The organism is Shewanella marisflavi (assembly GCF_002215585.1).
GTDB lineage: Bacteria > Pseudomonadota > Gammaproteobacteria > Enterobacterales > Shewanellaceae > Shewanella > Shewanella marisflavi.
Window position 1 is genome coordinate 1728972 of record NZ_CP022272.1, and the last position, 57162, is coordinate 1786133.

General features: G+C 49.6%; 55 protein-coding genes, 2 tRNA genes and 3 rRNA genes (2 of these 60 running past the window's edge). 41 read left to right on the forward strand and 19 right to left on the reverse strand.

Features of this window, described 5'->3' with window-relative positions; translation table 11 throughout:
• Nucleotides 1–1121, reverse strand: the 5' portion of a protein-coding gene (locus tag CFF01_RS07515) for an aminopeptidase P N-terminal domain-containing protein (protein WP_088904396.1). 199 nt of this gene lie to the left of the window's left edge; the window shows 1121 of its 1320 coding nt (coding positions 1–1121); the start codon lies at nt 1119–1121; its stop codon lies off the left edge, out of view.
• A gap of 172 nt (nt 1122–1293) precedes the next feature.
• Here CFF01_RS07515 and gmhB point away from each other — a divergent pair, with 172 nt between their 5' ends.
• The 6 genes from gmhB to rrf all read left to right on the forward strand — a co-directional run bounded on the left by gmhB (nt 1294) and on the right by rrf (nt 8138).
• Nucleotides 1294–1848 (forward strand): D-glycero-beta-D-manno-heptose 1,7-bisphosphate 7-phosphatase, encoded by a 555-nt coding sequence (gene gmhB, locus CFF01_RS07520; protein ID WP_088904397.1) that lies wholly within the window; start codon nt 1294–1296, stop codon nt 1846–1848.
• A gap of 417 nt (nt 1849–2265) precedes the next feature.
• Nucleotides 2266–3810: ribosomal RNA gene (locus CFF01_RS07525) — 16S ribosomal RNA — on the forward strand.
• A gap of 251 nt (nt 3811–4061) precedes the next feature.
• Nucleotides 4062–4138: transfer RNA gene (locus CFF01_RS07530), tRNA-Ile, on the forward strand.
• 155 nt (nt 4139–4293) lie between these two features.
• A tRNA-Ala gene (locus tag CFF01_RS07535) sits at nt 4294–4369 on the forward strand.
• A gap of 447 nt (nt 4370–4816) precedes the next feature.
• Nucleotides 4817–7709 (forward strand): 23S ribosomal RNA (locus CFF01_RS07540).
• Between the two features lie 313 nt (nt 7710–8022).
• Nucleotides 8023–8138: ribosomal RNA gene (rrf, locus tag CFF01_RS07545) — 5S ribosomal RNA — on the forward strand.
• The 16S, 23S and 5S rRNA genes sit together here with 2 tRNA genes alongside, the layout of an rRNA operon.
• 584 nt (nt 8139–8722) lie before the next feature.
• Here rrf and CFF01_RS07550 read toward each other — a convergent pair.
• A complete protein-coding gene (locus tag CFF01_RS07550; protein ID WP_157704961.1) occupies nt 8723–9412 on the reverse strand; it encodes a YccT family protein in 690 nt (229 codons plus the stop codon).
• 198 nt (nt 9413–9610) lie between these two features.
• On the opposite strand from CFF01_RS07550, the gene CFF01_RS07555 reads away from it, so the two are divergent.
• Nucleotides 9611–9982, forward strand: a complete 372-nt coding sequence (locus tag CFF01_RS07555) for a hypothetical protein (RefSeq protein WP_088904399.1) — start codon at nt 9611–9613, stop codon at nt 9980–9982.
• Nucleotides 9983–10143: 161 nt separating this feature from the next.
• Complete coding sequence (gene corA, locus CFF01_RS07560; protein WP_033539140.1) at nt 10144–11091, forward strand: magnesium/cobalt transporter CorA; 948 nt, start codon at nt 10144–10146, stop codon at nt 11089–11091.
• A gap of 32 nt (nt 11092–11123) precedes the next feature.
• Here the strand turns inward: corA and CFF01_RS07565 are convergent, their stop codons facing one another.
• Complete coding sequence (locus CFF01_RS07565; RefSeq protein ID WP_088904400.1) at nt 11124–11432, reverse strand: DUF3135 domain-containing protein; 309 nt, start codon at nt 11430–11432, stop codon at nt 11124–11126.
• Between the two features lie 105 nt (nt 11433–11537).
• Nucleotides 11538–12803, reverse strand: a complete 1266-nt coding sequence (locus tag CFF01_RS07570; RefSeq protein ID WP_088904401.1) for an HD-GYP domain-containing protein — start codon at nt 12801–12803, stop codon at nt 11538–11540.
• 120 nt (nt 12804–12923) lie between these two features.
• Here CFF01_RS07570 and CFF01_RS07575 point away from each other — a divergent pair, with 120 nt between their 5' ends.
• Nucleotides 12924–13619, forward strand: a complete 696-nt coding sequence (locus CFF01_RS07575) for a 2OG-Fe(II) oxygenase (RefSeq protein WP_088904402.1) — start codon at nt 12924–12926, stop codon at nt 13617–13619.
• On the opposite strand, the gene CFF01_RS07580 is transcribed toward CFF01_RS07575, so the two are convergent.
• Entirely contained in the window at nt 13616–14965 is a 1350-nt protein-coding gene (locus CFF01_RS07580; protein ID WP_088904403.1) for an ATP-binding protein, read from the reverse strand. The genes CFF01_RS07575 and CFF01_RS07580 overlap by 4 nt on opposite strands.
• Nucleotides 14956–15630 carry a response regulator gene (locus CFF01_RS07585; RefSeq protein WP_033539145.1) on the reverse strand — a complete coding sequence of 225 codons (675 nt, stop codon included), beginning with the start codon at nt 15628–15630 and terminating at the stop codon, nt 14956–14958. Before CFF01_RS07585 ends, CFF01_RS07580 begins: the two co-directional genes overlap by 10 nt.
• A 241-nt stretch (nt 15631–15871) precedes the next feature.
• On the opposite strand from CFF01_RS07585, the gene CFF01_RS07590 reads away from it, so the two are divergent.
• Genes CFF01_RS07590 through CFF01_RS07600 form a run of 3 tightly spaced genes read left to right on the forward strand, consistent with a single transcriptional unit; the run spans nt 15872 to nt 18912 of the window.
• A complete protein-coding gene (locus CFF01_RS07590) occupies nt 15872–16726 on the forward strand; it encodes a putative selenate ABC transporter substrate-binding protein (RefSeq protein WP_088904404.1) in 855 nt (284 codons plus the stop codon).
• Nucleotides 16727–16730: 4 nt separating this feature from the next.
• Nucleotides 16731–17405 carry an ATP-binding cassette domain-containing protein gene (locus CFF01_RS07595; RefSeq protein ID WP_088904405.1) on the forward strand — a complete coding sequence of 225 codons (675 nt, stop codon included), beginning with the start codon at nt 16731–16733 and terminating at the stop codon, nt 17403–17405.
• Nucleotides 17398–18912: a PhnE/PtxC family ABC transporter permease gene (locus tag CFF01_RS07600; protein ID WP_088904406.1), complete on the forward strand. Its 1515-nt coding sequence runs from the start codon at nt 17398–17400 to the stop codon at nt 18910–18912. The genes CFF01_RS07595 and CFF01_RS07600 overlap by 8 nt, the downstream gene beginning before the upstream one ends.
• Here the strand turns inward: CFF01_RS07600 and CFF01_RS07605 are convergent.
• Together CFF01_RS07605 and CFF01_RS07610 are read right to left on the reverse strand one after the other, a co-directional pair.
• Complete coding sequence (locus CFF01_RS07605; RefSeq protein WP_088904407.1) at nt 18909–19250, reverse strand: hypothetical protein; 342 nt, start codon at nt 19248–19250, stop codon at nt 18909–18911. The genes CFF01_RS07600 and CFF01_RS07605 overlap by 4 nt on opposite strands.
• A 95-nt stretch (nt 19251–19345) precedes the next feature.
• A complete protein-coding gene (locus CFF01_RS07610) occupies nt 19346–20125 on the reverse strand; it encodes a hypothetical protein (RefSeq protein WP_088904408.1) in 780 nt (259 codons plus the stop codon).
• A gap of 355 nt (nt 20126–20480) precedes the next feature.
• Here CFF01_RS07610 and CFF01_RS07615 point away from each other — a divergent pair, with 355 nt between their 5' ends.
• Nucleotides 20481–22088 (forward strand): sensor histidine kinase, encoded by a 1608-nt coding sequence (locus tag CFF01_RS07615; protein ID WP_088904409.1) that lies wholly within the window; start codon nt 20481–20483, stop codon nt 22086–22088.
• Nucleotides 22088–23440, forward strand: a complete 1353-nt coding sequence (locus CFF01_RS07620) for a sigma-54-dependent transcriptional regulator (RefSeq protein WP_088904410.1) — start codon at nt 22088–22090, stop codon at nt 23438–23440. The genes CFF01_RS07615 and CFF01_RS07620 overlap by 1 nt, the downstream gene beginning before the upstream one ends.
• Before the next feature lie 8 nt (nt 23441–23448).
• Here CFF01_RS07620 and CFF01_RS07625 read toward each other — a convergent pair whose 3' ends face one another.
• Together CFF01_RS07625 and CFF01_RS07630 are read right to left on the reverse strand one after the other, a co-directional pair.
• On the reverse strand, nt 23449–23889 hold the full coding sequence (locus tag CFF01_RS07625) for a protein disulfide oxidoreductase (protein ID WP_088904411.1): 441 nt from the start codon (nt 23887–23889) through the stop codon (nt 23449–23451).
• 125 nt (nt 23890–24014) lie between these two features.
• Complete coding sequence (locus tag CFF01_RS07630) at nt 24015–24608, reverse strand: acyl carrier protein phosphodiesterase (protein WP_088904412.1); 594 nt, start codon at nt 24606–24608, stop codon at nt 24015–24017.
• Between the two features lie 165 nt (nt 24609–24773).
• Here CFF01_RS07630 and CFF01_RS19130 point away from each other — a divergent pair, with 165 nt between their 5' ends.
• The 9 genes from CFF01_RS19130 to CFF01_RS07670 all read left to right on the forward strand — a co-directional run bounded on the left by CFF01_RS19130 (nt 24774) and on the right by CFF01_RS07670 (nt 32626).
• Nucleotides 24774–24935, forward strand: coding sequence for a hypothetical protein (locus CFF01_RS19130; protein ID WP_157704963.1), 162 nt, complete (start codon nt 24774–24776; stop codon nt 24933–24935).
• Between the two features lie 71 nt (nt 24936–25006).
• A complete protein-coding gene (gene queA / locus CFF01_RS07635; RefSeq protein ID WP_033539154.1) occupies nt 25007–26044 on the forward strand; it encodes a tRNA preQ1(34) S-adenosylmethionine ribosyltransferase-isomerase QueA in 1038 nt (345 codons plus the stop codon).
• A gap of 168 nt (nt 26045–26212) precedes the next feature.
• Nucleotides 26213–27337 (forward strand): tRNA guanosine(34) transglycosylase Tgt, encoded by a 1125-nt coding sequence (gene tgt, locus CFF01_RS07640; protein WP_033539155.1) that lies wholly within the window; start codon nt 26213–26215, stop codon nt 27335–27337.
• A gap of 26 nt (nt 27338–27363) precedes the next feature.
• Nucleotides 27364–27696, forward strand: a complete 333-nt coding sequence (yajC, locus tag CFF01_RS07645) for a preprotein translocase subunit YajC (RefSeq protein WP_033539156.1) — start codon at nt 27364–27366, stop codon at nt 27694–27696.
• Nucleotides 27697–27736: 40 nt separating this feature from the next.
• A complete protein-coding gene (gene secD / locus CFF01_RS07650) occupies nt 27737–29587 on the forward strand; it encodes a protein translocase subunit SecD (RefSeq protein ID WP_033539157.1) in 1851 nt (616 codons plus the stop codon).
• Nucleotides 29588–29600: 13 nt separating this feature from the next.
• Nucleotides 29601–30548, forward strand: coding sequence for a protein translocase subunit SecF (gene secF, locus CFF01_RS07655; protein WP_033539158.1), 948 nt, complete (start codon nt 29601–29603; stop codon nt 30546–30548).
• A 172-nt stretch (nt 30549–30720) separates the two neighbouring features.
• Nucleotides 30721–31038 (forward strand): putative signal transducing protein, encoded by a 318-nt coding sequence (locus tag CFF01_RS07660; protein ID WP_033539159.1) that lies wholly within the window; start codon nt 30721–30723, stop codon nt 31036–31038.
• A 70-nt stretch (nt 31039–31108) separates the two neighbouring features.
• Nucleotides 31109–32020 (forward strand): precorrin-2 dehydrogenase/sirohydrochlorin ferrochelatase family protein, encoded by a 912-nt coding sequence (locus CFF01_RS07665; RefSeq protein WP_088904413.1) that lies wholly within the window; start codon nt 31109–31111, stop codon nt 32018–32020.
• 66 nt (nt 32021–32086) lie between these two features.
• Complete coding sequence (locus tag CFF01_RS07670; RefSeq protein WP_033539161.1) at nt 32087–32626, forward strand: YaeQ family protein; 540 nt, start codon at nt 32087–32089, stop codon at nt 32624–32626.
• Nucleotides 32627–32700: 74 nt separating this feature from the next.
• Here CFF01_RS07670 and CFF01_RS07675 read toward each other — a convergent pair whose 3' ends face one another.
• The 3 genes from CFF01_RS07675 to CFF01_RS07685 all read right to left on the reverse strand — a co-directional run bounded on the left by CFF01_RS07675 (nt 32701) and on the right by CFF01_RS07685 (nt 36661).
• The gene (locus tag CFF01_RS07675; protein WP_033539162.1) at nt 32701–34137 is read right to left on the reverse strand and encodes a carbon starvation CstA family protein; all 1437 of its coding nucleotides are present in this window, start codon (nt 34135–34137) and stop codon (nt 32701–32703) included.
• 119 nt (nt 34138–34256) lie between these two features.
• Nucleotides 34257–34967 (reverse strand): two-component system response regulator BtsR, encoded by a 711-nt coding sequence (gene btsR / locus CFF01_RS07680; protein WP_088904414.1) that lies wholly within the window; start codon nt 34965–34967, stop codon nt 34257–34259.
• On the reverse strand, nt 34964–36661 hold the full coding sequence (locus tag CFF01_RS07685; protein ID WP_033539164.1) for a sensor histidine kinase: 1698 nt from the start codon (nt 36659–36661) through the stop codon (nt 34964–34966). Before CFF01_RS07685 ends, btsR begins: the two co-directional genes overlap by 4 nt.
• A gap of 160 nt (nt 36662–36821) precedes the next feature.
• On the opposite strand from CFF01_RS07685, the gene CFF01_RS07690 reads away from it, so the two are divergent.
• A complete protein-coding gene (locus tag CFF01_RS07690) occupies nt 36822–37064 on the forward strand; it encodes a YecH family metal-binding protein (protein WP_033539267.1) in 243 nt (80 codons plus the stop codon).
• On the opposite strand, the gene CFF01_RS07695 is transcribed toward CFF01_RS07690, so the two are convergent.
• The 6 genes from CFF01_RS07695 to suhB all read right to left on the reverse strand — a co-directional run bounded on the left by CFF01_RS07695 (nt 37061) and on the right by suhB (nt 41377).
• Nucleotides 37061–37405: a hypothetical protein gene (locus tag CFF01_RS07695; protein ID WP_033539165.1), complete on the reverse strand. Its 345-nt coding sequence runs from the start codon at nt 37403–37405 to the stop codon at nt 37061–37063. The two genes, CFF01_RS07690 and CFF01_RS07695, sit on opposite strands and share 4 nt — an antisense overlap.
• A complete protein-coding gene (locus CFF01_RS07700; protein ID WP_033539166.1) occupies nt 37392–38060 on the reverse strand; it encodes an AAA family ATPase in 669 nt (222 codons plus the stop codon). The genes CFF01_RS07695 and CFF01_RS07700 overlap by 14 nt, the downstream gene beginning before the upstream one ends.
• A 113-nt stretch (nt 38061–38173) precedes the next feature.
• Nucleotides 38174–38473, reverse strand: a complete 300-nt coding sequence (locus CFF01_RS07705) for a PilZ domain-containing protein (RefSeq protein ID WP_033539167.1) — start codon at nt 38471–38473, stop codon at nt 38174–38176.
• A 240-nt stretch (nt 38474–38713) separates the two neighbouring features.
• Nucleotides 38714–39118 carry a phosphate-starvation-inducible protein PsiE gene (locus tag CFF01_RS07710; RefSeq protein WP_033539168.1) on the reverse strand — a complete coding sequence of 135 codons (405 nt, stop codon included), beginning with the start codon at nt 39116–39118 and terminating at the stop codon, nt 38714–38716.
• A gap of 111 nt (nt 39119–39229) precedes the next feature.
• Nucleotides 39230–40402, reverse strand: a complete 1173-nt coding sequence (locus tag CFF01_RS07715) for an NnrS family protein (protein WP_088904415.1) — start codon at nt 40400–40402, stop codon at nt 39230–39232.
• A 171-nt stretch (nt 40403–40573) separates the two neighbouring features.
• A complete protein-coding gene (gene suhB, locus CFF01_RS07720; RefSeq protein WP_033539268.1) occupies nt 40574–41377 on the reverse strand; it encodes an inositol-1-monophosphatase in 804 nt (267 codons plus the stop codon).
• A 156-nt stretch (nt 41378–41533) separates the two neighbouring features.
• Here suhB and trmJ point away from each other — a divergent pair, with 156 nt between their 5' ends.
• From trmJ to dedD, 17 genes are all read left to right on the forward strand, one after another.
• Nucleotides 41534–42295, forward strand: a complete 762-nt coding sequence (gene trmJ, locus CFF01_RS07725) for a tRNA (cytosine(32)/uridine(32)-2'-O)-methyltransferase TrmJ (RefSeq protein WP_033539170.1) — start codon at nt 41534–41536, stop codon at nt 42293–42295.
• A 4-nt stretch (nt 42296–42299) separates the two neighbouring features.
• The gene (cysE, locus tag CFF01_RS07730; protein ID WP_033539171.1) at nt 42300–43121 is read left to right on the forward strand and encodes a serine O-acetyltransferase; all 822 of its coding nucleotides are present in this window, start codon (nt 42300–42302) and stop codon (nt 43119–43121) included.
• Nucleotides 43122–43316: 195 nt separating this feature from the next.
• Nucleotides 43317–43778, forward strand: a complete 462-nt coding sequence (gene iscR, locus CFF01_RS07735; RefSeq protein ID WP_033539172.1) for a Fe-S cluster assembly transcriptional regulator IscR — start codon at nt 43317–43319, stop codon at nt 43776–43778.
• Nucleotides 43779–43855: 77 nt separating this feature from the next.
• Nucleotides 43856–45070, forward strand: a complete 1215-nt coding sequence (locus tag CFF01_RS07740; protein ID WP_033539173.1) for an IscS subfamily cysteine desulfurase — start codon at nt 43856–43858, stop codon at nt 45068–45070.
• A gap of 36 nt (nt 45071–45106) precedes the next feature.
• Entirely contained in the window at nt 45107–45490 is a 384-nt protein-coding gene (gene iscU / locus CFF01_RS07745) for a Fe-S cluster assembly scaffold IscU (RefSeq protein WP_011866113.1), read from the forward strand.
• 14 nt (nt 45491–45504) lie between these two features.
• Entirely contained in the window at nt 45505–45828 is a 324-nt protein-coding gene (gene iscA / locus CFF01_RS07750; RefSeq protein WP_033539174.1) for an iron-sulfur cluster assembly protein IscA, read from the forward strand.
• Between the two features lie 17 nt (nt 45829–45845).
• The gene (gene hscB, locus CFF01_RS07755) at nt 45846–46367 is read left to right on the forward strand and encodes a co-chaperone HscB (RefSeq protein ID WP_033539175.1); all 522 of its coding nucleotides are present in this window, start codon (nt 45846–45848) and stop codon (nt 46365–46367) included.
• A 63-nt stretch (nt 46368–46430) separates the two neighbouring features.
• Nucleotides 46431–48293, forward strand: a complete 1863-nt coding sequence (gene hscA / locus CFF01_RS07760) for a Fe-S protein assembly chaperone HscA (protein ID WP_088904416.1) — start codon at nt 46431–46433, stop codon at nt 48291–48293.
• A gap of 8 nt (nt 48294–48301) precedes the next feature.
• A complete protein-coding gene (fdx, locus tag CFF01_RS07765) occupies nt 48302–48637 on the forward strand; it encodes an ISC system 2Fe-2S type ferredoxin (protein ID WP_011866109.1) in 336 nt (111 codons plus the stop codon).
• A gap of 118 nt (nt 48638–48755) precedes the next feature.
• Entirely contained in the window at nt 48756–48947 is a 192-nt protein-coding gene (gene iscX / locus CFF01_RS07770; RefSeq protein ID WP_088904417.1) for a Fe-S cluster assembly protein IscX, read from the forward strand.
• A 190-nt stretch (nt 48948–49137) separates the two neighbouring features.
• Nucleotides 49138–49569 carry a nucleoside-diphosphate kinase gene (gene ndk / locus CFF01_RS07775; RefSeq protein ID WP_011866107.1) on the forward strand — a complete coding sequence of 144 codons (432 nt, stop codon included), beginning with the start codon at nt 49138–49140 and terminating at the stop codon, nt 49567–49569.
• Between the two features lie 104 nt (nt 49570–49673).
• Complete coding sequence (locus tag CFF01_RS07780) at nt 49674–50804, forward strand: 4-phosphoerythronate dehydrogenase (RefSeq protein WP_088905901.1); 1131 nt, start codon at nt 49674–49676, stop codon at nt 50802–50804.
• 2 nt (nt 50805–50806) lie between these two features.
• A complete protein-coding gene (locus tag CFF01_RS07785) occupies nt 50807–51823 on the forward strand; it encodes an aspartate-semialdehyde dehydrogenase (protein ID WP_088904418.1) in 1017 nt (338 codons plus the stop codon).
• 189 nt (nt 51824–52012) lie between these two features.
• Nucleotides 52013–54688 carry a FimV/HubP family polar landmark protein gene (locus CFF01_RS07790; RefSeq protein WP_088904419.1) on the forward strand — a complete coding sequence of 892 codons (2676 nt, stop codon included), beginning with the start codon at nt 52013–52015 and terminating at the stop codon, nt 54686–54688.
• A gap of 145 nt (nt 54689–54833) precedes the next feature.
• Nucleotides 54834–55619, forward strand: coding sequence for a tRNA pseudouridine(38-40) synthase TruA (truA, locus tag CFF01_RS07795; protein ID WP_033539181.1), 786 nt, complete (start codon nt 54834–54836; stop codon nt 55617–55619).
• Nucleotides 55620–55656: 37 nt separating this feature from the next.
• Nucleotides 55657–56925 (forward strand): bifunctional tetrahydrofolate synthase/dihydrofolate synthase, encoded by a 1269-nt coding sequence (gene folC / locus CFF01_RS07800; RefSeq protein WP_088904420.1) that lies wholly within the window; start codon nt 55657–55659, stop codon nt 56923–56925.
• Between the two features lie 36 nt (nt 56926–56961).
• A protein-coding gene (gene dedD, locus CFF01_RS07805) for a cell division protein DedD (protein ID WP_088905902.1) crosses the window boundary here: on the forward strand, nt 56962–57162 show its 5' portion. It continues 438 nt past the right edge of the window; the window shows 201 of its 639 coding nt (coding positions 1–201); the start codon lies at nt 56962–56964; its stop codon lies beyond the right edge, outside the window.

A 57162-nucleotide genomic window follows, 5' to 3' on the forward strand; every position in this document is an offset into this window, starting at 1 on the left:
AGGCGCCACTTACCTTCTGCATCGTGGTAGGGGCCAACATCATGAACGTCCATCCCTAGCCAATGCCCGGTTTTATGGACGGTAAAGCGTTTATAACTTTCGTTTGTCATTACCGCTTCTAGACTGCCTTCGAGTAGCCCCAGGTCAATCAGACCGCTCGCCATTACTTCCATACAGGTTTGGTAGAGGTGATTCCAAGGAGTGCCCGGTTTTACCTTAGCAATCGCAGCATCGAGTGCATCGAGTACTATCTGGTAGATTGCCGCTTGAGCCCTGGTAAACTGACCGTTAACGGGATAACTGCGGGTGATATCGGCGGCATAGTGATTGAGCTCGGCGCCAGCATCGATCAGCAACATTTGCCCTGTCTGAGTTTGGCAAGCGTTCTCCTCATAATGCAGGCAGCAGGCGTTGTTACCTGCCGCAACAATGTTAGGGTAGGCGACATCGCTTGCACCATGTTTGGCGATGGCAAAATTAAAGGTGGCGGCCAGCTCTGCCTCATTAATACCTTCTCGGCAGGCACTCATTACTGCTTTATGACCGTCGATAGAGGCATTTACGGCGGCGCGTATCGCTTGTTGCTCGGCTTCATCTTTGATCACCCGAAACGGGTGCAGATACTTAGCCAGTGGGGTAATGCTGCGGTAACATTTTGGAGTATCGAAAGCACTGCTGTGGCGCTGAGCGTTACTCCACTCGAGTAACCTGTGATTAAAGCGGCCTAATTCGTCGCTGATAAAAAGCTGGCGCTGATCGGTGAGCTTCAGGCTTATGATCTTGTCTAACTCAGCAATGTCATAGGCCTGAGTTGCTCCATATTGCTCGATAGCCCCAGTGACGCCAGCCCGGGCGCCGAAGCTGATCTCTTGCTGTGGGTCCTTTGGTCTACAAAGCAGGATGTACTCTAGCTCATGCTCTTTGTCACGATATAGCAGCGCGACGGCATCGGGCTCATTGAAACCCGTGAGATAAAGAAAGTCGTTGTCTTGACGAAAATGGTACTTAATATTCTTGCTGCGTACTTTTTGCTGATAACCCACAAGCATGACAAAACTGTCAGCGGGGAGGCTATCCATGAGGCGTAGGCGTCTGGCCTGATAGATGGCACTGGATGACATACTGATACTCTGTTTTATGTTGGTTATTGTTAATCCGTTAACTATATTTGCATATTGTATTCATTTCTAGCCTTGATTGATTTTATTCATCAATGTGCGGTGCATTTTGTTGATTCAAGTGTGATAATAATGCGTTATTAATTATTGGTTCTGCCGAATTGGGGAAGTTTTCGTGAATCGTGCCGTATTCCTAGATAGAGATGGGGTTATTAATATCGACCATGGTTATGTCCATCAGGTTGATGATTTCGAATATGTTGAAGGTGTGTTCGATGCTTGCGCCGCCTTAAAGCAGCAAGGGTTTAAACTTGTGGTGGTTACCAATCAATCTGGCATTGCACGTGGGCTTTACTCTGAAGATCAATTCCATACCCTGACCGAGTGGATGGATTGGAACTTTGCTGACAAAGGTGTTGAGCTCGATGGGATCTACTATTGCCCCCATCACAGTGAGAAAGGCATAGGTGAATATAAGCAAGACTGTGATTGTCGTAAGCCAAAGCCCGGTATGCTGAAAAGTGCGGCTCAGTTTTTAAAGATAGATTTGAGCCGTTCTGTCATGGTGGGCGATAAGCGTGATGACATGCTGGCGGCAGAGGCGGCGGGTGTACCTACGCGTATCCTAGTGCGTACAGGTAAAGACGTGACCGAAGCAGCGGTGGCGGCAGCGACCGTGGTGTTAGACTCCATTGCCGATGTGCCTGGGTATTTAGCTTCGTTAAAATAGGCCCAATAATTAGTTTTATGACCCTTAATCGGTGGGGAAATCACCGCACTGTTTGAACTTTGAGCAGTTGGGCTTTATTTATAAAACAATCTGCAAAAAGCCCTTGACGGGATGACCGCGCTGAGTAGAATACGCAGCCCTAGCCACTTGGAACGGTTCGTAGAGAACACCAAGTCGGCACGCTCTTTAACAATTTATCAAGTAATCTGTGTGGACATTCACAGGTGTTGAGTTAGTCGAAAACGATTTATATCTCAATGCAATCTTTTACTAGAGATAGTGAATGTTCATAGCAATATGTCTTACGCTCCTGTTTTTACAAGAGTGTAAGTATCGAGTTTGCTGCTTCTTTATGAACGCAGTGAATGAGAAACAGTAGAATTCATTGAGCCGAAGCTTTTAGCTTCACCAAAACTTTAATTGAAGAGTTTGATCATGGCTCAGATTGAACGCTGGCGGCAGGCCTAACACATGCAAGTCGAGCGGTAACAGGAAGAAAGCTTGCTTTCTTTGCTGACGAGCGGCGGACGGGTGAGTAATGCCTAGGGAACTGCCCAGTCGAGGGGGATAACAGTTGGAAACGACTGCTAATACCGCATACGCCCTACGGGGGAAAAGAGGGGACCTTCGGGCCTTCTGCGATTGGATGTACCTAGGTGGGATTAGCTAGTAGGTGAGGTAATGGCTCACCTAGGCGACGATCCCTAGCTGTTCTGAGAGGATGATCAGCCACACTGGGACTGAGACACGGCCCAGACTCCTACGGGAGGCAGCAGTGGGGAATATTGCACAATGGGCGCAAGCCTGATGCAGCCATGCCGCGTGTGTGAAGAAGGCCTTCGGGTTGTAAAGCACTTTCAGCGAGGAGGAAAGGTTAAGTGTTAATAGCACTTAGCTGTGACGTTACTCGCAGAAGAAGCACCGGCTAACTTCGTGCCAGCAGCCGCGGTAATACGAGGGGTGCAAGCGTTAATCGGAATTACTGGGCGTAAAGCGTACGCAGGCGGTTTGTTAAGCGAGATGTGAAAGCCCCGGGCTCAACCTGGGAACTGCATTTCGAACTGGCAAACTAGAGTCTTGTAGAGGGGGGTAGAATTTCAGGTGTAGCGGTGAAATGCGTAGAGATCTGAAGGAATACCGGTGGCGAAGGCGGCCCCCTGGACAAAGACTGACGCTCAGGTACGAAAGCGTGGGGAGCAAACAGGATTAGATACCCTGGTAGTCCACGCCGTAAACGATGTCTACTCGGAATTTGGTGTCTTGAACACTGGGTTCTCAAGCTAACGCATTAAGTAGACCGCCTGGGGAGTACGGCCGCAAGGTTAAAACTCAAATGAATTGACGGGGGCCCGCACAAGCGGTGGAGCATGTGGTTTAATTCGATGCAACGCGAAGAACCTTACCTACTCTTGACATCCAGAGAATTCGCTAGAGATAGCTTAGTGCCTTCGGGAACTCTGAGACAGGTGCTGCATGGCTGTCGTCAGCTCGTGTTGTGAAATGTTGGGTTAAGTCCCGCAACGAGCGCAACCCTTATCCTTACTTGCCAGCGGGTCATGCCGGGAACTTTAGGGAGACTGCCGGTGATAAACCGGAGGAAGGTGGGGACGACGTCAAGTCATCATGGCCCTTACGAGTAGGGCTACACACGTGCTACAATGGCGAGTACAGAGGGTTGCGAAGCCGCGAGGTGGAGCTAATCTCAGAAAGCTCGTCGTAGTCCGGATTGGAGTCTGCAACTCGACTCCATGAAGTCGGAATCGCTAGTAATCGTGGATCAGAATGCCACGGTGAATACGTTCCCGGGCCTTGTACACACCGCCCGTCACACCATGGGAGTGGGCTGCACCAGAAGTAGATAGCTTAACCTTCGGGAGGGCGTTTACCACGGTGTGGTTCATGACTGGGGTGAAGTCGTAACAAGGTAGCCCTAGGGGAACCTGGGGCTGGATCACCTCCTTACCTATACGATAATTCAATGCTTGGTTGGCAATAAACAGCATCCGTGCGTTTATTGCACACAGCACATCCATGTGCTTGAGTGTTCACACAGATTACTTGATAGAAGATAGAGCAAAATATCGAAAGATAATTTTTGTGGAATTTAATGCTTAATCAAGGCGCTTGAAGAGTCTCGCAAGAAGTGTGCAACTGCACATGACTGAGAAACGATGAAGGTAACGCAGAGTAAGTATTAAATAACCAAAAAGAATGGGTCTGTAGCTCAGCTGGTTAGAGCGCACCCCTGATAAGGGTGAGGTCGGTGGTTCAAGTCCACTCTGACCCACCAATTCTTTTCTACTCTTTGTTAGTTTAATACTCGTTTAGCAGGCTAAACGTCGCATTAAACTGCCTTGATTAGAATGCGAATTGGCTTCGCCAAATCTTATAAATCTTGGTTTACTTGATTTGGTATTCGATATATTTTGTTCGCTGCATGTAAATGGGGCTATAGCTCAGCTGGGAGAGCGCCTGCCTTGCACGCAGGAGGTCTGCGGTTCGATCCCGCATAGCTCCACCATTTGCTCTTTGATGAGAGCATGCAGTTTAGGTTAGAGATGCCAAAGATAAATGCAGAATTTATCTTTGGCTTTTTTAAGCCCGGTCGAAATCGTGCCATACGATTTTCGACACTTCCACCATCCGTGGAGGTCGCTCTTTAAAAATTTGGAAAGCTGATAGTAATAACCGAGAGGTTATTGCGAAAAATAATTGAGTTCTCAAAACACACTTTAATCAAGTGCATTGAGTATTCTTTTGGCGAAAGTTGAAACCATTAGTTGCGATACAACCTGTTGATACTACCCGTATTAACAATTGGTAAAGTAAGCGCAGTTAATCATGTTGTTGTCGAAGCCGTGGCTTGAGTGAGGAAGACGTGTAGCAGCGCTACATAACTGACAAACGATAGGCACAATAAAGACAACGGCTTGAGTAACAAGCGATATGAAACTCATTTGGGTTGTATGGTTAAGTGACTAAGCGTATACGGTGGATGCCTTGGCAGTCAGAGGCGATGAAGGACGTAGTAACTTGCGAAAAGCGTTGGCGAGCTAGTAACAAGCATTTGAGCTAACGATGTCCGAATGGGGAAACCCGGCAGCATAAGCTGTCATCATTAAGTGAATACATAGCTTAATGAGGCGAACGAGGGGAACTGAAACATCTAAGTACCCTTAGGAAAAGAAATCAACCGAGATTCCCCTAGTAGCGGCGAGCGAACGGGGATTAGCCCTTAAGCCTAGAGGGTGTTAGTGGAATGTGTTGGAAAGCACAGCGATACAGGGTGATAGCCCCGTACATGAAAACTAACTTTAGGTGAAAACGAGTAGGACGGGACACGTGATATCTTGTTCGAATATGGGGGGACCATCCTCCAAGGCTAAATACTCCTGACTGACCGATAGTGAACCAGTACCGTGAGGGAAAGGCGAAAAGAACCCCTGTGAGGGGAGTGAAATAGAACCTGAAACCGTATACGTACAAGCAGTGGGAGCGGTTCTTGAGACCGTGACTGCGTACCTTTTGTATAATGGGTCAGCGACTTACATTTTGTAGCGAGGTTAAGCGAATAGCGGAGCCGTAGGGAAACCGAGTGTTAACTGCGCGTTTAGTTGCAAGGTGTAGACCCGAAACCCGGTGATCTAGCCATGGGCAGGTTGAAGGTTGAGTAACATCAACTGGAGGACCGAACACACGTATGTTGAAAAATGCGGTGATGACTTGTGGCTGGGGGTGAAAGGCCAATCAAACCGGGAGATATCTGGTTCTCCTCGAAAGCTATTTAGGTAGCGCCTCGAGCGAATACCATTGGGGGTAGAGCACTGTTAAGGCTAGGGGGTCATCCCGACTTACCAACCCTTTGCAAACTCCGAATACCAATGAGTACTACTCGGGAGACACACGGCGGGTGCTAACGTCCGTCGTGAAAAGGGAAACAACCCAGACCATCAGCTAAGGTCCCAAAGTTATTGCTAAGTGGGAAACGATGTGGGAAGGCTTAGACAGCTAGGATGTTGGCTTAGAAGCAGCCATCATTTAAAGAAAGCGTAATAGCTCACTAGTCGAGTCGGCCTGCGCGGAAGATTTAACGGGGCTAAGCAATACACCGAAGCTATGGGTACTAGCGCTTGCGCTAGTGCGGTAGAGGAGCGTTCTGTAAGCCGTTGAAGGTGAAGGGGTAACCCACGCTGGAGGTATCAGAAGTGCGAATGCTGACATGAGTAACGATAATGGGGGTGAAAAACCTCCACGCCGAAAGACCAAGGGTTCCTGTCCAACGTTAATCGGGGCAGGGTAAGTCGACCCCTAAGGCGAGGCCGAAAGGCGTAGTCGATGGGAAACGGGTTAATATTCCCGTACTTCTGCTAACTGCGATGGAGAGACGGAGAAGGCTAGGCTAGCGCGGCGTTGGTTGTCCGCGTTTAAGACTGTAGGTAGGGTACTTAGGCAAATCCGGGTACCTAATACTGAGAGTTGACGACGAGGTTCTACGGAACTGAAGTAGTTGATGCCATGCTTCCAGGAAAATCTTCTAAGCTTCAGGTTAGCAGGAATCGTACCCCAAACCGACACAGGTGGTCGGGTAGAGAATACCAAGGCGCTTGAGAGAACTCGGCTGAAGGAACTAGGCAAAATGGTACCGTAACTTCGGGAGAAGGTACGCTGCTGTTGGTGATGGGACTTGCTCCCTAAGCTGACGGCAGTCGCAGATACCAGGTGGCTGCAACTGTTTATCAAAAACACAGCACTGTGCAAAATCGCAAGATGACGTATACGGTGTGACGCCTGCCCGGTGCCGGAAGGTTAATTGATTGGGTTATCTTCGGAGAAGCTCATGATCGAAGCCCCGGTAAACGGCGGCCGTAACTATAACGGTCCTAAGGTAGCGAAATTCCTTGTCGGGTAAGTTCCGACCTGCACGAATGGCGTAATGATGGCCACGCTGTCTCCAGCCGAGACTCAGTGAAGTTGAAATTGCGGTGAAGATGCCGTATACCCGCGGCTAGACGGAAAGACCCCGTGAACCTTTACTATAGCTTGGCACTGAACATTGACCCTACATGTGTAGGATAGGTGGGAGACTTTGAAGCGGGAACGCCAGTTCTCGTGGAGTCAACCTTGAAATACCACCCTTGTAGTGTTGATGTTCTAACTCTGGCCCCTGAATCGGGGTTGAGGACAGTGCCTGGTGGGTAGTTTGACTGGGGCGGTCTCCTCCCAAAGAGTAACGGAGGAGCACGAAGGTTGGCTAAGTACGGTCGGACATCGTACGGTTAGTGCAATGGCATAAGCCAGCTTAACTGCGAGACATACACGTCGAGCAGGTGCGAAAGCAGGTCATAGTGATCCGGTGGTTCTGAATGGAAGGGCCATCGCTCAACGGATAAAAGGTACTCCGGGGATAACAGGCTGATACCGCCCAAGAGTTCATATCGACGGCGGTGTTTGGCACCTCGATGTCGGCTCATCACATCCTGGGGCTGAAGTCGGTCCCAAGGGTATGGCTGTTCGCCATTTAAAGTGGTACGCGAGCTGGGTTCAGAACGTCGTGAGACAGTTCGGTCCCTATCTGCCGTGGGCGTTGGATGATTGAAGGGAGCTGCTCCTAGTACGAGAGGACCGGAGTGGACGAACCGCTGGTGTTCGGGTTGTCATGCCAATGGCATTGCCCGGTAGCTACGTTCGGAATCGATAACCGCTGAAAGCATCTAAGCGGGAAGCGAGCCCTAAGATGAGTCATCCCTAGACCTTTAAGGTCTCTAAAGAGCCGTCCGAGACTAGGACGTTGATAGGCAGGGTGTGTAAGCGTTGTGAGGCGTTGAGCTAACCTGTACTAATGACTCGTGAGGCTTAACCATACAACCCAAAAGGGTTTTTACTGCAAAGTACCGGAAATGAGTCCAATCATTTCTTGGCACTTCCTCCATCCATGGAGGTCGTAATAATGGTTACTGAATCAGAAGAATACAAAGTACTTGATTGAAGTGCGGACTCAAATTAGCTCTTGAATAAAGAGTACAGCTTTTCAAATTTATTATTTCGGTTAATTACGCAGGTAATTGTTTGGCTGACAAAGCCGTAACGAAGCGAAGCGCGGAGTGTACTAGAGTACATGAGCACTGTAGCGAGGAAACAATGCCGTCAGACGAAGAATTAACCAGTAAGAATTTGTCTGGAAACCATAGCATTGTGGTCCCACCTGATCCCATCCCGAACTCAGAAGTGAAACGCAATCGCGCCGATGGTAGTGTGGGGTCTCCCCATGTGAGAGTAGGTCATTTCCAGACGCCTAATTATTCTCGAAAGAGAGTCGAAGAATCCCCAGCACACTGTGTTGGGGATTTTTTCGTTTATACGCTTCGCGAAAGCACCTCCTTCACATGCAGCCCAAAGCTGCTTACGCAGTGTGCGCCCCTCAGCTTGCAGCCTAGCTGCTTCGCGCTCCAGCCATCCATCAAGCTTCGCTTGATTAGCGGATGCCTTTCGCCCCCATGTGAGCGTATGTTTGTACAAATATCTAAATATGGCTGAAGCTGGCCATAACAGTCGCTTATTTTCGTCGTCCCGCCGCTGAGCTTGGTCATAAACAGCATCCTGCGTTTATGACATTCGGCACATCCATGTGCCTTGCCCCCAGCTCGCAGCCCAGCTGCTTCGCGCTACAAAGCCCTTAGATGCTATGCATCTATAGTAGGGCTTCTCCGCCCCCATGTGAGACGCGTGAATATTCGATAAGGCTAGAAGCTGGCGCCAGCTCCAGAGGTCGATCAATGGGTTTTTCTATATCGACATTTCTCTATCGACTATGGCTGTTCGACGCTGGCCGCCGAAGAGACCGAGTGTCATTATGATTAGTCATTTACTCGGCTTGTTATTTAGTCTCCAACCCTATGCGTTTTTTAAAGGCTTCACGGGTGGCTTCATCGGCTTGTTCATACCAAAAGTCGAGCATTTGGCCGACATTGATTTGATCTTTTCGCTGAGTTCCTTGGAAATTTTTCACTTGCTCGACGCTTGGCTCTGCACTCGTGTGACTTGTTTCTGGGATTGTATGACTTGTTTCAGTGACAGTCTCAGTTGCTTGTGCCGCTGAGCTTGCTTGCTGAACCGTCGCAGCAGTAGATACTTGCCAAAGGCTTACGGCTGCGATGCCCTGGCCAGTGTTATATGTTTTTATCTCCTCGCTGTAATTTCTGCCAACTTGAATCCCTTCTTTTACCAGCGTATCTATCTTATAAGGAATGTTATTGCCTTTAGTATCTTTCACTATCACCTGGGGAGATTGGTTAAACGTCTCCGCAGCTTTTGGTGTTGATATCTTAGGTAAGCTCAAGGTGTAATGATTATTTTCTCCTGAGAAGGTGACTATGATGGCTTCTGACACAAAACGCTTTTGCTGACCAAATTCACGATAATTGGCATTGGCGTTCAGTAAGATTTGCTGAGTGCCATTGGCTGAGATTAACTGTCGAGTATCAATATCTTTACCATTGAGTAAGAGTGGCGTGCTGTTGTTCGGCAGAGTGATGGTGACTTCTGCATGGACCTGAGTAAACAACATTAGAAACAGAGAGATGCAACTGATTAGCGTTTTCATGGCAAACCGGAAAAAAGGAATTTATTGTGTTATAGCACCATGGAGGCGAGTTGGACAACTTTAGTTGGTTGATTGAACATTTTTAGTTGTCCTGGGGGATAGGTTGCAGTAATTGCATTGCTAAGACTCTATAATGACGGAGATTAATCCTAGGAGACGCGCGTGTTAACTAAAATTTTAGTCACTCTACTCGTGATCGCAGCGGCGATTGCCTACCTTCGTCGTTCAAAGGTGGAGGCTCGTCAGCCAACTGCCAGTCAGCTGGGTCAGCGAATTTTATTTAAGTATATCGCGATTGGGTTTGCGGCCTTGGCATTGCTTGGTAGTGGCGGGTATTGGTATTGGAGCTGGCAAGAGGGGAATCAAGTGGTTTACGTCACGATTGTTTCGCCGTTACAGGAGGTGGAAGAAGTTTATCAGGTACGTAAGCGCGATCTGCAGGGTGAGTCCTTTACCACTATTGATGGGCTGAAGGTACGTTTGTCCACTCAAGAGCGCATTGTGATTGCCAATACACCGCCAAATATTCGATAAGAGCTGCTTTTTACACTCAATTTTTGCTTTTTGTTTATATTCACTTCGTTAGCAGCCGATTAAGCTGTTCAACGGCGTGTTATTCGGTAGAATAACGCCAAATTATACCCTGCGCTGAGATGTGGTGAGTTTTCATCTGAGTGTTTTTTTCAGGAGGCCTTATGATCACAGCTTATGTTTTTCAAGCGAATAAGTTATCCATTGTCGAGCTGAATATTCAAGACAGTGTGCCCGACGGAACCTTGTGGCTGGACCTCTATAAACCTGAAGATGAAGAACGTGAGTGGCTCAGAGGTTATTCGGTAGAAGAGTTGCCGGAAGAGGAAGATATCAACGAGATTGAAGCCTCGGCACGTTTTTATCAAAACAAAGATGGCTTGCACATCAACTCGCTGTTTCCTCAACGTGTGGGGCAGGATGTGAAAGGCGTCAACGTCTCTTTCAACCTGCGACCGCAGTTTTTGGTTACCCTGAGGGAAGATGATGTGGGGCTGATCCGTTTGTTGCGTAACTACCTAAGACTCGGCCGACTCGAGGTGCAAACACCTCAGGCGCTCTTCTTGGAGTTGTTCAACCTTAAGGTCGACTATCTTTCGGATCTGATCGAAGATGTTTATTCTGTGCTCGACAGCGTCGGCGAGCAGGTCTTTGAGAGCGATGAGCTTGATGATGTTTTTAAGCTGATCACCCTACAGGAAGACTCAAACGGTAAAATTCGTTTGAGTTTGCTCGATACTCAACGCTCTTTGCGTTATATGCAGCGCTACTATCGCGGTAAACTGACCGATGATGATCTGAAAGATCTGCGTGAGATGTTATCGGATATTGAATCTTTGATGCCCCACAGTCAGTTTATCTTCGATAAATTGAATTTCTTACTCGATGCGGCCATGGGCTTTAGTGGTTTACAGCAAAATAAGATCATCAAGATCTTTTCGGTTGCCGCAGTGATCTTCCTGCCACCGACTGTAATCGCCAGCGCCTATGGTATGAACTTCGCGAATATGCCCGAGCTTGAATGGCAGTGGGGTTACCCGATGGCGATCTTAATGATGTTTGGTAGCGCCGCTTCTACTTATTTCTTCTTTAAGCGTAAAGGCTGGCTTTAAATAAAAGTCTGGCAAGACCTAAAGGTGCTGAGTTATTTACCTGGATAGCAAAGCACTTTGGCTCTTTTGTCTGTATAGAGATCGGGTTGATTGATAACCTGATTTAGGGTGATGAATTTATCATTCATTAGCTGTAGGGCAAGATAGCAACGTGAGTAGGGATTGGTGCAGCGAGACAGCTTTAATTCCAAATGATAGCGGATGGTCTCCAGTTGAGCGCGATTGCTGGCGTGAGCTTCGCTAATTAACGCCTTATTGAGGTTTTTCTGCAGCGTCGCTAATTGCTGCGGTGCATGCTGTGCCAACCACTGTAAACTGTCGAAGTCGGGTAGTTCTACCATTATCTTTTCCTTAGCGCATATACGCCATAACGCAAGGCCATACTCTAATTTTAGTCTGGCTAGCGCAGAAAGACAGTAAAGCCGCATCAAGCGGCTTTGGGGCGACTATCCTTTCTTATCACCACCGAAGAAATAACTGACTCTTTCTCGGGGACTGAGGTACTTAAATATCTTCTCCGGCAGGGCCGATGGAGCGATACATCGGACTATGGTTAAGCCCTCGCTTTCCAGATCGACAATAGGTGCTTGTTCTTTGGGAACCAAGGCATCGTAGACCAAGATTCTGGGGAAGAGAATCTTCTCAAGGTTCACGGCCATCACCATGGCAAATTGTCCGCTGGAGAGTTCGACCACACTCCCGGGCGGGTAGACACCCAGCATCTTAATCAGTTTTCCGACGGCTTCTTGATTTAATCGTTCTCTATAGTTCTTATATAGATATCCAAGCGCCGCATAAGGGGTTCTTGCTTTGGTCTGCCCCTCGGGATGGCAGAGTTGGTCGTAAAGGTTCACTGCCGCAACTAACTGTGTTGGCAGGCTGATCTGCTCCGCCTTTAACCCTCTGGGGTAACCGCTGCCGTCGAGAAACTCGTGATGGTCTCTGACTATTGGCGTAGAATCTTCAGGAAAGTTATTGGCGAGCTTTAACAGTTCTACACCCATAGCCGGATGTTGCTTGATGAAGTTGATTTCGGGCTGAGTGAGGGGTGTTTTTTTGCGTAACAGTTGAGATGGGATCTTAAGTTTGCCCGTGTCGTGGAACAGGGCGCCCATGCCGACCGCTTCAATATCTTCCCGTGGCCAATCCAGCTCTTTGGCGATCATCATTGAGAGAACGGCGACGTTGAGCGAATGATAGTAGATCCCTTCACTGTCTTTAGCATCGCTCATCAAATGCAGCACCAAGTTATCTGAGTTCAGTAGCTCTTCGGTAATGCTGTGGATCAGTTCCTTAGCATCGGAAATGGCATTGAGTGGGCGGTTTCTGAGTTTGGCAACCAAATTGCGCATGATGGCAACGGAGCGATCAAACTCCTGTTCGGTTTTTTTCAGATCTCGCTTGAGCTTCTTAAGGTGTTCGATGCGCTCTTGCTTGTTCTGACTCATCTGCTGACTCAGCTGCTGCAAATCACTTTCATCTTTGAAACTGGGTGTATCGTAGGCATCTTTTTTTGCCAGTGGTGGCGTGCTGCTTTTGTCGAGATCGACAAACACATAGTCGATATCGAGTTTTTTAATCAGTTCTATTTGCGCTTCTTGTTTGAGTGTAAAAGAGTTAAAAAGAAAGGGATGATCTTTCCAAGAGACAGGTAATCTAACAAAATTGCCGACTTGTAATTGGTTTGTGCTTACCTTACAGCTTTTGCTCATGTGACTTTACGCTTGCCTTATTTTTCAGGCTATTTTATCTCAACCAGCTGGCTTTACAATTACTTAAGCAGTGTGTCAGCATAGTTGCATCACAAAATAGTCTAATTTAGCGAGTTATACATGGATTTCATTGAAGTTTACCCCAATGCCATACCCGATGAGTTGTGTGATCGTCTCATGGAGACCGTCAACACACATCCAGGTGTCATTGATGGTATAACCGGTCATGGTGTCGACCTTGAAAAGAAAATTAGCCGTGACATCACCATGGATAACTTTCAGGAGTTACTGCCACTGAGAAACGAACTCCTTAATTATACGCTAAAACACAGCGCGCAATATTTTGAAAAATATGCCTTGGGATTAATGGGGGCCGTGGCGGTGACATTAGCCGATGAGCAGGGCAAGCCGCAGACCTTAACTCCGGATAACTTTGATACCTTGGGACGTCACAGGGTTCAGCCTTTAGTGCAGTACCTGTATCGTAGTGGCAGCATCAATATCCAGCGTTATCAACAGGGTAAGGGAGGCTATCCGCACTGGCATTCGGAGCAGTTCCCACAGATGGGGCATAACGAAGCGCTGCACAGGGTAGTGCTTTATATGTATTACCTCAATGATGTGGAAGAGGGCGGTGAAACCGAGTTTTTCTATCAGCAGCGTAAGATCCAGCCGAAGAAGGGCACCATGGTGATAGCGCCTGCTGGTTTTACCCATAGTCATAGAGGCAACATGCCCATCAGTGGCGATAAATATATCGCCACCTCCTGGGTGATGTTTAACCGTGCCGAAAAGCTATATGCTCCGCTAGGTTAGAGCGGGATCTTGATGGTGAACCTCGCCCCTTCGAGGGATGAGGTATCTATATTGAGGCTGCCGTTGTAGCTTGAGACAATCTCGTTACAGACGGCAAGCCCTATTCCTTGCCCAGCCTTTTGGGTGTCAGCACGCACGCCACGCTCTATGATGCGTTTACGTATGGCTTCGGGCACGCCCGGGCCATCATCTTCAACGATCAAAACGAACTCACTGTTATCGCTATAACAGGCGGTGACGCTCACCTTGCTGATGCAGAGCTTGAAGGCGTTTTCCATCAGGTTGCCGCAAAGCTCCATCAAGTCGCCTTTGTCCCCGGGGAACACTTGCTCGGCTGGAATATCGGCATGAAACAGGATCTGTTTGTCGCGGTAAACCTTAAACAGCATTTGTGATAGCTGCTCAACTAAAGGGGCGACTAAAGTCTGTTCCTGTTTCAGGCCTTTGCGTCCCAACATGGCTCTTTTTAGCTGATATTTCACCAACTGATCCATTTGGCTCACCTGCTCCATAATCTTCTCGCTGGCGCTTGACTTGCTCAAGGTTTGATCGTCAGTGATCGCGTGTACCGCTGCTAACCTAGTTTTGAGACTATGGGCCAGGTCGTTCATGGCATTTTGGTATCTTTCCTGTTGCGCGCTCGATTGCACCAGCAGCTTGTTTAATGCCTGTGTAACGCCTTCAAGCTCGACCGGGTAGTCTTCAGACAGTGCTTTGGTTTTGCCACTGCTGACCTGTTGTAACTCGTTGCGCATACGCACTAAGGGTCGCATACCCCAGTAGCCCGCACTGATCAGTAATACCAAGGCTAGCGCCATGATCATGCCTAAGCGCCAGTAGGTACGGCGACTGAATTTATCGAACTCCTGTTCTAGCTTTTGTGCATCTTTCATCACCAGCAGGTTGTATTTATGCTGAGCGATTTCTACCGACAATAGGTAGACAAAGTAGCTTTTGCTATCGGCCAGAGTCAGATAATAGGGCGGTGCATCCAAACGGATCTCATTGAAGCGTTCACAGGTATCGAATAGGCCGCGGTCGACGGCCAAGGATGAGGTCCACACCTGTTTGAAGTGTTCATCACAGCTGGCGATGATATAGCGTTTGGGGGTGTTGTTCTCTTCGAGCCATTCTGAGGTCTCAGGGATGAGATTATGTTCTCTAAGTTCTGCGGCGACCTTGGGGATCTCGGCGATTAGCTTAGCAGTCTCTTCGTTATAGGTGTTTTGTGCGTATAACAGGTTAACCAGCCAAGCGAGACCAAATCCCACTAGGGCGATAATCGACAGCGAAGTGACAAACATCCGCGTAAGCAGACGTTGTTTAGGTTTAAATTTTATTTGCATGGCAGATTAAATTTGTAGCCTTGGCCGCGTATGGTAGCGATAGGGTTTTCAAGTCCACCTTTGGTGAGTTTCTTACGCAGGCGGCTAACCATTACCTCTATGGTATTAGGATCCCCTTCCTTGTCACCGTAGATCACGTCCAATAGTCGCTGCTTGGCTACTACTTCATGGCAGTGACGCATCAAGTATTCCAAGATCTGATATTCAAAGGCCGTCACTTCCATAGGAACTTCATCGAGACTGACCTGCTTAGCGGCAAGGTCTAACTCCAGCGGGCCGCTAGTTATCTGCGGTTTTACGAAGCCGGCGCTGCGACGAATCAGGGCGTCGAGACGTGCTACCAACTCCTCCTTTTGAAAGGGCTTGACCAGGTAGTCATCTGCGCCGGCGTTTAACCCCTCTACCTTATCTTGCCAGTTAACCCGGGCAGTGAGGATTAAAATAGGGGCTTTGAGTTCCGCCTTGCGCAGAGATTGAATCAGGTCTATGCCATCTTGATCCGGCAGGCCAAGGTCGATGATGGCGATATCTATCGGGTAGTTAGTTGCCTGGTAAAAGCCCTCTTTGGCCGTTTGAGCCACCTGAACCTGATTGCCCAACTCACTTAGCTGTACCTTGAGGTGGTGGGACAGGAGAGGATCATCTTCAACAACTAAAATTCTCATATACTTTGCCTATTTCATCTTTAACCTGCTCGCTTGGTAACCCTGGGAGGCGATATTTCAGCCAAGCTGAGGACGTTTCATAAAACATTAATTTATAATAGGTTAGCTTAACAGGGACTGACTCATCTTAAAACATGGTTTGAGTGAAGGTTTTTTGTGAGCTAACCGCTATGGTTTCGCCTGTTAATTTGCCGGCTAAATGGTTAGAATTCCGTAAATTTCATACTCGTTTAGGCCCATTATGCCCCTAGTTAAAATATTACCCCTTGTTTTTACATGTCTGTTCGTGCCAGCAACCTTAGCAGAGACCTTCATTTTCACGGCGATCCCTGATGAAAACGAGAGTCAGCTTAAGACACGTTTTGATAAGGTGGCCAAGTATCTAGAGACTCAGCTGGGTGTGGATGTTCAGTATGTACCGGTAAAGTCTTACGCTGCAGCGGTGACCGCATTTCGTAACAATCAGGTGCAGCTGGCCTGGTTTGGCGGCCTTTCTGGTGTGCAGGCGAGACGTTTAGTGCCTGGCTCACGAGCGATCGCACAAGGGTATGAAGATCAATATTTTAAGAGCTTCTTTATCGCGAATGCTTCGACGCCACTTGAGGAGTCGAGCAATTTCCCTAACCTTAACGGCTATACCTTTACCTTTGGTTCGAAAGGCTCGACTTCGGGTCGCCTGATGCCACAATTTTATATCGAGCGCAACATGGGTAAGCAGGTCGATGAGATCTTTACTCGTGTCGGCTTCTCGGGTGACCATAGCCGCACTATAGCTCAGGTTGAAGCTGGGGCTTACCAAGTCGGCGCCGTTAATTACAAGGTTTGGGAAACCGCAGTGGCTAATGGCAGTGTCGATACCAATAAGGTAAAAGTTATTTGGGAAACCCCTGCTTACCCAGACTATCAGTGGACAGTGCGTGCCGATGCAGACGCGCGTTTTGGAGAAGCCTTTACCGAGAAGTTAACCAAGGCGCTGCTGGATATGAAGGATCCCGACCTTTTGGCCAGCTTCCCTCGTCAGTCGTTTGTTGAGGCGGATAACGCAGATTACGAGCCTATCGAGTCTGTGGCAACGGCTATCGGCTTACTAGATTAACACTGTGCTCAATATTGAATCTCTTAGCCTGAGTTATCAAGATACTCAGGTGATTCGCGATCTTGATTTGTCCGTCAAGCGAGGAGAGGCCTTAGCCATTGTCGGTCCTTCCGGCGCGGGCAAGTCGACTCTGCTGACCTACCTTTATCAGCAGCTCAAACAAGATGCTGCGCTGTGCAGTCAATCCCAGGGACTGGTGGATGCCTTGAGTGTGTTCCATAACGTCTACATGGGCGCTTTGGCGAGGCATTGGTTTGGTTATAATCTACTCAACTTGGTTTGGCCGATGGCCACGCCTTGCCAAGAGGTGCAGCAGCTGTGCCGCGACCTCTATCTTGAGGTGCCTATAGAGACCGCAGTGTCATCTCTCTCAGGTGGACAGCGCCAGCGCGTTGCCCTAGCCAGAGCCCTTTATCAGCAGCAAGCCGTGTTTATCGGTGATGAGTCATTTTCGGCATTGGATCCTATGATGGCCCAGCGATTGCTCAATTTGGTCAAGGCGCGTCATGAGACAGTGATCATGGTGCTGCATGACAGCGATCTGGCGCTGCAAAATTTTGACAGAATCATCGGCTTGAGCGAGGGCAAACTCGTGCTCGATCAGCCGACGAGCCAACTCGATAGCCAGCAGTTGGCGCGCTTTTTCGATACCCAGATGGCATCGACGCCACATGGGTAGATTTGTTGGTCCCTGGCAGCGATTGAGCCTAGGGCTCTGGTTGCTTATTGCCATCAGCCTCTGTTTTGTCGATATAGCCATCATTAACCTGGATCCCTGGGGAGAGCTGCTGCGTATGGGGCAGGGGCTGCTCACGCCCGATTTCTTTGCAACTGAGTCATTATTGAGCGCCCTGTGGCAGACGGTGGGTTTTGCGCTGCTTGGGGTGACCTTTGGCCTGCTGCTGGGTTCACCCTTGGCGCTGATTTATCGCTCCCCTTGGGTGGCGGCCTGCTGCGCCATGGTGCGGGGCATTCACGAGATCTTCTGGGCGCTGCTCTTCCTGCAAGTCTTTGGTTTATCACCTGTGACAGGGATACTGGCGATCGCCTTGCCTTACGGTGCGACCTTCGCCCGGGTGTTCCACGATATTTTGCAGCAGTCACCGCGTACAACCAGCGACACCTTACCCTTTGGCTGCGATCGCCTGAGTCGCTATTTTTACGGTAAATTAGGTCATGTATTGCCCTTGATGCTGGCCTATGTGCGTTACAGGTTTGAGTGTGCTCTGCGTAGTAGCGCGGTTTTGGGTTTTATCGGTATGCCAACCCTGGGCTTTTATCTGGAAACCGCTTTTCGCCAGGGCAAGTATAGTGAGGGGGCGGCGCTGTTGATCCTCTTCGTGGTCTTGATTGGCAGCATTCCCCTTTGGGCTCGTCGCCGTCTGCTTCCTGTCTATCTGCTGGCCTCGCTTATCACTTTACCAGCCATAGTGGGTGTCGATATGCGCTTAGTGTGGCAGTTTATTAGCGTGGATATTTTACCGCCCGGTCTTGGCGAGGTGCTGCACGGCCAGCAAGCCTTTGGGGAGGGGATGTCGCGTTTGTTTAACTGGTGGCAGAGGCTGACCCTGGAACAGGCCCTACCCGGTGCGGCGGCGACCCTGGTCTTGGCGGTTAGTGCCCTTGGTCTGACTCATCTGCTGGCCTTGGTGGGTCACAGATGGGTGAGCATTCATAGCCGAGGTAAGTTGACTGCGGCACTTGGGCAGCTGGGCCTACTTATCATGCGCTCTATGCCTGAGTATATTCTGGCCTTTATCTTTATGATGCTGTGCGGCCCTTCAATGCTACCGGCCATTTTGGCCCTGGGACTGCATAACGGTGCCTTGATCGCTTATCTGCTGACGCGGCAAGATAAAGTGGTTCAGCCTAGCGCCCTGTATCAAGCTCGAAGCGATCACTATGCCTATGAAATATTACCTCGTATCTACCCAAATTTGATGTCGTTACTCTTCTATCGTTTTGAGGTGATATTGCGGGAAACGGCTATTTTCGGGGTACTTGGCGTAATGACTCTGGGGTTCTATATCGACAGCGCTTTTAGCGAGATACGTTTTAACAACGCCTTCTACCTGTTGATAGTTACCGCCTTGCTTAACGTGCTAGTCGATGCATTGGCAAGGCGGTTACTGGCAAAACGTCTGTCACAGAGTACCTCGGTTGGTCAGGTGTCCTGCGTGGTTTAACTTTGGCGCTTGGCTTGTCTGAGGCGCTGAACACCCTGGCAGCAAAAAGAGGCCAGTAGGGTAAAAAGCGTTACCGCCGACATGATAATAGCCAGTCTTAACCAAGGGGCATCCATGGAGATGCGCATCTGCACATAGTCAAGGCCACTCAGCCCCCATACCAAGATGCTACTGGCGATCAGTACCAATTGTAATGTGCGGGTGATCGCCGCATGGCGAATGAAAAGCAGTAGTGGCGCCAGGATAAACGCTGCGCTAATGAAGGTTTGCCCGAAACGCATAAAGTGGGCGCCCAGTAGGGCAAATGCAAGAAAGATGATGAGAATGCGCCACCACATGGTAATTACCTAAATCTGAAGAGTTAGAGTCTAGAGCCTGTTGGCAGGTTACCTTGGGGCGAGGGCGCATTCTATCGCGTTGTTCACATTTTCATTTATTTGCGCTCATCTTTATTTAGCGCCTGTTGAAGTTTGCGCCTTTGGTCATCATTCAACTTGCCGGTTTCGATGAGATGGAGTAGTTGTTCGACGTCAGCCTTGTCGCTGTCGCTTCTTATCACCACAAACTCTCGTTCGCCGTCCCCACGATATTTCATCTCAATATCCGCGATTTCGGTGGCGATCTCGGCGATGTCGTCCGATAGCAGCTCGATATTACGATTGAATTCGCCATCATGGGTGTCGATGATCACTTCAAATTCTCGGGCTTTGGCTTCAAGCTCAGCAGCTTTGCGCTCCATTTCGGCTCTTTTAGCCTCCATTTCAGCACTTTTGGCTGCCACTTTAACTTCTATCTTGGCGATATGTTTGGCGAGTTCGGCCTCTTTCTTGGCCATCTTCTTGGTAAGCGATACTATCCTGGCTTGATCTGCCTCTGACAACTCGCTATGACGCAGGTAATGGTAGTGAGACTCGTCACCGTTGATCTGTTTCAGTAGACGAACCACCTTATTTTGCGTCTCTTCAGAGAGCTTGGCTAGTTTCTCTCGAATGAGCTTCTCGTCTTGTATCTCAGCTTCAGTGAAACGGTAACTGTGCTGTTTACCCTCTGTGTCCAGGGTCAGTTTAGTGACCTTATCGCCATCTTGAATCAACTTGGCGTTGATTTGGCTATCGTTAAAATCAATTTGTCGTAGATCCGTTGGCACGGCGGCTAGGGTAAATGACAGCAGCGCCGAGCAGGCGAACAGTGAGGTCAGTTTATTTAGTTTCATGGTATTTCCTTCCATAGTGGTTAATGCGTTTGCTAAGGGAGTAGCGAGGAGCGTGCCAAGTTGGTTAAGGCCACTATTTATGGGCAATACCGGCTATTCTCGGTCTGTAAACGTTAGATTGATGACAGAGGCGATACCTCATATGGGCTAAGAGATTCCTGATATGGGGAATTTATCGGTTGTATGGCCAGCTAAGATGGCGACTTATAAGGGCTTTTATCTTGGTATTGTTTTTGTATAACCTGCTATGCTGGCAGTTATCGCCAGGTGAGTCCTGTTATACAAGTGTCTATGCCAAAAAGGTGCTAGCGATAGCGCACACTCGCAACCTTAAGGCCATTGATTTGAGGAAGATATGTCGATTAAAGGTTATCTGTTCGTGCTGTTTGGCGCACTTATTCTGTTTCTTGGCGGCAGTCAGCTGCTGGTTTCTCATTTCTATAAGGCGCAGCTGCAAAGTGAGCTGAGCGAGCGCTCTCGTGACCTGTCGCAAAACCTGGTGAAGGTGCTGATTGATAATGTCGGGGCTGAGCAGGAGTTTGTGGTGCAGTTCGACAAAGAGGCGATGCAAGAGTCAATAGCCGATGCCGAGGAGTTGCAACGGGAGTTTGAGCGAGATATTGAAGCTGTATCCGAGGCGATTGCCCAGCTGAGTGAAGAGGTGGTGCGCATGGAGATGGAGACAGATAATGCCACGGCGCAGCAGAAGGCATTTTTTCGCGCCGCGTTAGCCGCCAAGCAACAAGAGCTGCGCGATCATCTCAATGCCATGATGGTCTACGAAAAGGAGCTTAAACAGCGTCAGAAGCAAAATATTGCCGAGGCGAAAAGACAGGCGGCCGATGAGTATCGCCAGCGCCTGCATGCTGCCGTGAGTCAAATTGAGATAGATGCCAAGAGTTGGCTCGACAAGGGAAATGTCGCCATTATAGAGGCGCCCACCTCTCCTACTGCAGCGGGTAAAAGCAAGGTCTCCGTGGCCTATACCCAGGATATCGCCATCCCAAATCAAGAGACCAACGAGCAGCTAGAACGCTTCAGCGAATCTATGATTGGCGCCATCATGATGAGCTCGCTGGCCGGCTTGTTGCTGGTCTATATGCTCAGTCACGTGATCAGTGCGCCGCTGTCTAACTTGGCCTTAGGGCATAAGAAGTTGGGAGAGGGGAAGCTTGGTTATCAAGTGGATGAGCGCGGGGTGAAGGAGCTTAAAAGTATTCTCCAGGGATTTAATAAGATGAGTAGTCAGCTTGCATCCTTAAGCGAGCAGAAGAAACAGATGGCGCAGCAGAAGCAGTTGGCAGAGCTTGGGGAAGTGACACGGGGTATCGCCCATAGTCTACGCAATCCACTGCATACCTTAGGCTTGTTATCGGAATCGGTCGCCCAATCCGAGTCGCCGGAGGCGGCGAGTGTACAACTGGCACAGATGCAACAAAAGATCGCCATGATGGATAAAAGCATTCAATCTCTGCTGACGTTGTCGAGCACTCAGGTGAATCGGCAAACTCCGGTGCCGCTGGCGGCGACGGTGCAGGATATCTTGCTGGAACTGTCGATTAACGGCAGCAAACCTGCCATCGCCTTTCATTGCAGTGATCCCGATATTAAGGTGGCAGGCGCCGAATCTGAAATTCGCAGTATCTTACATGCTGTGCTGATCAATGCCGTCGAAGCAACACCCGATGATGGTCATATCGATCTGACCCTGGCGCAGGATGGTGATTGTTATACGTTAAAGGTGGCTGATACCGGCAAGGGGATCCCTCCTGAGATCCGTGACAAGCTGACTCAACCCCATGTGACCACTAAGGCAGAGGGAACGGGAATGGGGATCTATATCGCAGAGCGCTTGATTCAGGGCCACTATGGCGGACGAATAGCATTTGAGGATAATCCTGGCGGGGGCACTATAGTGACGCTCTTTTTTGCTATCGATAGGCCCAGGACAGAGGAAGTGTAATGGAACAGGCTAAGTTACATATTTTAGTGGTGGAAGATGAGCCCGATCAGCGTGAGCTGATTGTGCAGATGTTGACGGCTAACCAATATCAGGTGGAGAGTGCCGACAGCGTAGAGCAGGCGATTGTGATGATAAAAGCCGCTGCGCCTGACTTAGTCTTTTCCGATTGGAAACTCGGGCAGTTGACCGGTATGGATCTGCTTAACTATGTGCGCCGTGAGCATCCGGACATGGGCTTTATCATAGCAACAGCCTACGGCACTATTACCCATGCGGTGGATGCGATGCAGGCGGGCGCCGATGATTATCTGGCTAAGCCCTATCAGCGTCAGAGCCTTCTGTTGGCGATCGAGAAGGTCGCTAAGTCGATTGCCCTGAAGCGGCAAAATCGTCGTCTCTCCTCCGAGCTATCACAGCAGCAGGAATTGGTTGGCTTGGTGGGGCGTTCAGCCTTGATGCAGAAGGTCTACCAGCGGGTACAGCGAGTCAGCGCCACAGATGCCACAGTGTTGATTGGTGGTGAGAGTGGTACAGGTAAAGAGTTAGCGGCGCGTGCATTGTATCAGCTGTCGGGACGCAGTCATAAACCCTTTGTTGCCATTAACTGCGGCGCCATTCCTGAATCTTTGGCAGAGGCCGAGTTGTTTGGTGCCGAGAAGGGCGCTTATACCGGCGCCACAACACAAAAGATAGGTAAGCTGGAGGCGGCAGACGGCGGCACTGTGTTTCTCGATGAGATAGGCGAGTTGCCTCTACTACAGCAGACCAAGCTGCTGCGTTTTCTGCAAGAAGGGGTGATCTCTCGCTTGGGGCAGAACAGCGAGATTAAATTGGATGTCAGAGTCATTGCGGCGACTCACAGGGATCTGCAGCAGGAAGTGGCCGAGGGGCGTTTTCGCGAAGATCTCTACTATCGTCTGAATGTGGTGCCCATACATATGCCTGCGCTGCGAGAACGCACCGAGGATATCGGCCGCTTGGTAGAGCATTTTCTTAAACTGCATGCCAGTCAATATGGTGTGGAAGTACCAAAGCTTAGCCGAGATACCTTAAAGGCATTGCTGGACTACAGCTGGCCCGGCAACGTACGTGAGCTGGCTAATCGTATCGAACGTTTTGTCTTGCTCGGCGATGAACAGGAGATGGTGCAGGAGCTGATTACCGCGCCTCAACCTCTGGATACCAGCCGTTTTGTACTGCCCGAAAATGGGATCCAATGGGAAAGTTTCGAGAAGGATTGTCTGCGCCAGGCAATGAACCGTTTCGAGGGGAATCGCACCAAAGCGGCGCAATGTTTAGGTTTGAGTTATAAGGCGTTTCTTTATCGCTTAGAGAAGTATCAGCTGGTGTGATGTGTCGCTTACCAGTTGGCCAAATAGAGCCTAAGTTTCATGCCCCAACTGCTGGTGGCACCTGAGGTTTTAAAGCGAATTTGGCCCTGGGCATCGACAATGTAGATAGCGGGAAACACGGTTGCTCCCCAGGTAGGGTGTAGCTTATCGCTATCGCTAACCACATCAAATTGATAGTCATTTTCAGCCATAAACTGATTAATCTCGGCGTCACTGCCCGAGGCAACGGCAATGCTAATCACCTTGGCATGTTTAGCGACCTCATTCACCATAGGTGAGGTGACGCGACATACCGGGCACCAGGTCCCCCAGAAATAGATGAGGGTCACTTCGCCGTTATTCAGCTGCACGTTTTTTCCGCTCGTGGTGACGCCGCTTAAGGCTGGCGCCTCGCCTGTTATCATGTTGCGCTGCTGATAACTTAATACAGCAAAGGCAACGAGTAACATAAGGACTGCATCCCTCAGGTAACGGTATCTTTTTCGCTGAGGTTTTAGGTATGGCGTTAGACAAGATGCAAGTTTATTTAAGGCTGAAGACACTGAAAATGACCTTTTAATTTGTCACATCTGGGCTAAAGAAATTCAGGCGGAGTCTGGCGAGTCCAGATGCGGCTGTAGGCCATCAACTGTGGATAGAAGGTGCGAAATGCAATTTCGATCTCCACATCCATGCGTTTAACCGTCTCTACCGCACCATCAAAAATCTCAGGCTTAGAGACTCGTTTGGCCACAGACTTAATGGTTTGGTTTAATCCATTGCGTTGCTCATAGGCAATGAGCCAGTTTTCCTGCTGCATCCTGGCGACAAGCTCATTGAGTCGTATGGGGAGATCAGGCGTGTTGGCCATCGCCTGGTAAGCTTGTTTGGCAAAGGCATCCAGTGAGAGGTGATGATACTCTTCCCAATATCTTGCCAGCATATGGTCGAAAGCCAGATCAATCAGGATAGGCGCGGCGCGCTGAAGATTTTTCGGAAAAGCGGCCCTAAGTTCCTTAGTTAACTCGTGATTATCGGTTAGCGAATCTATCTGTCGATGTAGCCAGATCCCCTGCTGCAAACTCTTAGGGTGGTCACTAATATTGCCTTTCGCGAAATCACCGGCGAGATTGGCTGCAAGGCCGGTTTTACTGTTATCTGCCAGATGCAGATGTGCCAAAAAGTTCATTGAGATAAAGTTTAATTGCTTTGTTAAATCACGGTTTTCACGTTATCATGTCAAGAGGTGCGATGAAACCTTTATCTGATTTAATGGCGTTAGCCGACGATAAAGGGATCAACAGGATGTGCACCAAAGCACCCTTCATATTTTTATCGGTTTAAAGGATCAGGGATGATGTGGAACTGGTTAATCAAACGCTTTAGCAGAAATACTCAGTCCCGTCGGCGCCGCGTCGAGGTGGACATTCCTTTCGAGCAACACAGCTACCGTAAAACCAGCGCAGATCTGCAACCCAATATGGCGGTTGTCGACAAAAGGAAGAAGGCTAGCTAAGCCCTGTGTCTTGATCTTATCATCATCTGCCAATAGACTAGCGGCCGATTTATGCTAAGCAGAGACAGACTATGCGCGTTGCCGATTTTTCTTTCGATCTTCCCGATGAGTTGATCGCCAGATACCCTATGCCGAATCGCACGGCTTCTAGATTGTTGACCCTTGACGGCAACACTGGTGCGGTAGAGGACAAGCAATTTACCGATATACTGGAGATGGTCAATCCCGGTGATCTTATGGTGTTTAACAATACCCGAGTGATCCCTGCCCGTGTTTTTGGCCAAAAACAAACCGGTGGTAAGTTGGAAATCCTGGTAGAACGTATGCTTGATGACAAGCGTATTCTTGCCCATGTGCGTAGCTCTAAATCGCCCAAGCCCGGCACCATCATCTGTCTCGACGGTGGTTATGAGATGACCATGTTGGCGCGCCATGACGCCCTGTTTGAGCTTGAGCTGAACAGTGACTCGACCATACTCGAGGTGCTTGAAGAGGTGGGGCATATGCCATTACCTCCTTATATCGATCGTCCCGATGAGGATGCAGATAAAGAGCGCTACCAGACCGTCTATAACCAAAACCCTGGCGCGGTGGCCGCACCCACGGCGGGGTTGCATTTCGACGATGCCTTGCTTGCGGCGCTTAAAGCTAAAGGTGTGAATACCGCATTCGTGACTCTGCATGTGGGCGCGGGGACTTTCCAACCGGTACGCGTCGACAATATCTTAGATCACCAGATGCACTCTGAGTGGGCCGAGGTTCCTCAGGATGTGGTGGATAGCATAAAAGCAACCAAGGCAGCTGGTCATAGGGTCATTGCCGTGGGAACGACTTCTGTACGTTCTCTGGAAAGTGCAGCCAAGGCCAGCGAAGGTGAACTGCAGGCCTATAGCAATGATACTGATATCTTTATCTACCCAGGTTATGAGTTTCAAATTGTCGATGCCATGGTGACTAACTTTCACCTGCCGGAGTCGACACTTATCATGTTGATCAGTGCCTTTGCCGGTTTTGATGAGGTGAAAAACGCCTATCAGCATGCGATTGCGCAAAAATACCGCTTTTTCAGCTACGGCGATGCCATGTTTGTGACTAAAAAAGCGAACTAGACGGTAATTTTGTTTTAAAATACCCACCCACACATGAGGTGGGTATTTTTTTAGAGATTTTTGGTGATAAGGGTTGATACTGAGTTGTTTGCCCTTATCTCTATTGTTCAGCTGTGCCGATTTTAGCGGCACGAAAAGAGTCAGACTGTTTCTCTGGCGAGGTTAAAAATGAAATTTGAATTAGATACAACCGATGGTCGCGCACGTCGCGGTCGCCTAGTGTTTGAACGCGGTACCGTTGAAACCCCGGCATTTATGCCTGTGGGCACCTACGGTACGGTGAAAGGCATGACGCCAGAAGAAGTTCGCGCCACGGGTGCAGACATTCTGCTGGGTAACACCTTTCACCTTTGGCTACGTCCAGGTGAAGAGATCATGCGCAAGCATGGCGATCTGCATGATTTTATGAATTGGCAGCGTCCTATTTTGACCGATTCGGGTGGATTCCAAGTCTTCAGTCTCGGCGATATTCGTAAGATCACCGAAGAGGGGGTGCATTTCCGCTCGCCAATCAACGGTGAAAAAATCTTCATGGACGCGGAAAAATCTATGCAGATCCAAGACTCACTCGGCTCTGACGTAGTAATGATCTTCGATGAGTGTACGCCTTACCCGGCGACTCACGATGAAGCGCGTAAGTCGATGCAGATGTCACTGCGTTGGGCGCAGCGTTCACGGGATGAGTTTGACCGCTTAGAGAATCCGAATTCGCTGTTTGGCATCATTCAGGGCAGCGTTTACGAAGACTTGCGTGACGAAAGCCTTAAGGGCTTGCTAGAAATTGGTTTTGACGGCTATGCCGTTGGTGGCTTAGCAGTTGGGGAGCCAAAGGAAGATATGCATCGTGTACTCGAGCATGTTTGCCCGCAGATCCCAGCTGATAAGCCGCGTTACTTGATGGGGGTAGGTAAACCGGAAGATCTTGTTGAAGGTGTACGTAGAGGGGTTGATATGTTCGATTGTGTCATGCCTACTCGTAATGCTCGAAATGGTCATCTGTTTACCAGTGAAGGTGTTATCAAGATCCGCAATGCGCGTCATCGCGATGATACTTCACCACTCGATGCTAAGTGTGATTGCTACACCTGTAAGAACTATTCTCGGGCGTATCTATACCATTTAGATCGTTGTAATGAAATTTTAGGTGCACGTTTAAACACCATCCACAACCTGCGTTACTACCAAATGTTGATGGAAGGTTTGCGTGGTGCAATCGAGACAGGTACATTAGACGCCTTTGTTGAGGAGTTCTATACCAGTCAAGGTCGCGAAGTCCCTAAGTTATCCGATTAATTTACTGCTAATAAGAAGAGAGAAATATGTTCATTTCAAATGCATACGCTGCCGATGCGCCAGTTAATGGCGCGGGTGGTACCATGGAATTGGTTTTCATGTTGGTCATCTTTGGCCTGATCTTTTACTTCATGATTTTCCGTCCGCAATCTAAGCGTGTAAAAGAACATAAGAACCTAATGAGCTCATTGAGCAAAGGTGATGAAGTGCTCACCAGTGGTGGGATCTTGGGTAAGATCGCCAAGATCAGCGATGACAACGATTATGTGTTACTGACGATCAACGAAACTTCAGAAATCACTATTAAGAAGGATTACATAGCGGCTGTTTTGCCTAAAGGGTCTATTAAGTCACTTTAAGTTAAAAAATTAAGTCACTTTAAGCCAAGAGGGCGATGGTGTGTTAAATAAATACCCAATGTGGAAGAACCTGATGGTGATAATTATTATCGCCGTCGGGGCCTTCTACGCAATACCAAATTTATTTGGTGAAGATCACGCAGTGCAGGTCGTGGCGACCCGTGGTGCGGAAGTTACTGCATCGACTCAGACTCAAGTCATCGATACCCTGTCTGAAAAAGGGATTGCTGTTAAGCGTTCTGAGTTGGAAAATGGTCAGCTATTGGTGCGTGTTGCCGATGCGGATCAACAGTTACTGGCGAAAGAAGCGATTGCCGAGTCTCTCGGTGAAAAATATACCGTGGCGTTAAACCTGGCGCCGGCCACGCCTCAGTGGTTGGAGTCTATGGGCGGCAGCCCGATGAAGCTAGGTCTCGACCTTCGTGGTGGTGTACATTTCTTGATGGAAGTGGACATGAGCGAAGCGATTCGTAAGATGACCGAAGCCAAAATTGCCGATTTCAGAACCGATCTTCGTGGTGAAAAAATTCGTTATGCGGGCATTCGCAATACCCCTAAAGGGATTGAGATTAAGTTCCGAGATGCCGAGAATCTTGCTAAGGCAGAACGGTTCCTAAAGACGCGTACTAACGAAATGGTGTTCCTCGATGCCACCTCTGGTAGCAATTACGTGCTGCTGGCGAACATGAGTGATATTTACCTCAAGCAGGTAAAAGAGGAAGCGCTACAGCAAAACATCACTACTTTGCGTAATCGTGTAAACGAGTTGGGTGTTGCCGAGCCAGTGGTTCAGCGCCAAGGTGCAGAGCGCATCATCGTCGAGCTACCAGGTGTACAAGATACGGCGCGAGCTAAAGATATTTTGGGCGCTACAGCTTCGATTGAGTTCCATATGGTCGATGAGAAGGCTGACGCAGCAGCAATTGCTTCTGGTCGTGTGTCGCCAGGTTCAGAGATCTATGAGCGTCGCCAGGGCGGCAAAGTGGCTCTGTATAAAGAAGTGATGCTCACAGGCGATCATATCCAAGGTGCGCAGCCAACCTTCGATGAATATAGCCGTCCTCAAGTTGCTATTAACTTGGATGCTAAAGGTGGTTCTATCTTCTCGAACGTGACCAAAGACAATATCGGTAAGCCGATGGCGACTCTGTTCATCGAGTACAAGGATAATGGTGCCAAGAACCCTGATGGCAGCGTGAAAATGGATAAGATCGAAGAGGTGATCTCGGTCGCAACCATTCAGGCTCGCTTAGGGCGAAACTTTGTCATCACAGGCCTTGATCATTCAGAAGCGCAAAACCTAGCTCTACTGCTTCGTGCCGGCGCCCTGATTGCGCCAGTTTCTATCGTCGAAGAACGTACCATTGGTCCGAGCTTAGGTGCCGAAAACATTGAAAACGGTATGCAGGCGATGATCTGGGGGATGGCAGTTGTCCTTATCTTCATGTTGGTTTACTACCGTGGTTTTGGTCTTATCGCTAACCTGGCGCTGACCGCTAACTTGGTGATGGTGGTAGGGGTGATGTCTATGATCCCTGGCGCCGTACTAACGCTACCGGGTATCGCAGGTATGGTATTAACTGTCGGTATGGCGGTTGATGGTAACGTACTGATTTATGAGCGTATTCGTGAAGAGCTTCGTGCTGGGCGTAGTGTTCAGCAGGCGATTCATGAAGGCTATGGTAATGCGTTTTCGACCATCGCCGATGCTAACATCACGACCTTTATGACAGCCTTGATTCTATTTGCCGTGGGCACTGGCGCCGTAAAAGGCTTCGCCGTGACACTCATGATAGGTATCGCCACCTCAATGTTTACCTCCATCGTGGGTACTCGCTCGATAGTGAATGCTATCTGGGGCGGTAAGCGCGTGAAGAAACTGTCTATTTAAGGGGAAGTTGACCATGTACCAGATTTTATCAATTAAAGGCACGATCAACTTCCTGCGTCACGCTGTAGCCATAAGCGGCTTATCACTGTTTTTGGTGCTCGCTTCGCTAGGTTCTTTGGCGGTGAAAGGAATTAACTGGGGACTCGATTTCACTGGCGGTACCGTCGTTGAGATGGAGTTTACCAATCCTGTCGATCTTAACCTGCTCCGTTCAGCCTTAACCACTGATGAGACAGATGGCGCCGTGGTGCAGAACTTTGGTTCGAGCCGCGACGTGTTGATTCGACTACCGGTTAAAGAGGGTGTGAAGAGCGACCTACAGGTTGAACATGTGATGGAAGCGGCTTCTGAGGTCGATCCTAGTGTTATGCAAAAGCGTGTTGAATTTGTTGGACCTCAAGTGGGTAAGGAGTTGGCAGAGCAGGGTGGCCTAGCGGTATTGGTTGCGCTTATCTGTATTCTTATCTATGTCTCTTTCCGTTTCGAGTGGCGTTTGGCGTTGGGCTCTGTGGCGGCATTGGCGCACGACGTGATCATCACTCTTGGTGTTTTCTCTCTGTTCCAACTTGAGTTTGACCTGACGGTATTGGCAGGGGTGTTGACGGTTGTGGGTTACTCGCTCAACGATACTATCGTTGTGTTTGACCGTATCCGTGAAAACTTCCTCAAGATGCGTAAGGGGACGCCAGAAGAGATTGTGAATACCTCAATCACCCAGACCATGAGTCGTACCATTATCACAACAGGTACAACCCTGGTTGTGGTGGTGGCGCTGTTCCTTAAGGGTGGTACCATGATCCATGGTTTTGCAACGGCATTGTTGATGGGTATCTTTGTGGGTACTTTCTCTTCTATCTATGTGGCGAGTTTCCTAGCGATTAAACTGGGTATCAATCGTGAACATATGATGCCAGTTGAGATTGAAAAAGAAGGCGCCGATCAAGATGCGCTGATGCCGTAGTCCTAAGTGCACTTGTTGTCTTGCTAAAAAAGCCACGTTATCGTGGCTTTTTTATTGCCAATTTGGCCGGATTCCGCCTCGACAATCAATAAGCTTTAAGGCTAGGATGTTGAGCGATTGATCAAAACACCTGATAATTTGCCAGTAGAGCAAGAGCAGTAGGGGATAATACATGGAAGAGCGCAGTAAGATGGTGGCCGGCGGAAACCTGTTACAGGCCCATGCCTGGAAAGGAATGTTAGAGGCCTGTGGTATTGGCGTCGAGCTTAAGGGCGAAGCCCTCCTCGGGGGGATTGGCGAGCTGCCGGTTGATCTACAAGATGTCGAGCTCTGGGTGGCCGAGTCACAATATGAGGCGGCCAGGGCTCAACTAGAGACGCTTAATAGCGAGAGTCCTAAGTGGCAATGTGTTAAATGCCATGAGATGAATGAAGGAAATTTCGAGCTATGTTGGCATTGCAGCGCCGAGCGAAGCGAGCAGCTTAGCTAGTAGTGCTTGCCGCTCGATAAGCCTTACTTTACTCTTGTCCTATTCTTATTCGAGACAAGTCACTTAGACTATGCAATATTTCCCTATTTTCGCCCAAGCCGATGGGTTGAAAATCCTGATGATTGGTGCTGGCGAAGTGGCCAGTCGTAAACTTGAGCTGCTAACGCGTACCCAGGCCCATATTCATGTGATTGCCCCAGATGTCTGTGATGTCGTGATGTCGATGGCGAATCAGGGACAGATAGCCTTGGAGCAGCGATTTGCTGAACTCGATGACCTTCAAGGCATAGATCTTCTCTATATGGCCACGGCAGATGATGAGTTAAATCGTCAGTTTGCCCTGCAAGCCAAGACACTTGGACTCTGGGTCAATGTCGTCGATGCTCCCAAGCTATGTAATTTCATCACACCTGCTATTGTCGATAGAGGGCGGTTACAGGTTGCCATTAGCACCAGTGGCGCGGCGCCAGTCTTTGCCCGCGAACTAAGAGCCCGTCTGGAAACCTGGCTGCCAGAGTCATTAAGTGACCTATTTGACTTTATTGCTGCTAAGCGTGGTGAGGTGCAACAGCGTCTGCCTGTGTTCAGTCAGCGTAAGGTTTTTTGGGAGCAATTTTTCCGCTTAAACGGTGACAGGTACGACGGCTATACCCCTAAGTATTTCGAACAGGCCTTCGAGAGTCTTGAGGCCAGCGGTGAATTGCTACTCGTTGAAGAACATACTCCTATCGATCTACTGCCTTTAGCGGCGGTGCCTATGATGCAGCGCCTTGATTGGATCTGTAGCGATCTCAGCTTGCCAGAGCGTCTATCAGAGCTGGTAAGACGCGATGCGGGTCGTATGCCTTTAGTCGCGATGAGCGAGTTAGCTCTGAAATTAGATAAGGGGGAGCGCTTGCTTGTTTACGGCAGCAGCTCATTTGTAGCGCAGCTTAAGGCGCACTTTCCTATGGCGAAGCATCTGCGACCTGGCGCACTTTAACGCCTTTTGCTCACAAGTCGCCTAAATAGGGTAAACTAGGCGCTTTATTCATAACGACTGAGTATTATGGCGCCCAAAGCAACCGTTTATAAAGTGCAACTGCAGATTGCTGACATGGATCGTGGCTACTATCAAGATCACTCTTTAACTCTTTCTCAACACCCGTCGGAAACTGATGCCCGCATGATGGTCAGGCTGCTGGCCTTTGCACTGAATGCTAGCGATACCTTGGCTTTTAGCAAGGGGTTGTGTGTCGAAGGGGAACCCGAGCTATGGCAGAAATCCTTAAGCGATGAGATAGAGCTGTGGATCGAGTTTGGCCAAAGTGATGAGAAGTGGCTGCGTAAGGCGAGTAGTCGGGCCGATAAGGTGCTGCTTTACACCTATGGTGGTCGCGCAGTGCCTATCTGGTGGCAGCAGAATGAGCAAGCCTTAAGTCGTTATCAAAATCTTGAGGTGTGGAATCTTGCCGAAGAGTCAGTCAAGGCGATGGGTGAGATGGTAACGCGTAACATGAGTCTGCAGGTTAATATCAGCGAAGGTGAAGTCTGGCTTTCAAATGACAGTGCCAGTGTTCATATTTGCCCCGAGTGTCTCAAGGGCTAAGCTTGTGTGAGTTGATTTGACCAACAAAAAAACCAGTCTTGCGACTGGTTTTTTTGTTGATATAGCCTATTGAACTAAGCTTCTTCTACAAGCTCTTCTTCACCGCGGCCCTTGGTTTTAATGATGATAAGAGCAGCGATCACCAGAGTGCCAACAATGCCAGCAACGGTCGATACAGTCATAGGCAGACCTGCACCCAAGGTGGCTGAGTTAAGCAGGAAGCTGATCACCACTGTCGTCATGAACATGGCCGGTATAGTACAGATCCAGTGTAGTTTGTTATGACGCAGTAGGTAAGCCGAGGCGGTCCAAAGCATCATTACCGCTGTGGTTTGGTTGGCAACACCGAAGTAGCGCCAGATAACACCGAAGTCCACCTGTGTCAGAATCGCACCGATAATAAACAGTGGGATAGCCAGTATCAGACGCTTAGGCAGTGCAGTCTGTGGCATCTTAAAGAACTCAGATAGGATAAGACGCGCTGAGCGGAAAGCAGTATCACCAGAGGTAATAGGGAGTACAATCACACCCAGAATCGCCATGAATCCGCCAACTGCGCCCAGTAGACCCGTTGATGCTTCATACACTACGTTTGCAGGGTTACCCGCCATGCCTGCGTTCAGACCTTCAACACCACCGAAGAATGACAGTGCGATAGCACACCAGATAAGTGCAATCACGCCTTCACCTATCATTGCGCCGTAGAATACGAAGCGACCGTTAGATTCATTTTCAACACAGCGTGCCATCAGTGGTGACTGAGTCGCGTGGAAGCCAGATACAGCGCCACAAGCGATGGTGATGAACAGGGCAGGCCAGAGTGGCATGTCGTTCGGGTTCAGGTTAGACAGGAAGTCACCGGCAGTGAAGCCTGGTAGCAGCGTATGCTCGCTCGATACGATCAGCGCTATGGTAAGACCTACAGACATGAACAGCAGCAGAGCGCCAAAGAATGGATAGAGGCGACCGATGATCTTATCGACAGGTACGATAGTAGCGATAAGGTAGTAGGCAAAGATAACGCCCAGGAAGATGCTAACATCCCAACCTGTAAGCTTGCCTAATAGGCCAGCAGGTGCCGAGATGAAGACAACACCCACAAGCAACAGGAGTATGATGGCAAACACGTTCATGAAGTGTTTTGCACTTTTACCCAGATACTTGCCGGCAAGATTAGGCACAGATTGACCATTGTTGCGCACCGACAGCATGCCCGAGAAATAGTCGTGCACTGCACCGGCGAAGATACAACCGATAACAATCCATAACATGGCTGCTGGGCCATATAGCGCACCTAAGATAGGGCCGAAGATAGGACCTACACCAGCAATGTTAAGCAGTTGGATAAGATAGACCTTGCCTTTAGACATAGGCACATAGTCAACGCCGTCAGTCTTTGTAAAAGCCGGGGTTTGGCGAGCGGTATTGATACCGAACACCTTTTCAACAAACTTGCCATAGATGAAGTATCCACCGAGTAGCAGGCCGACACACATTAGAAACCACATCATAATAAGTACTCCCATTTAAAGTTAACAAGAGTGTAACCTGTCGGTAATTTAAGGAAACCGACATTTAGGTGAGTGGTCGAATAAACAGATTAAGCGGTTATTTCAGGGCCGTAACGGTATTAGTGAAAGCCGAAGAGTTGTTTGAGTGGTTTAAGAAAGCGTCTGGATACTGGCACTGTCTTACCTGAGTGGGTGAGCACTTCGGCACCATTTTCTAAGATGACGATCTCGCTGATGGCTTGGGGGGAAACCAGGTATTGCTTGTGGCAGCGTACCAGATCCGTTTTCTCCTCTAATACCTTGAGGGTCAGATGGGTATGAACCTGCTCGTGGCCTGTATTGACATGAATACCGCTAAGATCGCTAAAGGCGAACTCCACCTCTTCGACATTGATCACCTTGAGGCGATTGCCGCAGTAGCAGGGAACATGTTCAAGCTGTGTGGGTAACACCGCATCGAGGGGTTGTTGGTGAAGATCACGGCGAACCCGGGCGATGGTGGTGGCAAGACGGGTCTCATCGACGGGTTTTAGCAGGTAATCGAAGGCGTGGTTGTCGAAGGCTTTGATTGCATACTCATCGAAGGCTGTGACAAATACCACCCTGGGCATGCTGTCGGGGTCGAGCATGGCCACCATTTCCAAGCCTGAGATTTTAGGCATCTGTATATCGACGAAGATCAGTTGAGGCTTGAGTTTGCCTATGGCCTGCATGCCCTCGATGGCGTTGCTGCACTGCCCAATCACCTGTATATCGGGATAGGCAGAGAGTTGATCATCTAAAGCATCTCGAGCAAAGGGTTCGTCGTCAATTATTAAACAAGTGATCACGCTGTGGGTTCCGTTTGTGCCGCATGGTTAAGCGGCAGAGTAATTATAACCTGAGTAAAACGGTCCTTCTCGCAGTTGATCTTAACGCCATATTGGGGGCCAAATAGGCTCTGGATCCGCTTATGGACGATGGACATACCTAATCCTGAGGTGTCTGTATTGCGTTCCGGCTGATACAGACCTGCATTGTCTTTTACTTCCAATACTAATAAATCTTGCTCTACTCTGCCACTGACCCAGATCTCACCGGGCTCCAATAGGTGAGAGGTACCGTGTTTTACCGCATTTTCTATAATGGGCTGCAAGGTAAATGCCGGTAGTCGATAGAGGTTTAGGCTCTCTGGAATATCTATATGTACAGTGAGTCTGTCGATAAACCTCGCCTTTTCAATGGTAAGGTAAGCATCGATATGCTCCCGTTCGTCGCTTAAGGTGACCAGACCCGTGGTGCGCTTAAGGTTGATACGCAGAAACTGTGACAGGTGTTGGATAAGCTGTCTTGCCATCAGCGGGTCTTTACCTATGATGGCGGCAATGGTGTTGAGCGCATTAAATAGAAAATGGGGATTAACCTGGGCCTGCAGCAGTTTAAGTTCAGCCTGGGTTAGCAGGCTCTGTTGCAGTTCATAGCGGCCGTAGAGAATTTGATTGCTCATTAACCTGGCAATCCCTTCACCCAGAGTGCGATTGATATTGAGAAATAGCTTATTTTTTGGCTCATAGAGCTTGATGGTGCCAATCACCTCAGATTCACAGCGTAAAGGGATCACTAGGCTGGAGCCCAGCCGACATTGAGGTGAAATCGAGCAGGCATAAGGGGTCTCGACGCCATCGGCAAACATTACGCAGTTTTGCTCTATTGCATCTTGGGTGATCTTAGATGAAATAGGGGTACCAGGTATATGGTGGTCGTCGCCGATGCCGATAAATGCCAGCAGTTTCTTTCTGTCGGTAATGGCGACTGCGCCGACGTTGGTCTCCTCTAGAATGATCTGGGCAACCTTAGTGCTACTCTCCTGATCGAAGCCTTTAGAGAGAACTCCGACACTTCGCTCGGCAATTTTTAGCGCCTTGGTGGAGAAGGCCGATGAGAGCTTGTCGAACATGGTTTTCTGATCCCGCACCATGCTCATGAATAGGGCGGCACCGATAGAGTTCACCAGTAACATAGGTAAAGCGATCTGCTTCACCAGGGCAACGGCATCGACATAGGGCTTAGCGATGGCGAGGATCAGCGCCATCTGTAACAACTCGGCGGAGAAGGTGACTAGGGCAACAACTAGCGGGGCGTAAACCATTTCACTGCGGTTTTGTTTGCGCAGATAGTAGCCAACGATGCCCGCGGACAGGCCTTCGAGTGTGGTGGAGATGGCGCAGGCCAGATCGGTAAAACCGCCCATACTGTATCTGTGTAATCCGCCGGTGAGCCCCACCAGAAAACCGGTAACCGGCCCGCCAAGTAGCCCACCTAATACGGCACCCATGGCACGGGTGTTGGCGATGGCATCGTTGGTTTGCTCACCAAAATAGGTGGCCATGATACAAAAACCTGAAAATATCAGATAGATATATATCTTATGGGGCAGGCGAGTTGCAGTTTCGGCAAACAACTTAAAGAGTGGGGTTTTACTCAATAGGTAGACAATGACCAGATAGAAGCACATCTGTTGGGTGAGTAATAGGATAAGGGGCATAGGGACAATAATACTCGTTTAGATGAGAGGCCATAGTGAGATCAGCATAGCATCCACGCTCGATTCAGAACAAGTGGCGGGCTTTGCCAAGCGGATCAAAGTTTTCATATTCCAGATAGGCTATAAAAGGTATATCTATTTTATGTCTTTTAGGAAGATCATGTCAGATTCAATACACGGCCATCAGGTGATGGAACTTATGCTCTCTTTGGGACGCGCGGTATCTAAAGGGGAACTGACTCAGCTGATGTCTCAAACCTTTGGTGAAAATGCCCGTTATCACACCTGTTCGGCCAGTGAAATGGACGCTCAGGAGTTAATTGCTTTTCTTGAGCAAAAGGGCAAATTTACTGAATCGGAAGCGGGAATTGAAACCGCCGCCGATCGCATCTGCCATCACTAATCTTCGCTAACCTCAATTAAGGCTTGCAGCTGCTGCTTCGATTTACTGGCGAACTCGGTGATCATCATTCGGATCAGACGAGACTTGGCGATCTTACTCTCCTTCGCCAGTTCATTGAGTTGAGCGATACTGGTTTCTGTTAGGGTAAAGGTCGCATGGCGAAAGATGCGGCTGGCCTGCTTTTTTTGGTTGACCGTGGTATTGGTTTTGCGTTTCTTTTTGATCCGCTTCGCCAGGCTGGGTTGGCCAAAAGCATAGTTGTTAGCATCTTCGATAAACTCTTCAACCGATAGTTTTTTTCGTGGTTTAGGTTTACGACGTTTAAGATCAGTTAAGCTCATAAGAATTTTCTGGTGGTATTGCAAACAGCTCATCTGCAATAGCACGTATTTCGGCGGCGGCTTTTCCATCCGGTTCAATTTCGATGACCGACGATCCTTGTTCTTCACTATCATCGTAGATGTTACGGCTAAAGGTCACCGAATCCAGCACTCTGAGTCCAAACGACTCCACCACCTCTTTGGCTTCGAGAATGCGCTTGTATTGGCTGGGAAGGGCTGGACACTGGGTCATGACCACAGTGGCAACCATCTTAGGGTTCACCATCTTACAGGTGCTGAGCATATCTTCCATGTGAGGCAAGGTTTTGAGATCCCGCCGTTTTGGACGCAGTGGCAATACCACATAGGTGGCCACCGACATGGCGGCGCGCATTGCAAGGTTATCTTGTCCACCACAATCGACGATAACATAGTCGAATCTCTGGTCTAACCCTAAGAGATCATTACGGATTTTACCATAAAGCTGAATGCAGTTAATGGCGGGGAGGCTGGCATCTTCGTTACGGGCCTGGATCCAATCCGAGGTGGTGCGCTGGGGATCACAGTCGACCATTAATACATTGGCCTGGTATTTTTGAGTGATATGTACGGCGATATTTTGGGCGAGGCAACTTTTACCCGCACCTCCTTTTTCACCCCCAACAAGCAAAATCATAGCGTGTCTCCCTCGAACTGTAGCACAGGTTCATCTCACGGAACTGATGCTGTTTAGTATAGAACAGAGTTATAGATACTGCCTGAACTCTCGTTTTTAGTTGACTGAAAAGGCTAAACAATTTGCATTGCGACCTGGTAACGTAAAGGGCCACATTCGGAGCAACGACACACCTGAGCTTTAATGCTGTTCTGCTTGTCGGTCTTGGGGTTAAAGGTTATTTCTATCAGTTCGCCAAGGGTAAAGGGCTTCTTATATTCGATGAGTACGCCGCGGCGGGCCAGATCAATACAGATCCCATCATCTGTGTGTGCTACGCCCAGGCCGTCGGTCCAAGAGATGAGGACCCGCTCAGCTTCCATGTCGACTCGTAGCGATTTGCGGCGTTCTTCAAAATCTTCGTTTTGATCCATCAGAGTAGTCCTTGCTGTAATAGGTAGTAATTTAGCCTTTTAAACGTAGCACAGTTTTAACGGGAAATAATAGTTATAACAACATGAATAACGGTTAGTTATTCATGTTACTGCATCGATGGGACTTGGTTGTCGATTTACAAAAGAAAAGCAGTTGGCTAGTGGGGCATGCTGTGGTCGGTGGTCGCCAGCGATTCAGGTTGAAATAAGGGGGAGTCTAAGTGGACTCCCCTCAAGGTGCTAGTGATCATCCTCTTTACGTGGATAGGGCAGTTTAAGTTGTCCCCAACGGATCACGATAACCGTACTGGCTAGCACTAAGGTAGAGACTGAAATTGCCAATATCCGCCAATCTTCCATAGCTTTCATATCAAGGATCAGATAACGGGCCAGCGCGACAATGGCGATATACAGAGGCATACGCACCGGTAGCTTACCGGATTCTGCGTAGTTGGCCACCATGGCCAACACTTCCAAATAGATGAAGAGCAACAGAAGATCGGCCAGTGCGACTTCGCCCATCTTGATGATATGCACTACCTCTTGACCGATAGCGATAATGGTGGCGATGGCGATGATAATTAAAACAAAATGTTCTATTGCTTTGAGGCTTTTAGAGCCGTATTGCGAGTAGAGTTTTCCCATAAATAGCGCTCAATAGTGTTTTTATAGATGGTAACAACTATTGGGCGCTATGCTAGGGGCTGTTTGTGACGCTTTTCACACTCTGAATGTTTACCGTCGATTTAACCACGCTTAGCCGGGTCGACCATCGACTCTTGGGCGCAGTAAAATGGGGGCATAACAGAGCACGAATGCCCCAAACGCTATGATCCATGCGAGCAAGGCTAGCGTCAGCCAGAAGATAAATTGTTCAGGGTATAGATTAGCCAATACCCGAGTTATCGTTGAGAGTAAGATTAAGCCGAAGGCAATGGGCATCACTTTGGGCGGTAGCAGGTTACGCCCCGTATGACCCAGAGATACCCTGGCCATCATAGCTAAGATCATCCCGCCCAGTCCTCCGACTGTCATGGCATGTAGACCCGCTGAGACGCTGGCCCCGCTGGCAATCAACAAAAGCCCTGCTGGAATGCAGAGGTAACTAAGGTGTAGTGACCAAAGTAGCGGCACTTTAAGGGTCGATTGGACGCCCCAACGAGACCAGCGTACCAAAAGGGCAATGCCGGCGATGGCGGCGCAGCTCATCACCGGCAGTGGTTGGCCGATAAGCATGGCAATAAACAAGGCAATTAAGCTGACAAAGGTGAGCTTTTCGAGCCAAGAGATGTTATCTAGTCTCGGCCACTGGGTAGCTCGGTCGGTAAAAAATGGGATCACTCGACCACCGATTAACGCCACTATGGTGACCATCAAGATGGTCGCGCCGTGAAAGGCATGGGATACCAGTAAGCTGTTTTGACTGCTGACGCCATAGTAGCTCTGGGCGTTAGCAAGGGTGAGCAGCAGCAAGATAGGAATAAAGGCAAAGTTGCGCCACTGTTTAACGGCGATTACTTGTTTGGCGAGCACCAGTGCAGTTACAGGCGCGAAAAGGAGATCCAGCAAGGCGATCACCTCAAAAGATCCCCATTGATTGTTGGTCAGTAAAATGCGTGGGCTTAGCCATAGTAGGAAGAGAGCACCCAGCGGCCAGCCCTTGATGCTCTTTTGCCCCGTCCAGGTTTGTGATGCAGTGAGCAAGAAGCCGGCAACGATGGCCATCACGAAACCGAACAGCATCTCATGCCCATGCCACCAGATTGGATTGCCGTGAGGGGCAAAGCCGAGACGGCCGGTAAGAAAACTGCCCCAAAGTGCCAGGGCAATGAGGCTAAACAGAGCGCCAAATAGGAAGAAGGGACGAAAACCTAATCTCAGTAAGGCCAGCTTGGGTTGTCGATGGGCGGGTTCATCTATGTTAAGCATATGCGTCTCAATATATCCGAGTAATTATGTCGGGTATTATAAGGTGTATTATATATACATGTAAATAAGCGGGTGTGGCTTTTATATTTGCCAAGGATAAAAAGTTGAAGGCATAAAAAAACCGCCACAGAGGTGGCGGCTTTTAGCATAAATTAGGATTAGCGGCTGTGATTAGCGCTTTAGGGCGTCGCTCAGTAGAGGGCGGAAGCTCTTGACCATGGCAACAGTTGCCTTAGGGCTACCGGCGATGATGTTGCCTGAGCTCATGTAACCGTGATTACCGGTAAAGTCAGTGACTGTGCCGCCTGCTTCGCGGACAATCAGTTCGCCGGCAGCGATATCCCAAGGCTTAAGACCAATTTCAAAGAAGGCATCCATACGGCCCGCTGCGACGTAGGCGAGATCGAGTGCAGCAGAGCCTGCACGGCGAAGATCGGCGCACTGGCTGAAAGTTGAGGTGAGCAACTTCATGTAAGTTTCAGAATGCTGCTTCGCCTTGAAAGGGAAACCAGTACCAACGATGGCATCGCTTAAGTCATTGATCTTGCTGACACGAAGACGGAAATCGTTCAGTTTGGCACCTTTACCGCGCACGGCAGTATACAGCTCGTCACGAACGGGATCGTAAACGACGGCGACTTCAGTCTTACCTTTGTGTTGTACGGCGATAGATACCGCGAAATGGGGGATGCCTCTAACAAAGTTGTTAGTGCCATCCAAGGGATCAACAATCCATATATAGTCGCTATTGCTTCCCTTATTCTCACCATTTTCTTCACCAACTATGGTGTGGTCTGGGTACGACTTACGAATTTGATATGTAATGGCAGCTTCTGCTTCTTTATCTACGTTAGTCACGTAGTCATTGATACCTTTTGCGCTAACTTCGATACGATCGAGTTCAGTATAAGCGCGCATAATTGTTTGGCCGGCAGCGCGAGCGGCGCGCACAGCAATGGTCTGCATCGGATGCATTACAATCCCCTGGATGTTAAAGAACAGATATAAATAATCGGCGCACATTATACGTCGTTTTACTGTTATATCAAATATAGATTTTTGTATTAAGGGATCTTAGCGCCCTGTGATACCATCAATCCACTGTTCTATAGAAAGAAATCAAATTGTTTCATGCTTAGCAATATTCGTGTCGTTCTCGTAGGAACCACCCATCCTGGAAATATAGGTTCAACCGCCCGTGCCATGAAAACCATGGGACTTTCCACCCTTTATCTTGCCGAACCTAAGGTCGCACCTGACGGTCAGTCGGTGGCGCTGGCTGCCGGTGCTTCTGATATTCTCAAACATGCGGTGACAGTGGATTGTCTGGCCGATGCAATCGCCGATTGTAGTCTGGTTATCGCCACCAGTGCCCGTAGCCGCACCTTAGATTGGCCTATGCTGGATCCACGTCAAGCCGGTGAGAAATTGGCGAATGCTGCCGTAAACGGACCCGTTGCCATTGTATTTGGCCGTGAGAGTAATGGCCTTAGCAACGATGAACTGCAAAAGTGCAACTATCATGTGACTATTCCGGCAAACCCTGAATATACTTCGCTGAATCTGGCGCAAGCGGTGCAGCTCATCTGTTATGAGGCTCGTGTTGCTCACCTGAATATGACCCCTGAAGTGGTTGAGGAACAAGATTATCCGCTGGCCAAAGAGCAGGAGAATTTCTTTATCCACCTGGAGAACACCTTGCTGGGTACCGGATTTATCATCAAGCAGCATCCAGGTCAGGTAATGACTAAACTCAGACGTTTATTCAGCCGGGCGAGGATTGAAAGCCAGGAGATGAATATTCTTCGTGGCATCTTGACCTCGGTAGATAAGAAAGTCGAATTGGCACAACAAGTGGTTGAACAAGATAAGCGGTCAACGAAGGAAGAATAGAGCCATGGGCGTGATTTCCAGAATTAAAGATGACATAGCCTCCATTTATCATAGAGATCCGGCGGCTAACGGTACGTTAGAGATCTTGCTGAACTATCCGGGGATGCAGGCTATCTGGATCCATCGCATCAGCCACAAACTTTGGAAGCGCAAATGGTGCCTGACGGCGCGTATGATTTCGACCTTCTCTCGCTGGTTGACCGGGGTGGAGATTCATCCTGGCGCCACCATAGGCGACCGATTCTTCATCGACCATGGCATGGGCGTTGTGATCGGTGAGACCGCCGAAATTGGTAACGATTGTACCCTGTATCACGGTGTCACCTTGGGGGGCACTACCTGGCAGGCGGGCAAACGCCACCCAACCCTGGGAAACAATGTGGTGATCGGCGCTGGTGCTAAGATCCTTGGGCCTATTACTATGCATGATGGCGCCCGTGTTGGCTCCAATTCTGTCGTGGTGAAAGAGGTGCCTAAAGACACAACTGTGGTGGGTATACCGGCCCGTGTGGTGGCGAAACCCAGTGATGAGTCTAAAGAGCATGCTCAGCGCCGCACCGAGATGGCCAAGAAATATGGCTTTGATGCGTACGCTGTCTCCCCTGATAATCCCGATCCAGTGGCAAATGCCATCGGGCAGATGTTAGATCATATGCATCTGATGGACTCTAAGGTACAAGAGGTGTGTCAGGCAGTTCAGAGTATGGGTGGAAGTGTTTGTACCGAGAGACTACCAGAGCTCGAAGTGGGCGAATTTAGTGATGCTGAACAAGCCGCGGCCGAGAAGCGTCAGCAAGCGATAGATGAGTTTGATCCCATTATTTGATAAAGAGTGAGATTTATTGCCCCTCAGCGTTGAATCTTTGCGTTGAAACAGGTTAAATACCCCAGCAACGAAGCAGGGTATTTCCTGTTTCCGATAACGTCCTTAATACCTGACTAACTTGCTAGGTTTTATACTTGACTAAAACAGTCAGGTATGGTTGAATTGACTTAAGCATTTTAGAGAGCAGTGGTAGCTATGAAACTAACTTCAAAAGGTCGGTATGCGGTAACGGCAATGTTAGACGTTGCAATGCATTCTACATCTGGCCCAGTCCCATTAGCTGACATCTCCGAGCGTCAGGGAATCTCCCTTTCCTATCTTGAACAACTCTTCGCCAAATTACGTAAACATGGATTGGTCTCTAGCGTAAGAGGACCTGGTGGCGGTTATCGCCTCGGGTATGACGCCAGCGATATCTCTGTGGGCATGGTCGTCAGGGCGGTGGATGAGTCAGTTGACGCCACGCGTTGTCAAGGACTGGGAAATTGCCAGAGCGGCAGTCGGTGTTTAACCCATTCGCTCTGGGGTGATTTGAGTAAACAGATTTCAGATTTTTTAAATGGCATTAGCCTTGCGGGTCTGATGAATAAAAGAGATGTGCAATTTATCTCAATAAAGCAAGACAAGATGCAACAGGAACAAAGAGTAACCGTATAAGTTAACTTTGTTATTTAATTATTACTATATGTACGTGGTAAGTGGTCGAGCGAAGACTACTAAGTACGGAGTGTGAGATGAAGCTTCCTATTTATTTAGATTATGCTGCAACGACGCCAGTCGATCCTCGAGTTGCAGAAAAAATGATGCAATACATGACGATGGACGGGATTTTTGGTAACCCCGCTTCACGTTCTCACCGTTACGGTTGGCAAGCTGAAGAGGCGGTTGATATCGCCCGTAATCAAGTTGCTGAGCTGATTAACGCCGATCCTCGTGAGATTGTTTTCACTTCTGGTGCCACCGAGTCTGATAACTTGGCCATTAAGGGTGTTGCGCATTTTTACCATAAGAAAGGCAAGCACATCATCACCAGTAAGACAGAACACAAAGCCGTGTTGGATACCTGTCGTCAGCTTGAGCGTGAAGGCTTCGAAGTGACTTACCTTGAGCCAGAATCAAACGGCATCATTCCGATTGAGAAAATCGAAGCGGCGATGCGCGAAGACACCATTTTGTTGAGTTTGATGCATGTCAACAACGAGATTGGCGTGATCCATGACATCGACGCCATCGGCGAACTGTGCCGCGCCAAGAAGGTGATATTCCATGTGGATGCCGCTCAAAGCGTAGGTAAGCTGCCAGTCGATCTGCAAAAGAGCAAGGTCGATCTGATGTCTATTTCAGCGCACAAGATGTACGGTCCTAAAGGTATTGGAGCCTTGTACGTACGCCGTAAGCCACGTATCCGTTTGGAAGCGACCATGCACGGTGGTGGACATGAGCGTGGTATGCGCAGTGGTACCCTGGCGACTCACCAGATTGTGGGCATGGGTGAAGCTGCGGCGATTGCCAAAGCCGATATGGAAAGTGATAACGCTCGTATCCGTCGTCTACGCGACAGACTGTGGGACGGTATCAAGCATATCGAAGAAACTTATATCAATGGTGATGCAGAGCAAAGATACTGCGGCAGCCTGAACGTCAGCTTTAACTTCGTCGAAGGTGAATCTTTGATGATGGCCCTTAAAGATCTGGCGGTCTCTTCAGGGTCGGCCTGTACCTCGGCAAGCTTAGAGCCTAGCTATGTGCTTCGTGCATTAGGGTTAAACGATGAAATGGCGCACAGTTCAATCCGTTTCTCTATCGGTCGTTTCACGACTGAAGAGGAGATTGACCATGCGATCGAGACCATTACCAAGTCTATCGGCCAATTGAGAGAGATGTCTCCACTGTGGGAGATGTTCAAAGATGGTGTCGACCTATCAACAGTGCAATGGGCACATCATTAATCCGGCTGATAAACGAATAAAGAGTGGAGCAGAATCATGGCTTACAGTGAAAAAGTAATAGATCATTATGAGAACCCGCGTAACGTAGGTTCATTCGACAAGAACGATCCTTCAGTGGTTACCGGTATGGTAGGTGCGCCTGCCTGTGGTGACGTCATGAAGCTACAGCTGAAGATCGATGACAATGGCATTATCGAAGATGCCAAGTTCAAGACTTATGGTTGTGGTAGCGCTATCGCGTCTAGCTCTTTGGTCACCGAGTGGGTGAAAGGCAAGACGATTGAAGAAGCGCAAGCCATTAAAAATACGGATATTGCTGAAGAGCTTGCCCTACCACCTGTGAAGATCCACTGCTCAATTTTGGCAGAAGATGCGATTAAAGCAGCGTTAGACGAATATAAGGCCAAGCACGAAAAGTAATAGTCGGAGTAACAATGGCAATAACGATGACACCGGCGGCGGCCGAGCGAGTAAGAAGCTTCTTGGCCAACCGTGGTAAAGGTATCGGATTACGTTTGGGGCTGAAAACCTCTGGATGTTCCGGCATGGCTTACGTGCTGGAATTTGTCGATGACCTTAATGATGACGATGAAGTTTATGAGATCGATGGTGTGAAAATCATCATTGATGCTAAGAGTTTCATCTACCTGCAAGGTATTGAGTTGGACTTCGTCAAAGAAGGGCTCAACGAAGGTTTTCAGTTTAATAACCCAAATGCTAAAGGGGAGTGCGGCTGCGGCGAAAGCTTTACCGTTTAGCGACCGAATCTAGATTCATGAACTATTTTGAGCTGTTTAGTTTATCGCCAGAGTTTGACCTGGATACCGCCATATTGTCAGAACGCTATCGCGAGCTGCAAAGGGCGGTCCATCCAGATAAGTTTGCCAATGCCAGCGAGCAAGATAAGCGCCTGGCCGTGCAACGTACCGCACAGGTAAACGATGGTTATAACACCTTAAAACATCCTATCTCGCGCGCCGAGCATATGCTGAGCCTCAAAGGAATAGACTTAAGTCACGAGTCGACCACAGTGAAAGATACTGGGTTTTTGATGCAGCAGATGGAGTGGCGTGAGGCCTTAGAGGAGATTGCCGACAGTGACGATCCCGATGAGGTAATCGAGCACCTGCACCAATCCTTTAGTGAGTATCGCAGTGCCATCACGGCACAACTTGCCCAGTTTATAGAGTCTTCCGATCAGCCGATTCTGGAACAGGCCGCCGATCTGGTGCGTAAGCTCAAGTTTATGGCGAAGTTGCAGGCGGAACTCGAGCGAGCGGAAGACGCTCTCTTTTAAGCGTGATTCATGTTTAGTTGGCTCAATATTGCTTGAGCCTTTATTTTTTTAAGTTGGAAAGATATGGCACTTTTGCAGATCGCTGAACCCGGACAGAGCGCCGCACCGCACCAGCATAGGCTGGCGGTAGGCATTGACTTAGGTACAACCAACTCTCTGGTGGCGGCAGTACGCAGCGGCGTCGCCGACACCTTGGCAGACGAATCTGGCCGTCATGCATTAGCATCAGTGGTGCGTTACAGTGAAGATGGAGTCCAGGTAGGAGTCGATGCCGAACGTTTTTCGGCCCAAGACCCGCTTAATACTGTGGTCTCGGTGAAACGTTTCATGGGACGCAGCCTGAGTGATATTCAGGCCAAGGATGCCTCACTTCCTTATCAGTTCTCCGCCAGTGAAAACGGCCTGCCGCTGTTTAATACCCAGGCGGGCCAGTTTAACCCTATTCAAATTTCGGCTGACATTCTAAGACCCTTGGTCGAACGCGCCGAAAAGACCCTAGGCGGTTCGTTAGAAGGTGTGGTGATCACAGTCCCCGCCTATTTTGATGATGCCCAGCGTCAGGGCACCAAGGAAGCGGCAAGCTTGCTTGGGGTCAAGGTGCTGCGTCTGCTTAATGAACCTACTGCCGCGGCTATCGCCTACGGGCTCGATTCGGGTCAAGAAGGGGTGATAGCCATCTATGATTTGGGTGGTGGTACCTTCGATATTTCTATTTTACGCCTCAACAAAGGGGTGTTTGAAGTGATGGCCACCGGCGGCGATTCGGCCCTGGGCGGCGATGATTTCGATCATGCCTTAGCCGAGCATCTGCAGCAGAGCTGGCAACTTTCAAGCCTCACGGCCAGTGAGCGTCGTGCACTGCTTATTGAGAGTCGTCGCGTGAAAGAAGCGCTAACCGAGCAGGAAAGCGTAACTGCTCGCCTGACGATGGCTGCGGGCGAGGTATTTGAGCAAGTGGTTGACAAGGCACAGTTTGATGCCCTGATTGAACCACTGGTTAAGAAGACAATTGCCAGCTGTCGCCGCGCTTTGCGTGATGCCGGTATCAGTGCCGACGAGGTGCTTGAAACCGTCATGGTGGGTGGCTCGACCCGTGTGCCTCTGGTGCGTGAACGTGTCGAAGGTTTCTTCGGTAAGGCGCCTTTGACCTCTATCGATCCCGATCGCGTGGTCGCTATCGGCGCAGCGATTCAGGCCGATATTCTGGTGGGCAACAAGCCTGAATCTGATCTCTTGCTATTGGATGTGATCCCTCTTTCTTTAGGGATCGAGACCATGGGCGGATTGGTGGAAAAAGTGGTTTCCCGCAATACGACTATTCCAGTTGCCCGTGCCCAGGAGTTTACTACCTTTAAAGATGGTCAAACTGCCATGGCATTCCATGTGGTGCAGGGCGAGCGTGAGCTGGTGGCAGATTGTCGCTCTCTGGCGCGTTTTACCCTCAAAGGTATACCGCCAATGGCAGCAGGTGCGGCGCATATTCGCGTTACCTTCCAGGTTGATGCCGATGGTTTGCTCAGTGTCACCGCCATGGAGAAATCGTCTGGCGTTCAGGCAACCATTCAGGTTAAACCTTCATTCGGTCTTACCGATGAAGAGATTGGCACTATGCTCAAAGATTCGATGGCCCATGCTAAAGATGACATCGAGCGTCGTATGTTGGCTGAGCAGCAAGTAGAAGCCGCTCGGGTGCTTGAGTCTTTATCGGCCGCATTGGCCAAAGATGGTGCCCTGCTTGATGCCGAAGAGTCTGCGGCGATCGCCAAGGGAATGACTCACCTGGCTGAAGTGGCCAGTCAAGAAGATACGGATGCTATCGAGAAGGCTATAGCGTCGCTTGACGATGCCAGCCAAAGCTTTGCAGCAAAACGTATGGATAATTCCATTCGATTGGCGCTTAAAGGCCAGTCGGTTGACAAACTATAGGTAACAATATGCCTCAAATCGTTTTTTTACCCCATGAAGAGTTATGTCCAGATGGTGCGGTTGTCGAAGCACAGGTGGGCGAAACCGTATTAGATGTCGCACTGCGTAACGGCATCACCATTGAACATGCCTGTGAGAAATCTTGTGCCTGTACCACTTGCCACGTGATCATTCGTGAAGGCTTTGATGAACTCGAAGAGAGCGATGAGCTCGAAGATGACATGCTCGATAAGGCATGGGGTCTGGAGCCTGAGAGTCGTCTATCGTGCCAGTCTAAGGTGCCAGATAGCGATCTTGTGGTAGAGATCCCTAAATACACGATTAACATGGTTAGCGAAGGATAGACTGGGTTAACGTGTGTATAGAAGAGAAAGGCCGGTCATGATGACTGGCTTTTTTGTCTCTGAAATAGGCAAAAGGGCTAGACTTAAGGTACCGCATTTAAGACTAAGAGGCGTTACTATGAAATGGATAGATTCTCTCGATGTTGCTCTGGCGCTACTTGAAGCGCACCCAGAAGTTGACCCTAGCCAAATCCGCTTTACCGATCTGCGCGATTGGGTGCTGGCGCTCGATGAGTTTGATGATGATCCCGAACACTGTAATGAGCGGGTGTTAGAAGCGATTCAAGCCTGCTGGATCAATGAGTATTAACCCTGACCCGAGCGGCTAAAGCCTCGCGGCCGCTCGATTATGCGACTTGCTGTGCTAACTGGATCCCATTGGCCTTGATGACAGTTTGATGAATGTCTCATTCATCTGGTTATAAAGGTAGGTTTTTCGGATTTTATTTCGTATAATCCGCGCGAATTTTTAAAAACCTGTTTAATGAAGGAAGCTAGACATGGCTATCGAACGTACTTTTTCTATCATCAAGCCTGATGCAGTTGCTAAAAACCACATTGGTGCTATCTATAACCGTTTTGAAACAGCTGGCCTGAAAATCATTGCTTCTAAAATGGTTCACCTAAGCAAAGAGCAAGCTGAAGGTTTCTACGCTGAGCACAGCGAGCGTCCTTTCTTCGGTGCATTGGTTGAGTTCATGACTTCTGGTCCTATCATGGTTCAAGTGCTAGAAGGCGAAAACGCTGTTTTGGCTAACCGTGAAATCATGGGTGCCACTAACCCAGCTGAAGCTGCTCGCGGTACTCTGCGTGCTGATTTCGCTGACAGCATTGACGAGAATGCCGTTCACGGTTCAGACGCTGTTGCTTCTGCTGAGCGTGAAATCGCTTATTTCTTCAGCGCTGAAGAGCTTTGCCCACGTACTCGTTAATTCGAGCGTGATGCAAACATTAACGAGAAGGAGCCCTAGGGCTCCTTTTTTGTATCTGGGATTTGGGGCAAAATAGCCTGAAAGTAAATCATGATGAGAAGTCGATGAAAATTTTAGCCGATGAAAACATGCCCTATGTCGAGGCCCTGTTTGCCGAACTAGGGGAGGTGGAGCGTGTCGATGGCCGCACCCTGAACGCCGAGCAGGTAAAAGAGGCTGATGTCCTGCTGGTACGCTCGGTCACCAAGGTGAATAAGTCATTGCTACAGGACTGCGAGCGATTGACCTTTGTCGGCAGCGCCACCATTGGCATGGATCATCTGGACTTAGACTATCTCAAACAGCGCGGCATCTTCTGTACCAATGCGCCGGGCTGCAACGCTGTGGCTGTTGGCGAGTACGCCTTCAATGCCATGCTCGAATTGGCCAGACGCTTTAATACCCAGCTCAAGGGGAAAACCGTCGGCATCGTTGGCGCGGGTAACACGGGTACGGCGCTGCAAAAGTGCCTTGAGGCCTATGGGGTCAAAACCTTGCTCAACGATCCCCTGCTTGAAGAAGCGGGCGATGGGCGCGAGTTTGTCTCTTTAGATGAACTCGTTGAGCGCTGTGATGTGATCTCTTTGCATGTGCCTCTGACCCGTGATGGCTATCATCCGACATATTATCTTTTCGATGAGGTGCGCCTTAAGTCGCTCGCAGATGGCTGCTGGCTGCTGAACTGCTGCCGCGGCGAGGTGATCGACAACCGAGCTCTTATCGAGGTGAAAAAGCTGCGGGATGATCTCAAGTTGGTGCTGGATGTGTGGGAAGGTGAGCCCCATCCCATGGCCGAACTCGTGCCATTAGTTGAGATCGCCACACCGCACATTGCGGGCTATAGCCTAGAAGGTAAGGCCCGCGGTACCTTTATGTTGTATCAGGCCTTAATGGCACGCCTTGGCAGAGAGGCCGACAAGTCCCTCACCAGTCTGTTGCCGCCATTGTGGAGCCATCAATTGTCGCCCCTGTCTGTGCCCGATGAAAAGGCGCTGCTTAGCCTAGTGCGTCTGGTTTACGACCTGCGTGATGACGATGAACTGTTTCGTCAGCGATTCCAAAACGACAAGGGCTTCGACCAGATGAGAAAAAATCACAAACATCGGCGTGAATTTAGTGCGTTAATGCTAGCCAATAACGCGGGTTCTGATGTAGATTGGTTGCTCGAATTAGGTTTTTCAGGAGTCGGTCTGTAATTATGTCGCAGGAATTTAACGTAGTCGTTTTAGGTGCATCGGGAGCCGTGGGTCAAACAATGATTGAGATCCTCGAAGAACGCAACTTTCCCGTTGCGAATTTGTACCCTTTAGCCAGTAGTCGTAGTGCGGGCGATACGGTAACTTTCCATGGTAAACAGGTCGAGATTTTAGACGTGGAAAGCTTCGATTGGTCTCAGGCGCAGTTGGGATTCTTCTCTGCTGGCGGTGACGTATCGGCCAAGTGGGCACCCATTGCAGCAGAGCATGGTTGTGTTGTGATCGACAACACATCACATTTCCGTTACGACATCGATATTCCTCTAGTGGTCCCCGAGGTTAACCCTCAGGCGATTGCCGATTTCCGTAACCGCAATATTATTGCCAACCCTAACTGTTCAACCATTCAGATGCTGGTGGCCCTAAAGCCTATCTATGATGCCTTTGGGATCTCTCGCATCAATGTGGCGACCTATCAGTCGGTATCGGGTTCAGGCAAGCAGGCGATCGAAGAGCTGGCCAATCAGTGCGCTAAGCTGCTACAAGGTCTGCCAGTTGAGCCAAAGGCTTACCCTAAGCAGATCGCCTTCAATGTGCTGCCGCAGATCGACAAGTTTATGGATAACGGCTACACCAAAGAAGAGATGAAGATGGTGTGGGAAACCCAGAAGATCTTTGGCGACGATCAGATAGTCGTTAACCCAACGGCGGTGCGTGTGCCTGTGTTCTACGGTCACTCGGAAGCCGTACATATCGAAACGGTGCAGCCGGCGAGTGCAGATGATGTTAAAGCTGTGTTGCATAACGCTCCGGGTGTAGAGCTGTTTGAGTCTAACGAAGAGTACCCAACTGCAGTGACCGAGGCGGCAGGTACCGATCCGGTTTATGTGGGGCGTGTGCGTGAAGATATCTCTCACCCTAACGGTATAAACCTTTGGGTAGTCTCTGATAATATTAGAAAAGGCGCGGCGTTAAACAGCGTGCAGATCGCTGAAGTTTTGATTAGAGATTATTACTGATCCCATTAATAGGATGAGTAACTGTAGAAAAAGCCTGCATCATGCAGGCTTTTTTTGTGTTATCACTTGTTTTTGAAATGTGAACAGTAGCAGGCCACCTAAATCTGGTTTATAGTAATCTCAATAAATACAATTGCCTAAAGCATGCTGCCAAATGGCAGTTAATCATCGCTTGAAAGGGAAGAATTGATGAACTTTCGCACATCGCATCTTGCTGGTCTGCTAGCCAGCGCACTGCTTGTTCTCTCGTCGACATCGGGTTTTTTATCTGCTGCTGAACCCCTTAATATCACAGGTCCTGATGGCGAAACCCGCCAGACCCTGCGCCAATACGGACCGACGACCGCGTCTGATACCTTTTGGAGCATTGCTCAGAAGACTCGTCCCGATTCCAGTGTGACCGTGTATCAGGTGATGGCGGCTATCTATGAAGCCAACCCTCACGCCTTTTCCAGTGATAACTACAACAGCCTAGAGAAAGGCATGATTCTGCTTATCCCCTCTAAAGAGGTGATGCAGGCGATTCCTAAGAGTCTGGCGAAACAGCAGGCACAAAATAACGACAAAGGCTGGCGCCAGAAACCACAAACGGTTGCAGCTAAACCGGTTCCCGCGCCGCAAACCGAGGCAAAGGTGGAGCCTCAGCCAGAATCACCATCAGAGCCACAGCCAAGCAGCCAACCTGTGTTGAAGGTCAGTGTCGAGCAGCAAAAACAGATTGAAGAGCTCACAGCCAAGCTGGAAAGCGAGCAGGCCAAGAATCTGTCGCTGACCGATGAGCTGGCAAGGGCTCAGGATCAGCTGAATCTGGGTAATAACGATACCGAGATGCTGCAAAGCAAGATAGATGAACAGAGCGCGCGTATCGCCGAGTTAGAAGAGGCGCTGCTGATCCAAAAAGAGCAGAAAGCGCAGCTTAATAGCGAAGTCGAACAGCTACGTCAGCAGCTGGCCGCCGCCACTCAGCCTGTCACGCCGAAAGAACCTGATGACAGCTGGCGCACCATAATGAGCAACCCACTCTATATCGGGCTGGCCGCTGCCATTCCGGCGTTGCTGCTGCTCGTGTTGGTTTGGTTAGGGCTCAAGCGCCGCAATAGTAAAAATGAAGCGGTAGAGCAAGAGCAAGCTGCGCCGATCACGCCGCCAATCGATGATGCACCAAAAGCGCCTGCGCCAGAAGCTAGCGAAGAGCTGATGGCGATACGTCTTGATAATGACGATGAGGCTGACTCCCTCGATTCATTGATGAAGGTCGATGACAATGCACTTAAGCCTGAGGCTGACCTAAGTGACGAGGCTGCTCCGCTCGATAGCGCTGCCGATATGGTGGTGGATGCCGGCGATGAGCAGGTGATGTCACCTATCGAAGATGAAGGTCAATCTCTGGACGATCTTTGGGCCGAGGCGATGGGAGAGCAGGAGCAAGAAGAGACTCAGGCTCCTCAAGAAGATGATTTGGACAGCTTGCTTGCCGAGCTTGATGCACCCGCAGAGGAACCGGTTGAAGCGCCGAAGGCTGCGGCTGATGAATCGGCACAGACCGAAACCGATCTTGATGACTTGTTAGCTGAGTTCGAACAGGCAGAGACAAGCGCCGATGAACCTAAAGAGGAAGATCTTGATGCGCTGCTGGCTGAGTTTGATCTGCCTGCCGACGAGCCAAAGGTCATGCCACAGGAGGAGCCAGAGGCGCTAGCCGAAGAAGCGCCGTCACTTGAGGTTCCAACAGAAGACGAGACGCTTGCCGATGAAATAGCCCAAGAGCTTGAGAGCGCTATCGAAGATAAAGGTGATGAGCAGCTTGTTGATGATACCGATCTCGATGCCTTGTTAGCTGGGTTTGATACCGAAGAAGCGTCAGAATCCGCTAAAGAAGAGCAAGAAGCGACTGCTCAAGATGAGGACGCCGAAGAGAAAGCGCGTCAGCTGGCTGCAGAGCTCGATGAAGGCGGTGATGAAACAGCAGGGGCGGATCTGGACGCGCTACTTGCCGAATTTGAACCACAAGCAACAGCGGTCGAGGATGACTCGTCCGAAGAACAGGCTGCTCAAGAAGAAACGCCTCAAGATGACGCGCCCTCGTTAGAGGCCGCAGAGGAAGCCGTTGAGCCTAGTGAGGTTGCCCTCGAGGAGCCAGAGCAGGAAGAGGTCAAAACATCGACTCTTGAACCTTTAGCCTTTGAGCTTGATGAAGCGCCTGCCGATAAGGGCGATGCAGATAAAGACGATGAAGCGGTGGATCTCGATGCCTTGCTGGCCGATCTCGAGTCGGCAGAAGAGAGCGAGGATACGCCCAAGTCCGATAAGGGCGAGTCAGGTTTCTTCGATGATTTGAAAGGCAACAAGCGTAGCAATGACAATATGCTTGAGTGGGATGCGTCTGCTTTAACCGATGCGGAACCGAGTGCAGATGAGCCTCTCGATGATGACGATGATAGTATCGCTTTGCAGCTTGATGATGACGATAGCCTAACGGTTGATCAGGCGCTGGCGGCCCTCGATGCGGCCGAGAAGAAGCACCCGGCTAGAGCCGTTCCTGAGCACGATCTTACCGCATTCCAACAGGATAATGGTTTTATCGATATCGATAGGCTGCTCAATGAGGCCGATGAAGAGCAACTCGATGTCGACCAGTATAAAGAGCTGGATGTGGATATGGGCGAGCTGGATAATCTGATGGGCAACGCCACTATGGTGGATGTTGACGATGAAGAGAACGCCGTCAATGCCAAATTGGATCTGGCGCGTGCCTATATCGAAATCGATGATATGGACAGTGCCAAGGCCCTACTGAAAGAGGTCGAGCTAGACGGAAACGATCGCCAGCAGGCGGAAGCCAAGAAACTGCTCGATGATCTTTAAGGTCTAGCGTTCGGTATAAAAACGGTGCTCAGGCACCGTTTTTTTATGTCGCAGCTTGATACAGTTAGCTATCCAGTTCGGCGTGACACTATGCTAGAATCCGCCGCCTAGTGAAATTTTAATAAACCATGAGGACAGGTATTTCATGCGCGTAGCATTAGGTATCGAATATGATGGCAGCCGTTATTTTGGCTGGCAACGTCAGGCCGAAGTCGATTCGGTACAAGCCCAGCTCGAGAGAGCGCTCTCTTTTGTTGCCAACGAACCCATTTCGATTCAATGCGCCGGACGCACAGATGCCGGTGTGCACGCCACGGGGCAGGTGATCCATTTTGAGACCAGCGCCGTGCGTAAAGAGAGTGCCTGGACCTTAGGTGTTAACGTTAACTTGCCCGATGATATTGCCGTGCGTTGGGCCAAGGAGGTGGACGATGAGTTTCATGCCCGTTTCACCGCCACCGCCCGTCGTTACCGTTACATGATCTATAACCATCAGTTCCGTCCGGGGATCCTCCGCTCTGGGGTGAGTCATTATCCGGGGCTGATTGATGAAACCAAGATGCATGAGGCGGCTCAGTACCTGCTGGGCGAGCAGGATTTTACCAGCTTTCGTGCCATTCAATGTCAGTCCAACACCCCGTTTCGCTGTGTTCACGAGGTCAATGTGACGCGTCAGGGGATGTATATCTGCGTCGATATCAAAGCCAATGCCTTCTTGCATCACATGGTACGTAACATTGTCGGCTCCCTGCTTGAGGTGGGCTATGGCCGTCAACCTGTGAGCTGGATTGAAGAGCTGCTGGCATTAAAAGATCGCACTAAGGCGGCGGCAACGGCTAAGCCTAATGGCCTGTATCTGGTGGATGTGACCTATCCTGAGCAGTATGCCTTACCTAAGCTGGCCCTGGGCCCGCTGTTTATGCTCGATTAACCCTGAATTGAAACCTAAGAATTAGACCAATATCGCTATGACGCCTGTACCCAATGCACAATCAAGCCTAGATACTTGGCTGGCACACCTGCTGGCTATTCATCCTACCGAAATTGATATGGGCCTTAGCCGTGTCTCGGCGGTGGCAAAAATCATGGGACTGCAGAGCCTAGGCAGTACCAAGGTGGTCACCGTTGCCGGCACTAACGGCAAGGGAACCACTTGCGCCATGATAGAAGCCATCATGACGCAGGCGGGTCAACGAGTGGGGGTATACAGCTCTCCCCACATGCTTAAATACAATGAGCGTGTGCGTATCAATGGGGTTGATGCCAGCGACGAGGCGCTTATTGAGGCGTTTTGCGCCATCGACGCGGCGCGCGGCGCCACCTCTCTGACCTTTTTTGAATATGCCACCTTAGCGGGCCTCTACCTGTTTAAACAGGCAAAGCTGGATCTTGTGCTGCTTGAAGTGGGTCTGGGTGGACGACTCGATGCCACTAACATCATAGATGCCGATATCGCGGTGATCACAGCTATCGATCTTGACCATCAGGAATATCTTGGTGACACCCGGGAGCTGGTGGGGCGTGAAAAGGCTGGGATCATGCGTACTGCGCGCCCTGTGGTGATAGGGGAGCCGGACCTTCCCGAGACAGTGGTTGAATACGCCCATGCTATTGGTGCCCAAATGGTGCGGGTGGACCATGAGTTCAGCTACCAGGTCACTGAGTCCGACTGGTGCTTTAGCGCCAACGGAGCAGTGCTGGGCAACTTATCACTCCCCGATCTGCCACTGCCTACGCTACCACTTGCTAACGCGGCGACGGCGGTTGCCGTGGTGAGCCTATTAGAGACCGAGTTGCCCCGCGGCGCAATCAATTCAGGGTTGAACAGTGCCAGATTGAGCGGGCGGTTCGAAGTGGTCAGTGAGCAGCCTAAGATCATCTTAGATGTTGCCCATAATCCCCATGCGGCGCGCTATCTCTCGCAGCTGCTTAAGGCCTATGATGGCCAGCGGATCTTCGCTCTGTGCGGCATGTTAAAGGATAAGGATTGCCGCGCCGTGCTCGGTCTGCTCGATGAACAGGTGCATGCCTGGTATCTGACGGATCTTGACTGCGAACGCAGCGCCAAGGCAGAAGATCTTCTGAGTTACCTGGGAGAGGGCAAGCAAGCCATGGCTTTTTCATCGGTTCGCCATGCTTATCAGGCGTTAAAACAGGAGATTAACCAATCCGATGTGGTAATTGTGTTTGGCTCCTTTTACACTGTGGCTGAGTTTAAGCAATTGGACCTTGGGTGAATGCAGGTGGATGAAGTAGAAGTCAAACAAGAGAAAATATCGAGCCAGTTTCAAAACCGTTTAGTCGGCATCATAGTATTGGTGGCTCTGGGGGTCATTTTTCTGCCCGATATCTTAGACGGTAAGAAACAGCATCAGGAAGAGCAGTTTGCCGAGATCCCTTTGCGTCCTCAGTTTGAATCTGACAGCAATGCCCTGCAGTCATTCGAGCCTATCGATCTCAGTGAGCAGGAAGAG

Coding starts and splice junctions, on each gene's coding strand:
- CFF01_RS07550 (WP_157704961.1), bottom strand. CDS start 9,412: ATGTTGTTTACTCAGGTCCATGCAGAAGTCACCATCACTCTGCCGAAC.
- corA (WP_033539140.1), top strand. CDS start 10,144: ATGATCACAGCTTATGTTTTTCAAGCGAATAAGTTATCCATTGTCGAG.
- CFF01_RS07565 (WP_088904400.1), bottom strand. CDS start 11,432: ATGGTAGAACTACCCGACTTCGACAGTTTACAGTGGTTGGCACAGCAT.
- CFF01_RS07570 (WP_088904401.1), bottom strand. CDS start 12,803: ATGAGCAAAAGCTGTAAGGTAAGCACAAACCAATTACAAGTCGGCAAT.
- CFF01_RS07575 (WP_088904402.1), top strand. CDS start 12,924: ATGGATTTCATTGAAGTTTACCCCAATGCCATACCCGATGAGTTGTGT.
- CFF01_RS07580 (WP_088904403.1), bottom strand. CDS start 14,965: ATGCAAATAAAATTTAAACCTAAACAACGTCTGCTTACGCGGATGTTT.
- CFF01_RS07585 (WP_033539145.1), bottom strand. CDS start 15,630: ATGAGAATTTTAGTTGTTGAAGATGATCCTCTCCTGTCCCACCACCTC.
- CFF01_RS07590 (WP_088904404.1), top strand. CDS start 15,872: ATGCCCCTAGTTAAAATATTACCCCTTGTTTTTACATGTCTGTTCGTG.
- CFF01_RS07600 (WP_088904406.1), top strand. CDS start 17,398: ATGGGTAGATTTGTTGGTCCCTGGCAGCGATTGAGCCTAGGGCTCTGG.
- CFF01_RS07605 (WP_088904407.1), bottom strand. CDS start 19,250: ATGTGGTGGCGCATTCTCATCATCTTTCTTGCATTTGCCCTACTGGGC.
- CFF01_RS07610 (WP_088904408.1), bottom strand. CDS start 20,125: ATGAAACTAAATAAACTGACCTCACTGTTCGCCTGCTCGGCGCTGCTG.
- CFF01_RS07615 (WP_088904409.1), top strand. CDS start 20,481: ATGTCGATTAAAGGTTATCTGTTCGTGCTGTTTGGCGCACTTATTCTG.
- CFF01_RS07620 (WP_088904410.1), top strand. CDS start 22,088: ATGGAACAGGCTAAGTTACATATTTTAGTGGTGGAAGATGAGCCCGAT.
- CFF01_RS07625 (WP_088904411.1), bottom strand. CDS start 23,889: ATGTTACTCGTTGCCTTTGCTGTATTAAGTTATCAGCAGCGCAACATG.
- CFF01_RS07630 (WP_088904412.1), bottom strand. CDS start 24,608: ATGAACTTTTTGGCACATCTGCATCTGGCAGATAACAGTAAAACCGGC.
- CFF01_RS19130 (WP_157704963.1), top strand. CDS start 24,774: ATGATGTGGAACTGGTTAATCAAACGCTTTAGCAGAAATACTCAGTCC.
- queA (WP_033539154.1), top strand. CDS start 25,007: ATGCGCGTTGCCGATTTTTCTTTCGATCTTCCCGATGAGTTGATCGCC.
- tgt (WP_033539155.1), top strand. CDS start 26,213: ATGAAATTTGAATTAGATACAACCGATGGTCGCGCACGTCGCGGTCGC.
- yajC (WP_033539156.1), top strand. CDS start 27,364: ATGTTCATTTCAAATGCATACGCTGCCGATGCGCCAGTTAATGGCGCG.
- secF (WP_033539158.1), top strand. CDS start 29,601: ATGTACCAGATTTTATCAATTAAAGGCACGATCAACTTCCTGCGTCAC.
- CFF01_RS07660 (WP_033539159.1), top strand. CDS start 30,721: ATGGAAGAGCGCAGTAAGATGGTGGCCGGCGGAAACCTGTTACAGGCC.
- CFF01_RS07665 (WP_088904413.1), top strand. CDS start 31,109: ATGCAATATTTCCCTATTTTCGCCCAAGCCGATGGGTTGAAAATCCTG.
- CFF01_RS07670 (WP_033539161.1), top strand. CDS start 32,087: ATGGCGCCCAAAGCAACCGTTTATAAAGTGCAACTGCAGATTGCTGAC.
- CFF01_RS07675 (WP_033539162.1), bottom strand. CDS start 34,137: ATGATGTGGTTTCTAATGTGTGTCGGCCTGCTACTCGGTGGATACTTC.
- CFF01_RS07685 (WP_033539164.1), bottom strand. CDS start 36,661: ATGCCCCTTATCCTATTACTCACCCAACAGATGTGCTTCTATCTGGTC.
- CFF01_RS07690 (WP_033539267.1), top strand. CDS start 36,822: ATGTCAGATTCAATACACGGCCATCAGGTGATGGAACTTATGCTCTCT.
- CFF01_RS07695 (WP_033539165.1), bottom strand. CDS start 37,405: ATGAGCTTAACTGATCTTAAACGTCGTAAACCTAAACCACGAAAAAAA.
- CFF01_RS07700 (WP_033539166.1), bottom strand. CDS start 38,060: ATGATTTTGCTTGTTGGGGGTGAAAAAGGAGGTGCGGGTAAAAGTTGC.
- CFF01_RS07705 (WP_033539167.1), bottom strand. CDS start 38,473: ATGGATCAAAACGAAGATTTTGAAGAACGCCGCAAATCGCTACGAGTC.
- CFF01_RS07710 (WP_033539168.1), bottom strand. CDS start 39,118: ATGGGAAAACTCTACTCGCAATACGGCTCTAAAAGCCTCAAAGCAATA.
- CFF01_RS07715 (WP_088904415.1), bottom strand. CDS start 40,402: ATGCTTAACATAGATGAACCCGCCCATCGACAACCCAAGCTGGCCTTA.
- suhB (WP_033539268.1), bottom strand. CDS start 41,377: ATGCATCCGATGCAGACCATTGCTGTGCGCGCCGCTCGCGCTGCCGGC.
- trmJ (WP_033539170.1), top strand. CDS start 41,534: ATGCTTAGCAATATTCGTGTCGTTCTCGTAGGAACCACCCATCCTGGA.
- cysE (WP_033539171.1), top strand. CDS start 42,300: ATGGGCGTGATTTCCAGAATTAAAGATGACATAGCCTCCATTTATCAT.
- iscR (WP_033539172.1), top strand. CDS start 43,317: ATGAAACTAACTTCAAAAGGTCGGTATGCGGTAACGGCAATGTTAGAC.
- CFF01_RS07740 (WP_033539173.1), top strand. CDS start 43,856: ATGAAGCTTCCTATTTATTTAGATTATGCTGCAACGACGCCAGTCGAT.
- iscU (WP_011866113.1), top strand. CDS start 45,107: ATGGCTTACAGTGAAAAAGTAATAGATCATTATGAGAACCCGCGTAAC.
- iscA (WP_033539174.1), top strand. CDS start 45,505: ATGGCAATAACGATGACACCGGCGGCGGCCGAGCGAGTAAGAAGCTTC.
- hscB (WP_033539175.1), top strand. CDS start 45,846: ATGAACTATTTTGAGCTGTTTAGTTTATCGCCAGAGTTTGACCTGGAT.
- hscA (WP_088904416.1), top strand. CDS start 46,431: ATGGCACTTTTGCAGATCGCTGAACCCGGACAGAGCGCCGCACCGCAC.
- fdx (WP_011866109.1), top strand. CDS start 48,302: ATGCCTCAAATCGTTTTTTTACCCCATGAAGAGTTATGTCCAGATGGT.
- iscX (WP_088904417.1), top strand. CDS start 48,756: ATGAAATGGATAGATTCTCTCGATGTTGCTCTGGCGCTACTTGAAGCG.
- ndk (WP_011866107.1), top strand. CDS start 49,138: ATGGCTATCGAACGTACTTTTTCTATCATCAAGCCTGATGCAGTTGCT.
- CFF01_RS07780 (WP_088905901.1), top strand. CDS start 49,674: ATGAAAATTTTAGCCGATGAAAACATGCCCTATGTCGAGGCCCTGTTT.
- CFF01_RS07785 (WP_088904418.1), top strand. CDS start 50,807: ATGTCGCAGGAATTTAACGTAGTCGTTTTAGGTGCATCGGGAGCCGTG.
- CFF01_RS07790 (WP_088904419.1), top strand. CDS start 52,013: ATGAACTTTCGCACATCGCATCTTGCTGGTCTGCTAGCCAGCGCACTG.
- truA (WP_033539181.1), top strand. CDS start 54,834: ATGCGCGTAGCATTAGGTATCGAATATGATGGCAGCCGTTATTTTGGC.
- folC (WP_088904420.1), top strand. CDS start 55,657: ATGACGCCTGTACCCAATGCACAATCAAGCCTAGATACTTGGCTGGCA.